The 56,391-nt window shown below is 60.4% G+C and carries 58 protein-coding genes (1 of these 58 only partly in view); 32 read left to right on the top strand and 26 right to left on the bottom strand.

Annotation, left to right across the window (positions count from 1 at the left end; all coding sequences use genetic code 11):
* The 6 genes from HX899_RS03580 to HX899_RS03555 form a co-directional block, all read right to left on the bottom strand.
* Positions 1-212, bottom strand: partial view of an ABC transporter substrate-binding protein gene (locus HX899_RS03580; protein ID WP_181291634.1) — the beginning only. 733 nt of this gene lie to the left of the window's left edge; only the first 212 of its 945 coding nucleotides appear in the window; the start codon lies at positions 210-212; its stop codon lies off the left edge, out of view.
* 92 nt (positions 213-304) lie between these two features.
* Positions 305-2,080 carry an amino acid ABC transporter permease/ATP-binding protein gene (locus HX899_RS35425; RefSeq protein WP_181291633.1) on the bottom strand — a complete coding sequence of 592 codons (1,776 nt, stop codon included), beginning with the start codon at positions 2,078-2,080 and terminating at the stop codon, positions 305-307.
* Positions 2,081-2,117: 37 nt separating this feature from the next.
* Positions 2,118-2,675, bottom strand: coding sequence for a GNAT family N-acetyltransferase (locus HX899_RS03570; protein ID WP_181291632.1), 558 nt, complete (start codon positions 2,673-2,675; stop codon positions 2,118-2,120).
* Positions 2,672-3,871: a M20 aminoacylase family protein gene (locus HX899_RS03565; protein WP_181291631.1), complete on the bottom strand. Its 1,200-nt coding sequence runs from the start codon at positions 3,869-3,871 to the stop codon at positions 2,672-2,674. Before HX899_RS03565 ends, HX899_RS03570 begins: the two co-directional genes overlap by 4 nt.
* A 17-nt stretch (positions 3,872-3,888) precedes the next feature.
* Entirely contained in the window at positions 3,889-5,238 is a 1,350-nt protein-coding gene (locus HX899_RS03560; RefSeq protein WP_181291630.1) for an LLM class flavin-dependent oxidoreductase, read from the bottom strand.
* A 24-nt stretch (positions 5,239-5,262) separates the two neighbouring features.
* A complete protein-coding gene (locus HX899_RS03555; protein ID WP_181291629.1) occupies positions 5,263-6,255 on the bottom strand; it encodes an LLM class flavin-dependent oxidoreductase in 993 nt (330 codons plus the stop codon).
* A gap of 221 nt (positions 6,256-6,476) precedes the next feature.
* Between HX899_RS03555 and HX899_RS03550 the strand changes: the two genes are divergently transcribed.
* Positions 6,477-6,758: a type II toxin-antitoxin system Phd/YefM family antitoxin gene (locus tag HX899_RS03550; protein WP_027667297.1), complete on the top strand. Its 282-nt coding sequence runs from the start codon at positions 6,477-6,479 to the stop codon at positions 6,756-6,758.
* Positions 6,758-7,084, top strand: a complete 327-nt coding sequence (locus HX899_RS03545; RefSeq protein ID WP_181291628.1) for a type II toxin-antitoxin system RelE/ParE family toxin — start codon at positions 6,758-6,760, stop codon at positions 7,082-7,084. The genes HX899_RS03550 and HX899_RS03545 overlap by 1 nt, the downstream gene beginning before the upstream one ends.
* A gap of 29 nt (positions 7,085-7,113) precedes the next feature.
* Here HX899_RS03545 and repC read toward each other — a convergent pair whose 3' ends face one another.
* From repC to HX899_RS03520, 5 genes are all read right to left on the bottom strand, one after another.
* A complete protein-coding gene (gene repC, locus HX899_RS03540; RefSeq protein WP_181291627.1) occupies positions 7,114-8,394 on the bottom strand; it encodes a plasmid replication protein RepC in 1,281 nt (426 codons plus the stop codon).
* Positions 8,395-8,593: 199 nt separating this feature from the next.
* On the bottom strand, positions 8,594-9,583 hold the full coding sequence (repB, locus tag HX899_RS03535; RefSeq protein ID WP_181291626.1) for a plasmid partitioning protein RepB: 990 nt from the start codon (positions 9,581-9,583) through the stop codon (positions 8,594-8,596).
* Positions 9,580-10,797 (bottom strand): plasmid partitioning protein RepA, encoded by a 1,218-nt coding sequence (repA, locus tag HX899_RS03530; protein WP_064250087.1) that lies wholly within the window; start codon positions 10,795-10,797, stop codon positions 9,580-9,582. Before repA ends, repB begins: the two co-directional genes overlap by 4 nt.
* 240 nt (positions 10,798-11,037) lie before the next feature.
* Entirely contained in the window at positions 11,038-11,214 is a 177-nt protein-coding gene (locus tag HX899_RS03525) for a hypothetical protein (protein WP_181291625.1), read from the bottom strand.
* An 856-nt stretch (positions 11,215-12,070) separates the two neighbouring features.
* On the bottom strand, positions 12,071-13,156 hold the full coding sequence (locus HX899_RS03520) for an ROK family protein (protein WP_181291700.1): 1,086 nt from the start codon (positions 13,154-13,156) through the stop codon (positions 12,071-12,073).
* Positions 13,157-13,280: 124 nt separating this feature from the next.
* Between HX899_RS03520 and otsB the strand changes: the two genes are divergently transcribed.
* The 7 genes from otsB (at position 13,281) to HX899_RS03485 (ending at position 20,152) form a co-directional block, all read left to right on the top strand.
* The gene (otsB, locus tag HX899_RS03515) at positions 13,281-14,060 is read left to right on the top strand and encodes a trehalose-phosphatase (protein ID WP_171600003.1); all 780 of its coding nucleotides are present in this window, start codon (positions 13,281-13,283) and stop codon (positions 14,058-14,060) included.
* Positions 14,061-14,260: 200 nt separating this feature from the next.
* Positions 14,261-15,145 carry an AraC family transcriptional regulator gene (locus HX899_RS03510; protein ID WP_138334554.1) on the top strand — a complete coding sequence of 295 codons (885 nt, stop codon included), beginning with the start codon at positions 14,261-14,263 and terminating at the stop codon, positions 15,143-15,145.
* Between the two features lie 221 nt (positions 15,146-15,366).
* Entirely contained in the window at positions 15,367-16,440 is a 1,074-nt protein-coding gene (locus HX899_RS03505) for a sugar ABC transporter substrate-binding protein (RefSeq protein WP_181291624.1), read from the top strand.
* 71 nt (positions 16,441-16,511) lie between these two features.
* Positions 16,512-17,333: an ATP-binding cassette domain-containing protein gene (locus HX899_RS03500; RefSeq protein WP_164048978.1), complete on the top strand. Its 822-nt coding sequence runs from the start codon at positions 16,512-16,514 to the stop codon at positions 17,331-17,333.
* Complete coding sequence (locus tag HX899_RS03495) at positions 17,330-18,589, top strand: sugar ABC transporter permease (RefSeq protein ID WP_181291623.1); 1,260 nt, start codon at positions 17,330-17,332, stop codon at positions 18,587-18,589. The genes HX899_RS03500 and HX899_RS03495 overlap by 4 nt, the downstream gene beginning before the upstream one ends.
* A gap of 26 nt (positions 18,590-18,615) precedes the next feature.
* A complete protein-coding gene (locus tag HX899_RS03490) occupies positions 18,616-19,344 on the top strand; it encodes an SDR family oxidoreductase (RefSeq protein ID WP_138334552.1) in 729 nt (242 codons plus the stop codon).
* Positions 19,345-19,387: 43 nt separating this feature from the next.
* Entirely contained in the window at positions 19,388-20,152 is a 765-nt protein-coding gene (locus HX899_RS03485; RefSeq protein WP_138334551.1) for an SDR family NAD(P)-dependent oxidoreductase, read from the top strand.
* 151 nt (positions 20,153-20,303) lie between these two features.
* On the opposite strand, the gene HX899_RS03480 is transcribed toward HX899_RS03485, so the two are convergent.
* The 6 genes from HX899_RS03480 to rapA2 form a co-directional block, all read right to left on the bottom strand.
* Positions 20,304-21,326 carry a sensor histidine kinase KdpD gene (locus HX899_RS03480; protein WP_138334550.1) on the bottom strand — a complete coding sequence of 341 codons (1,023 nt, stop codon included), beginning with the start codon at positions 21,324-21,326 and terminating at the stop codon, positions 20,304-20,306.
* Positions 21,326-22,030 carry a response regulator gene (locus HX899_RS03475; protein WP_138334549.1) on the bottom strand — a complete coding sequence of 235 codons (705 nt, stop codon included), beginning with the start codon at positions 22,028-22,030 and terminating at the stop codon, positions 21,326-21,328. The genes HX899_RS03480 and HX899_RS03475 overlap by 1 nt, the downstream gene beginning before the upstream one ends.
* Positions 22,031-22,077: 47 nt before the next feature.
* The gene (locus tag HX899_RS03470; protein WP_138334548.1) at positions 22,078-23,568 is read right to left on the bottom strand and encodes a DUF4173 domain-containing protein; all 1,491 of its coding nucleotides are present in this window, start codon (positions 23,566-23,568) and stop codon (positions 22,078-22,080) included.
* Positions 23,569-23,872: 304 nt separating this feature from the next.
* Positions 23,873-25,165: a helix-turn-helix transcriptional regulator gene (locus tag HX899_RS03465; RefSeq protein WP_138334546.1), complete on the bottom strand. Its 1,293-nt coding sequence runs from the start codon at positions 25,163-25,165 to the stop codon at positions 23,873-23,875.
* A gap of 86 nt (positions 25,166-25,251) precedes the next feature.
* Positions 25,252-25,440: a hypothetical protein gene (locus HX899_RS03460; protein ID WP_138334545.1), complete on the bottom strand. Its 189-nt coding sequence runs from the start codon at positions 25,438-25,440 to the stop codon at positions 25,252-25,254.
* A gap of 193 nt (positions 25,441-25,633) precedes the next feature.
* Positions 25,634-26,344, bottom strand: coding sequence for a calcium-binding lectin RapA2 (gene rapA2, locus HX899_RS03455; RefSeq protein ID WP_138334544.1), 711 nt, complete (start codon positions 26,342-26,344; stop codon positions 25,634-25,636).
* A 454-nt stretch (positions 26,345-26,798) separates the two neighbouring features.
* Between rapA2 and HX899_RS03450 the strand changes: the two genes are divergently transcribed.
* The 4 genes from HX899_RS03450 (at position 26,799) to HX899_RS03435 (ending at position 28,071) form a co-directional block, all read left to right on the top strand.
* Positions 26,799-26,951, top strand: a complete 153-nt coding sequence (locus HX899_RS03450) for a hypothetical protein (RefSeq protein ID WP_171600006.1) — start codon at positions 26,799-26,801, stop codon at positions 26,949-26,951.
* Positions 26,952-26,991: 40 nt separating this feature from the next.
* Positions 26,992-27,228, top strand: a complete 237-nt coding sequence (gene rpsU, locus HX899_RS03445) for a 30S ribosomal protein S21 (protein ID WP_003538346.1) — start codon at positions 26,992-26,994, stop codon at positions 27,226-27,228.
* Between the two features lie 60 nt (positions 27,229-27,288).
* The gene (locus HX899_RS03440) at positions 27,289-27,483 is read left to right on the top strand and encodes a hypothetical protein (RefSeq protein WP_062940459.1); all 195 of its coding nucleotides are present in this window, start codon (positions 27,289-27,291) and stop codon (positions 27,481-27,483) included.
* A 108-nt stretch (positions 27,484-27,591) separates the two neighbouring features.
* Positions 27,592-28,071, top strand: coding sequence for a pyridoxamine 5'-phosphate oxidase family protein (locus HX899_RS03435; RefSeq protein ID WP_138334543.1), 480 nt, complete (start codon positions 27,592-27,594; stop codon positions 28,069-28,071).
* Positions 28,072-28,187: 116 nt separating this feature from the next.
* Here HX899_RS03435 and HX899_RS03430 read toward each other — a convergent pair whose 3' ends face one another.
* Positions 28,188-29,096 (bottom strand): LysR family transcriptional regulator, encoded by a 909-nt coding sequence (locus HX899_RS03430; RefSeq protein ID WP_138334542.1) that lies wholly within the window; start codon positions 29,094-29,096, stop codon positions 28,188-28,190.
* 107 nt (positions 29,097-29,203) lie between these two features.
* On the opposite strand from HX899_RS03430, the gene HX899_RS03425 reads away from it, so the two are divergent.
* On the top strand, positions 29,204-30,079 hold the full coding sequence (locus tag HX899_RS03425) for an aldo/keto reductase family oxidoreductase (protein ID WP_138334541.1): 876 nt from the start codon (positions 29,204-29,206) through the stop codon (positions 30,077-30,079).
* Between the two features lie 115 nt (positions 30,080-30,194).
* Here HX899_RS03425 and ppk2 read toward each other — a convergent pair whose 3' ends face one another.
* The 7 genes from ppk2 to HX899_RS03390 all read right to left on the bottom strand — a co-directional run bounded on the left by ppk2 (position 30,195) and on the right by HX899_RS03390 (position 38,200).
* Positions 30,195-31,109: a polyphosphate kinase 2 gene (gene ppk2 / locus HX899_RS03420; RefSeq protein WP_138334540.1), complete on the bottom strand. Its 915-nt coding sequence runs from the start codon at positions 31,107-31,109 to the stop codon at positions 30,195-30,197.
* A gap of 146 nt (positions 31,110-31,255) precedes the next feature.
* Positions 31,256-32,908 carry a GMC oxidoreductase gene (locus HX899_RS03415; protein ID WP_138334539.1) on the bottom strand — a complete coding sequence of 551 codons (1,653 nt, stop codon included), beginning with the start codon at positions 32,906-32,908 and terminating at the stop codon, positions 31,256-31,258.
* 83 nt (positions 32,909-32,991) lie between these two features.
* On the bottom strand, positions 32,992-34,074 hold the full coding sequence (locus HX899_RS03410) for an ABC transporter ATP-binding protein (RefSeq protein WP_138334538.1): 1,083 nt from the start codon (positions 34,072-34,074) through the stop codon (positions 32,992-32,994).
* A gap of 7 nt (positions 34,075-34,081) precedes the next feature.
* Positions 34,082-34,966: a carbohydrate ABC transporter permease gene (locus HX899_RS03405; RefSeq protein ID WP_003538368.1), complete on the bottom strand. Its 885-nt coding sequence runs from the start codon at positions 34,964-34,966 to the stop codon at positions 34,082-34,084.
* The gene (locus tag HX899_RS03400) at positions 34,966-35,853 is read right to left on the bottom strand and encodes a carbohydrate ABC transporter permease (protein WP_138334537.1); all 888 of its coding nucleotides are present in this window, start codon (positions 35,851-35,853) and stop codon (positions 34,966-34,968) included. The genes HX899_RS03405 and HX899_RS03400 overlap by 1 nt, the downstream gene beginning before the upstream one ends.
* Positions 35,854-35,955: 102 nt before the next feature.
* On the bottom strand, positions 35,956-37,188 hold the full coding sequence (locus tag HX899_RS03395; RefSeq protein WP_171600007.1) for an ABC transporter substrate-binding protein: 1,233 nt from the start codon (positions 37,186-37,188) through the stop codon (positions 35,956-35,958).
* Between the two features lie 58 nt (positions 37,189-37,246).
* A complete protein-coding gene (locus HX899_RS03390; protein WP_138334535.1) occupies positions 37,247-38,200 on the bottom strand; it encodes a sugar phosphate isomerase/epimerase in 954 nt (317 codons plus the stop codon).
* Between the two features lie 222 nt (positions 38,201-38,422).
* Here HX899_RS03390 and HX899_RS03385 point away from each other — a divergent pair, with 222 nt between their 5' ends.
* From HX899_RS03385 to HX899_RS03330, 12 genes are all read left to right on the top strand, one after another.
* Entirely contained in the window at positions 38,423-39,493 is a 1,071-nt protein-coding gene (locus HX899_RS03385; RefSeq protein WP_138334534.1) for a LacI family DNA-binding transcriptional regulator, read from the top strand.
* A 262-nt stretch (positions 39,494-39,755) separates the two neighbouring features.
* Positions 39,756-41,630: an adenylate/guanylate cyclase domain-containing protein gene (locus tag HX899_RS03380; RefSeq protein WP_138334533.1), complete on the top strand. Its 1,875-nt coding sequence runs from the start codon at positions 39,756-39,758 to the stop codon at positions 41,628-41,630.
* Between the two features lie 116 nt (positions 41,631-41,746).
* The gene (locus HX899_RS03375; protein ID WP_138334532.1) at positions 41,747-43,078 is read left to right on the top strand and encodes a hypothetical protein; all 1,332 of its coding nucleotides are present in this window, start codon (positions 41,747-41,749) and stop codon (positions 43,076-43,078) included.
* A gap of 8 nt (positions 43,079-43,086) precedes the next feature.
* Positions 43,087-43,692 carry a hypothetical protein gene (locus tag HX899_RS03370; RefSeq protein ID WP_138334531.1) on the top strand — a complete coding sequence of 202 codons (606 nt, stop codon included), beginning with the start codon at positions 43,087-43,089 and terminating at the stop codon, positions 43,690-43,692.
* A 30-nt stretch (positions 43,693-43,722) separates the two neighbouring features.
* Entirely contained in the window at positions 43,723-44,097 is a 375-nt protein-coding gene (locus HX899_RS03365) for a hypothetical protein (RefSeq protein WP_138334530.1), read from the top strand.
* A 484-nt stretch (positions 44,098-44,581) separates the two neighbouring features.
* Positions 44,582-45,022, top strand: a complete 441-nt coding sequence (locus tag HX899_RS03360; protein ID WP_138334529.1) for a biotin/lipoyl-containing protein — start codon at positions 44,582-44,584, stop codon at positions 45,020-45,022.
* Positions 45,022-46,407, top strand: coding sequence for an acetyl/propionyl/methylcrotonyl-CoA carboxylase subunit alpha (locus HX899_RS03355; RefSeq protein WP_181291622.1), 1,386 nt, complete (start codon positions 45,022-45,024; stop codon positions 46,405-46,407). Before HX899_RS03360 ends, HX899_RS03355 begins: the two co-directional genes overlap by 1 nt.
* Complete coding sequence (locus HX899_RS03350; protein ID WP_138334527.1) at positions 46,404-46,826, top strand: acetyl-CoA carboxylase biotin carboxyl carrier protein subunit; 423 nt, start codon at positions 46,404-46,406, stop codon at positions 46,824-46,826. The genes HX899_RS03355 and HX899_RS03350 overlap by 4 nt, the downstream gene beginning before the upstream one ends.
* A complete protein-coding gene (gene pxpB, locus HX899_RS03345) occupies positions 46,823-47,530 on the top strand; it encodes a 5-oxoprolinase subunit PxpB (protein ID WP_138334526.1) in 708 nt (235 codons plus the stop codon). Before HX899_RS03350 ends, pxpB begins: the two co-directional genes overlap by 4 nt.
* Entirely contained in the window at positions 47,527-48,522 is a 996-nt protein-coding gene (locus HX899_RS03340; RefSeq protein WP_138334732.1) for a biotin-dependent carboxyltransferase family protein, read from the top strand. The genes pxpB and HX899_RS03340 overlap by 4 nt, the downstream gene beginning before the upstream one ends.
* A gap of 37 nt (positions 48,523-48,559) precedes the next feature.
* Positions 48,560-49,327: a 5-oxoprolinase subunit PxpA gene (locus HX899_RS03335; protein ID WP_138334731.1), complete on the top strand. Its 768-nt coding sequence runs from the start codon at positions 48,560-48,562 to the stop codon at positions 49,325-49,327.
* Positions 49,328-49,388: 61 nt separating this feature from the next.
* The gene (locus HX899_RS03330; RefSeq protein ID WP_138334730.1) at positions 49,389-50,591 is read left to right on the top strand and encodes a pyridoxal phosphate-dependent aminotransferase; all 1,203 of its coding nucleotides are present in this window, start codon (positions 49,389-49,391) and stop codon (positions 50,589-50,591) included.
* Between the two features lie 11 nt (positions 50,592-50,602).
* Here HX899_RS03330 and nac read toward each other — a convergent pair whose 3' ends face one another.
* On the bottom strand, positions 50,603-51,508 hold the full coding sequence (gene nac, locus HX899_RS03325; protein ID WP_138334729.1) for a nitrogen assimilation transcriptional regulator NAC: 906 nt from the start codon (positions 51,506-51,508) through the stop codon (positions 50,603-50,605).
* A gap of 246 nt (positions 51,509-51,754) precedes the next feature.
* Here nac and HX899_RS03320 point away from each other — a divergent pair, with 246 nt between their 5' ends.
* The 6 genes from HX899_RS03320 to HX899_RS03295 all read left to right on the top strand — a co-directional run bounded on the left by HX899_RS03320 (position 51,755) and on the right by HX899_RS03295 (position 56,381).
* Entirely contained in the window at positions 51,755-52,534 is a 780-nt protein-coding gene (locus tag HX899_RS03320; RefSeq protein WP_138334728.1) for an SDR family oxidoreductase, read from the top strand.
* Positions 52,531-53,238, top strand: coding sequence for an amino acid ABC transporter permease (locus HX899_RS03315; RefSeq protein WP_181291621.1), 708 nt, complete (start codon positions 52,531-52,533; stop codon positions 53,236-53,238). The genes HX899_RS03320 and HX899_RS03315 overlap by 4 nt, the downstream gene beginning before the upstream one ends.
* Entirely contained in the window at positions 53,235-53,993 is a 759-nt protein-coding gene (locus HX899_RS03310; protein ID WP_138334726.1) for an amino acid ABC transporter permease, read from the top strand. The genes HX899_RS03315 and HX899_RS03310 overlap by 4 nt, the downstream gene beginning before the upstream one ends.
* Positions 53,990-54,754 carry an amino acid ABC transporter ATP-binding protein gene (locus HX899_RS03305; RefSeq protein ID WP_138334725.1) on the top strand — a complete coding sequence of 255 codons (765 nt, stop codon included), beginning with the start codon at positions 53,990-53,992 and terminating at the stop codon, positions 54,752-54,754. The genes HX899_RS03310 and HX899_RS03305 overlap by 4 nt, the downstream gene beginning before the upstream one ends.
* A 31-nt stretch (positions 54,755-54,785) precedes the next feature.
* Positions 54,786-55,622: an ABC transporter substrate-binding protein gene (locus tag HX899_RS03300; RefSeq protein WP_181291620.1), complete on the top strand. Its 837-nt coding sequence runs from the start codon at positions 54,786-54,788 to the stop codon at positions 55,620-55,622.
* Positions 55,623-55,706: 84 nt separating this feature from the next.
* Positions 55,707-56,381: a 4-carboxy-4-hydroxy-2-oxoadipate aldolase/oxaloacetate decarboxylase gene (locus HX899_RS03295; protein WP_028755774.1), complete on the top strand. Its 675-nt coding sequence runs from the start codon at positions 55,707-55,709 to the stop codon at positions 56,379-56,381.
* Positions 56,382-56,391 lie beyond the last annotated feature (10 nt).

Raw genomic sequence — 56,391 nt, 5'->3', positions numbered from 1 at the left:
CTCGAGCTGATGCCGACGGTGAAGACACCATTTTCGACGAACTTGAAGTCCTTGACTTCGGCAATGCGCTTCTCGTTCTTTTCCACTCGCAGCCGGTTCGGCTGCTCGGGGCTGAGATCGAACTTCTGCTGCGCCTGAGCGGAACCGAAACCGATCGCGGTAATAGTGACTGCTCCCGCTATCAGAAGCCTTGCCCTATCTGTAAATGTCATGCCCCTTCTCCGTTTCATCTTTAGGTTGTGGTTGTTGTTGTTCGGCCGGAGCAGCCCGTCGCGGCCCGGCATTTCGCCAGCGCTATCAGGCGCTAGAGAACCTTGGCGAGGAATTCCCGCGTGCGGGGATGTTCCGCTTGTGCGAAGATGCGGGCCGGCGGACCAGCCTCCAGGATGCGGCCGCTGTCCATGAAGACGACCGTGTCGGCGACTTCGCGGGCAAAACCCACCTCATGGGTGACGATGACGAGCGTCGTGCCGGTGCGGGCAAGTTCCTTGATGACGTCGAGCACTTCGCCGACGAGCTCGGGATCGAGCGCCGAGGTCGGCTCGTCGAAGAGCAGCACCTTCGGGCGGAGCGCCAGTGCGCGGGCGATCGCCACACGCTGCTGCTGGCCGCCGGAAAGCTGGCGCGGATAGGCGTTGATCTTGTCGCTGAGGCCGATGCGTGCCAGCAGCTCCTGCGCCAGCTGCACCGCTTCCTCGCGGCCGATGCCGCGAACCTGGATCGGTGCCTCGATGAGGTTTTCGAGTACGGTCAGATGCGGGAAGAGATTGAAGCTCTGGAAGACCATGCCGATATCGGCGCGGCACTTGAGGATATCCTTCTCCTTGAGCTCGTAGAGCGTGTCGCCCTTCCTGCTGTAGCCGACGAAATCGCCGTCGACCGAGATGAAACCCTCATCGACACGCTCCAGATGGTTGATGGCGCGCAGAAGCGTCGACTTGCCGGAGCCGGACGGACCGAGGATGGCGGTCACGCTGCCTGCGGGAAGGCTGAGCTCGACATCATCGAGCACTTTCAGCGAGCCGAAGCTTTTGGAGATACCGTGGATGCGCACCGCGCCGCCTGCGGCCCGCAGCCTCGCAGCATCCTGGAAACCGATCTTGCGCACGGTGTCGGTCGCCGTATCGAGGACAGGCAGCGGACGGCGGAAACGCTCGAAAAATGCCTGGAAGGGCAACGGCGTCGGGTTGCGCACGGCGCCTTTGGAGAAGTAGCGTTCGATATAGCGCTGAGCGATCGACAGCACCGTCATGATGATCAGATACCAGACGGTCGCGACCATCAGCAGCGGAATGACTTCGAGATTGCGCCGATAAATCACCTGGACCGTATAGAAGAGCTCCGGCAGCGCCAGCACGTAGACCATGGAGGTGCTCTTCGCCAGTCCGATGAGTTCGTTGAAGCCGGTCGGCAGGATCGAGCGCATGGCCTGCGGCAGCACGATGCGGAAGGCCTGGCGGCGGCGCGGCAGACCGAGTGCTGCGGCGGCCTCCAACTGTCCGTGATCCACAGCGAGGATGCCGCCGCGCACGATCTCGGCGAAGAAGGCCGACTGGTTGAGCGTCAGGCCGAGAAAAGCGGCAGCAAAGGGCGTCAGCAACTGCACTGTGGGATAGTCGAGGAAGATAGTATCGGTGAAGGGAATGCCGATCTTGATCGTCTCATAGAGGTAGCCGAGATTGTTCAAGATCAGCAGCAGCACGATGACGGGGATCGAGCGCAGCAGCCAGATATAGCCCCAGGAGAGACCGGAGAGCAGCGGCGACTTGGAAACGCGGGCAAGCGCCAGAGCCGTTCCGAGGATGGAGCCGGATATGGCGGCAAGCACGGTCAAAAGCAGCGTCCTGCCGAGACCGACGAGCACGGGTTCGGCAAAGAACCATTCAGCAAAGACGCCCCAACCCCAGCGCGGATTGGTGAAGATGGAATAGAGCACGGCGATGATGACGACGGCGGCAAAGATCGTACCCGCCAAGCGGCCCGGATGGCGGGCAGGCACGATGCGATAACGGGAATAATCCTTCGATCCTGCCGTCCTGCTGCCGGGGTCGATGCCGGCGAAATCCGTCGTCAGTGCCATTGTGCTTCCCTTTTATGATTGTCGGTCTTAGCCGTTTTCAGAAATTTGCGCCGGCCACGCGCAGGCGCGGTTCCGCATCTTCGTGAGCAGGCTCAGCGAGATGGGTGATGTCCTTCTCGAAGGGCAGGCTCTTGTAGATCTCGGGATCGGCGGAGGTGTCGAAGAGAGCGGTGTAGCCGTAGTTCAGATAGAGGCCGACGGCTTCGGGCTGGCGAAAGCCGGTCGTCAGGTAGATACGGGAATAGCCTTGGCGGGCGGCCTGGGCCTCCAGTTCCACCAGCACCTTGCGGGCAAGGCCCTGACGGCGCAGATCGGAGCGCGTCCAGATGCGTTTGAACTCGGCCGTGCGTTCGTCATAGTGCTTGAAGGCGCCGCCGCCGATGGTTTCACCATCACGGACCAACAGGAGAAAATTGCCGCCAGGCGGCGCAAAGGCTTCGGGAGGATAACGGTTCAACTCGGCCGCAGCTCCTTCGGCATTGAAATAGTTGCCGTAGCGGCTGTCATACTCGTAGATCAACTCATCGATCAGCGGCTTGGCGCGCGGGTCGAGAGGGCTGGTATAGAGAAACGTATCGCTCATATCGTTCATCACCCGTTGTCATCAGTGAGGAAGGTTTCGGCGAGCCGCACCCAGTAGCGGGCGGCCGGCGCGATGATCGCGTCGTTGAAATTGTAATGGGCACTGTGGAGAGGCGCGCTGTCGCCATTCCCGACGAAGAGATAACTGCCGGGATTTGCCTGCAGCATGAAGGCAAAATCCTCGCTCGCGGTTCTCGGCCGGAAATCCTTCTCGATTGCCGCGGCGCCGAGTGCGTCATAGGCGACGTCGCGGGCAAAGGCCGTCTCCGCCGCATGGTTGATCAGCGCCGGAAAGCCGAGGCGGTAATTCACATCCGCTTCGGCGCCGAAGCTTTCGGCCTGGGCGCGGGCAAGTGCGGGAATGCGCTCTCGCAACAGCTGGCGGACCGTCTCGCTATAGGCCCGCATGGTCAGCTGCATCTCGACGCTCTCCGGGATGACGTTCGAGGCGGAGCCGGCATGGATCGAGCCGACGGTCGCGACTGCCATGTCCTGCGGATCGACATTGCGCGAGACGACGCTCTGCAGCGCGGTGATGAAGGAGGCCGAAGCCAGTACCGGATCGACGGTCCGGTGGGGTTCGGCACCATGGCCGCCCTTGCCGATGATCTTGATGATTGCCTTGTCGACCGAAGCCATGGCCGGGCCGGCGACGAAACCGAATTGGCCCGTTGGCACACCCGGCCAATTGTGCAGCCCGAAGACCGCATCGACAGGAAACCGTTCGAACAGGCCTTCCGAGATCATCTTGCGGGCGCCGGCGCCGATCTCCTCGGCGGGCTGGAAGATCAGCCGCAGCGTGCCGCTGAAATTGCCGCTTTCGGCGAGATAACGGGCAGCGGCGAGCAGGATCGACGTATGCCCGTCATGGCCGCAGGCATGCATGACGCCGGGATTGCTGCTGGCATAGGCAAGACCGGTCGCCTCCTCGATCGGCAGCGCGTCCATGTCGGCACGAATGCCGATCCGCTTTTTGCCATCGTCGCGCCTGAGGGTGGCGACGATGCCGGTTCCGGCAATGCCCGTCGCCACCTCATAGCCCCAGGAGGAAAGGTGGGATGCCACAAGCTTGCTGGTCCTGAGTTCCTGAAACGCGAGCTCCGGATATTGGTGCAGGTCGTGGCGAAGCGCGATGATCTCGTCGAGATAGGCGGCGATACCCTTCTCGACCGGATCGTTGCTGCGCGAGTTGTGAGCGATGATGTTCATGACGGTTCGTCGGCGCTTCAGGCGCCGACAGCCTTTCCGCGTTCGACCTGATCGGCGCCCGCCGCATACCGGCTTTCGCGGAAGGGCAGACCCAGATGGTCGCGCAGCGTCTCGCCCTTCAGGACCGGATCGAAATAGCCGCGCTCCGTCAGGATCGGCAGAACGTATCTGGAGAAATCGTCAAAGCCCTCGGCGATGACAGGGAAACCGAGGATGAAGCCGTCGGCGGCCCCATGGTCCACCCAGCGAATGATCTCGTCGGCGATATGATCGGCCGTGCCGATGAAGGCCGTACGCGGCGTTGCGGAATCAAGCGCGACCTGGCGGAGCGTCAGGCCCTTCTGCCGCGCCGTCTTCTTGATGCGGTCGGTGGTGGCGCGGAAATTGTTCCTGCCGATCTCGCCGAGTTCGGGGAACGGCTCGTCGAGCGAATAGACGCTGAAATCATGATGATCGAAGAAGCGGCCGAGATAGAGCAGTGCCTCCTCTGTCGTGACGAGGTTGCGGATCGCCTGGTACTTGGCGTCCGCCTCTTCCTGCGTCGCACCGACGATCGGTCCGATACCGGGATAAATACCGACTTCCGCGGCACTGCGGCCATGGGCGATCACGCTGTCCTTGAGCTGTCGGTAGAAGGCCTGCGCCTCCTCGAACGGCCCGCCATTGGTGAAGACGGCGTCGGCATGTTTGCCGGCGAGCCTGATGCCGGAATCCGAGGCGCCAGCCTGGAAAAGGACGGGTTGGCCCTGCTTGGAACGGCCGATATTGAGCGGTCCCTCGACGCGGAAGAAGAGGCCCTTGTGGTTGAGGCGATGCATCTTCGTCTTGTCGACAAAGACGCCGGTCTCGCGATTGCGGACGAAGGCGTCGTCGTCCCAGGAATCCCACAGGCCCTTGATCGCATCGATATAGTCCTCGGCGATCTCGTAGCGCAGTTCGTGCTCGGGATGTTCGCGGCTGTAATTGCGGCCGGAACCCTCGAGCGGCGAGGTCACCGCATTCCACCCTGCCCTGCCGCCGCTGATGAGATCGATCGAGGCGAACTGGCGGGCGATGGTGAAGGGATCGCTATAAGAGGTCGAAACCGTGCCGACGAGGCCGATTTTCGAGGTCGAGGCGGCGAGCGCCGAGAGAATGGCGATCGGCTCGAACCGATTGAGGAAATGCGGAATGGACTGCTCGTTGATGTAGAGCCCGTCGGCAACGAAGGCGAAAGCGATGCCGGCCGCCTCCGCCTTGCGCGCGGTATTGACGAAGAACTCGAAATTGACGCTGGCATCGGCCGGTCCGCTTGGATGCTTCCACGCATTCATGTGACCCCCGGGACCCTGCAACATGATGCCGAACGTGACGTGTTTTTGAGCCATGGGATCAATCCTCCTTGGAAACGGTCAGGCGACGAGGGAAAGCCGCTCCTTGGCGAGCAGCTCGATGGAGGCCAGGCGCTCGGCAACCGAAAGCGCCGGCGTGTCGAGCACGAACTCCTTGACCCCATAGCGGCGGTGAAGTTCGTCCAGCTCCTTGCGGATCTGTTCCGCCGTGCCATGCAGCACGCTCGGCACCTTTTCCTCGATGCAGTAATCGGTGACGCCGGCCTGGCGGGCGAATTCGGCCGCCTGCTCCTCGCTGCCGACATTGACGGTTTGGCCGTTCGGCAGGAACACCTTGACGATGCGCAGCTTGCCGACGCGCTCGCGGGCATAGTCCTCGCTTTCGGCGGCGAAGGCTGCGAGCGCCAGGATCGGACGCTTGCCCCCGGACGCCCGCTCATAGGCCTCGAAGGTCCTGCGCAGATTGTCCGGATCGCCGTTCAAATGACCGGCGAAAACAAGTTCCCAGCCCTTCTCTGCAGCGAGCTCGGCGCTTTCGACGCTGGCGCCGAGCAGGAAACGCTCAGGCGCAGTCGGCGGGAAAGGCGTCGCCTGCGCCCCGTCGTAATTCGGGTCGGCGGCGAGATAGATGTTGAGATCGGAAAGCTGGCTCGCGAAATCCGGCTTCCTGGCCGGATCGACGGCAAGCTGCAGGGCGCGCGTCGAGAGCGGAAATCCACCCGGTGCCTTGCCGACACCGAGATCGACGCGGCCGGGCGCAAGCGATGCCAGAAGATTGAAGGTCTCGGCAACCTTATAGGCGCTGTAGTGCTGCAGCATGACGCCGCCGGAGCCGATGCGAATCCTCGAGGTCCTGGCGAGAAGGTAGGCTATCAGCGCCTCCGGCGCGGAGCTCGCCAGATTGGACATGTTATGATGTTCGGCAACCCAGAAACGGTGATAACCGAGTTCCTCGGCCCGGGCGGCAATCTTTACCGTCGCCCGCAGCGCGTCCGCCGCGGTGAGACCCTGTTCGATCGGGCTTTTGTCGAGAAGACTGAGGAGGTAGGTCATGGCACCACGATCCGATCCTTGGTTGCAAAGTTTAGTCTATAAAATCAGTAGACAAACTGCATTATAAGAAATGACATTCTCTTTCGAACACGCTGAGTGAAAAAAACCGGCCGCACCCAAGATGGAAAATCGGATGCCGGGAATGTGCGCCGCCGGCATTGAAAGGCTTCTTTCAATCGACCACTTGATGGTCTATATTCTGGTCGAAAGGGAGTAACCGCATGAAGCTGTCAGAACAGGTCAAGCCGATCAGCTACCTCAAGGCGCATGCGCCGGAGATCATCCGGACGCTGAAGGATAACCCGCAGCCGGTCGTCATTACGCTTCACGGAGAGGCGAAAGCCATCCTTCAGGACGTCGGCCAATATGAAGAAACACAGGAGACACTGGCGCTCTTGAAGGTGCTGGCGCTCACCAACCGGCAAGTCGAGGAGGGCAAACTGCGCCCCGCTGCGGAATCCTTCGCACGCATCCGCAAACGTCTGGCGGACAGCCGATCCTGATGCCATATCGTGTTCTTTTCGCTGAGGACGCGGAACGCGACATCGAGGATCTGTATCGCTTCATCGCTAGCCGCGACGGCGCCGAGACGGCAGAGCGCATCCTCACGGAAATCGAGAGTGCCTGCGCCGAGCTTGCAGAATTCCCCGCCCGCGGAAATATTCCGAAGGAGTTGGCGGGTATCGGAATTTCCGAATATCGGGAACTGCACCATAAGCCGTGGCGCATGATCTATCGGATCCTGGGCACGGATGTCGTCGTCTACTGCGTGGTAGACGGACGTCGCGACATGCAGAGTTTTCTGGAGCGAAGGCTTATCCGCGCTTAGCCATACGCTGCCCACACGGAGGTTGAACACTATCCAACCTTCCGCCCGGCCGGGGCGTTTGCCCGCAGAAGCGCCATCAGCATCGGGCCGATCGCGAATTCGCCCTTTTCGCTTCGCCGCGTCAGGCCACGAATATAGCCACCGGCCGAATTAATGTGGCCGCCGCGCTCCAGGATGCATGCCATCACGGTCGCGGCGTTTTCCGGACCCATCACATTGGCCGCCTCCTCATAGGCCGACGGACTGACGCCCAGCATCGATCGAACGATGACGGCTGCGGCCATCAGATCGCGCCAGTTGCGGATCACGCCACCTGGCCCATAGGCAAGGATTTCCGGGCAGGCCTGCAGAACCAGGCCGAGTGGGAAGGATTTCAGTCCGCCACCATCATTGCGGACCTCCGGCCGTCGAGTTTGCTCTTCCTCACCCCTCCCCTTCTCTGGCGTCACGGCCCCTCGGTCATCGTCTTGCTCAGCTATCGCGCCCTGCTTCGTGTCGAAGCTTGGTTCAAGTTCAGAGATGGATTCGGGATTTGAATTCTGTATGTGACGCTCGATATAATCGGCATTGCCGCGCTGTTCTGCTGATTTAACCCGAATTTCCAGCCGGTTAAGAATATCCGTGCGCAGGGCCGTCAATTCATCCAGCAACAGTTCAAGCTGCGCTGTCGTCGGCGATCGCGGCAGGCCTTCGATCAGGTCCCGGAATTCGCGGTATAGGCCTTGCCAATCCCCAGAGATCTCTTCTTCGACGGCCGCTTCGATCAGTTTTGCAATGTCACGGCGGCAAAGGGTGATGCGTTCACGCAGACGCTGGACATGCAGCCGCTCAGCCATCACCTCGGCCGCGAGCTGTTCGATCTCCTCGGCGCGGGCAAGCAGCGGCGCCAGCGAGAAGCCGAAAGCCTCGTCGACCTCCCCTGCCCTGTCCCTGCGGACGTAACGCTTGCCGTTGGGGCTATCCTTGCGCACCAGAAGACCTGCCTCGACGAGCGCGGCAAGATGGCGCCGGACGGTCTGTTCGGCCATGCCATGCGTTCTGAGCGAAAGCTGGATATTAGACGGGAATACGATCAAGCCGTTTTCCTGGGCCAGCTCATTCTTCGGATAAAAGCTCAAAAGCGCGTTGAGCACGGCAAGCGCCCGATCGCCGATGCCAAGCAGCGGCTTTGCTTCGCACAGCGCGCGAAACAATTTCCACTTATCGACCGACTGATCCGGTTTGATCTCCCCTGCCATGACCTGGTTTGCGAGCATCCCAAGCGTCATCGACCGCCGCCCGAAGGGCGTCGTCACACTTCCGGTTTCCATATCTTCCACCTCAACGAGGCAAAAGAAATCCGCTCACCAAAACGGCGCCAAAAACTCTTGACAGCGATTCTCGGAAGTGCGATTCTCGGAGGTGTTCAAGACTACGAGGAAAGCTTCCGTGACGGTGACGTTCGGGGGCTTTTTTCTTTTGCGCGTTATCTCCTATCCGGATTGTCAGGTGACAACCGGTCTAACTGCCTCATTTTCCCTCATTTTCCTCTTCGAACTCGGCGGCGAGGCCTATCAACCGCTGAGCCAGGAATTCCGAAAACGCCGCCGATTTGACGGTGATGCGAAAGGTTTTGCCGGAGCGGGCCACCAAAGCAAGCGGCGCCCCCCCTTGGGTCCGGAGCGTCTGCTCGGCCCGCTGCGGTGCGCTCTTCTCCTCCAGTGCCTTCCAGATGGCATCGAAGCGGCTGTTGGTCTCCAACGTCTCGAAACCGGCGGCACTGATTGCGGCCCGCGCCTTCTTCTGTCCGCCCGTCTCTCTGAACTTCTCGGCAAACGCCAACCAGCGTGGACGACCGACCTTGGGGGCCGGCCCGATGGCGAGAATGATCTCGGGGTCGATCGTCTGAGCCACCTGCAGGAGCCTTGACGTTTCCGGCTTGTCTGTCGCCAGCGCCTTGGCAATCATGTCGCGGCTGAAGCCATGTTCATCCATGCGGCGTGCAAACAGTGCCCGCTCGATAAAACTCAAGTCGACACGGGGGCCATTTTCCTGACCCTGTGCGAGGATCAGCTCTTCATCCGTGAGCTTTCGCACGACGGCCTTAACAGGAACCCCGATCTCTGCTGCCGCCCGCAGGCGCCTGTGGCCATAGGCGGCCTGGTAGTGCCCGGCCCTTGCCGGGTCCGGTCGCACCAGGATCGGAACCTGCTGTCCGCTTTCCTGGATAGACTGCTTCAATCGTTCGAACTCGGCATCCTTGTCGACCGGGATACGGTCGCGGATGAAGGACATTTCGACGACAGCCGGATCGATCTCCAGCACCTTGTCGCCGGAGGCCAGTGATTCGCGCAGCGCCTTGGCGGCGGCTGCTTCCTCTCCCAGCCGTCCAAGCGACAGGTTCATCGCCTTGACCGCTCCCGATGGCCGATGCGGCTGTTGCACGCTCGGCACTTCCGGCCGTGTTGGCTCGACGGCACCGACCATGCTCTTCAGGATGTCGCGTCCTTTTGGGCTCATGTCCTGCTCCATGCACTGCGAATGAGTTGCTCGACTTCGGCATTGACGCTGTCGACGGATTCCACCCCCCGGTCATAGGTCTGGCGATGCATCGTCTCGCGTCCCGCCTCGTAGATTGTCTGCTTCGACAGGCCAGCATCCGAGACCGCTGTCGACTTGACCATCATCGAGGTCAGCACGCGCTCGCCGAACAGACTGCGCAGGAACGCGACGATCTGCGCCTGCGGTCCATCATTGGACTCATAGCGGGTGATCAGATAGCGCATCCAGTCGTAATCGAGATTGCCGCCTGCCTGCTTGACGACGGCCAGAAGGTCGGAGGTCATCGTCAGGAACTGGTTCATCGACGCCACATCGAGCATCTGCGGATGGACGGTAATGAGGACGGAAGTAGCGGCGCAGAGAGCAGACAATGTCAGGAAGCCGAGAGTCGGCGGGCAATCGATGATGACGACGTCGTAGCTCTGCTCTAGCGAATGCAGCGCATTGCCGACCCGCATGAAGAACATGTCCTTGTCGTCGCGGTTGGTGTCGGCGAGCGCCTTTGGAGTATCGTGCTCGAACTCGTGCAGTTCGAGATTGCCGGGAATGAGATCGAGCCCGGGAAAATAGGTCTGGCGGACGATGTCGGCTACGTCGCGTCGCGTTTCGTCATATTTGATGGCGCCGTAAAGCGTCTCGTTTTCGCCGACGTCGAATTCGGGCTGATATCCGAGCATCGCCGACATCGACGCCTGCGGATCGAGATCGACGGCAAGCACGCGGTAGCCGCGAAGAGCCAGGAACTGCGCCAGGTGGATTGATGTCGTCGTCTTGCCGGAGCCACCCTTGAAATTGGTGACGGCGATCACCTGGAGATGGTCGCCCGGCCGGCGCATCGGCAAATAAGAGGGTTTGGTGCGCCCGAGATGGTGGCGCATCGCATGAATTTCCTCAAGCGAGAACACCCGCCGACCGGCGGCCGTCTTTTCCGGATTGATGCTTTCCACCTGGGCGGCGAGGTGGCGAACATAGCTGTCGGTAACGCCGAGCAGCTTGGCAGTCTCGGTGCTGCTGAACCGCCGTAGCGATTTGCGGGCGTCGGGCGAGAACAACCGCTCGAACAGCACCTGCAATTGGCTGCTGAGCATCGTCGAGTCCTGCGCGATCGTCTCGTCGATCGAGACTCGACTCGCTCTCTTGGCTTTCTCAACAATCGCGGCCTTGGTCGGCATTCACGCAAATCCTGATAAATCGGGTCATTTTGCGCAAATGATCGTGAGTCTGCCGATTCCGTCAAGCGATTTCTTGGTTAGCCAATGGATAACAAACTGGATTCGATGAAAAAATCACGTGGAATTCCGGAATCTTAGCTCAATTGTCAGCTGACAATGGCGGTCGTGTCCGAATCCATCAAGGCCAGTCTTAAAGTATCGCGGCACATTTTCGAGGCGACTCAGCGTCGTTGCCGCTCATCATTTATAAGCGGACGAACGGTACAAGTTTTCGGTTTCCAGCCCACGGACGGGTTCATTGCCGGAAGGCTTGTCATTTGCGTCCTGGGCTTCAGGATCGCGGCGTGACGGAGCAAGGCCGAGCATTTGTTCGAGACGACCAGCATTGAGCGGAGCGCTTATTCCCTTGAAGTTCATGATCCATCTTTCGTCTGCGCATGGCTTGCGTGAAGCGCAGAGATAAGCGCAATTTGAACCCGCAGAGAACGGCCCGGCGGCGTTATCACCATCTTTTCCAACGTGAGGCGGGAAAGGGGAGGGGAGGCCTCCGTCTTCCAAGCGCTGCCTCCAAATGCGGCAGCGACGCCAGACATCCCGGTTCGCTTCTGCGCGCAGAGATCAAAGAGGGCCTCGCAGAGACCAGCCCGACACGCGAAAGGCGGCATCCCCGCCGACACCGGCGAACTGGCGCTGTCTCGGATCATGCGTCATCGCCAGAATTGCGAAATTCCGGCTGCGGGTCCTACGACAGGCGAGGCTGCTGCGCGTTATCGGGGGAGGGGACGTCTAACCTGAATTCTCACGCCGATCTAAGTCGGCTGAATGCGGGGGCAGCTGACGTTAAGGGGGTTGGGGGTTCGTTTGTCCGGAGATCCGATTAATGGCTAGGCCAGGCCTATGACACCAGTCAAATCGCATCCCGGCGGTTGAGCGCGAATAGGATTGCCGACATCCCGGGGCGTCATCAACCGCGGAGATCACAACAGGGCATGCTAGGCGAATCAGGTCTCGGCGGGTATGATCGACGTGCTGGTCAGGATCGTGCGTTGGTATCGCAGACGTGTTGCCGCTAGCCCGATCGGCCAGATCTCACTCCATGTTCCGCAGAGCGGCAAACCCTCCTAGCGGAACTTATTGGCGAGTTCGCTTCCGTCTACGGAATTCCTTCTTGTTTACCTGCTATTTACCATAATGCTCCACGGCGCCGGCCGAACCCGCATCGCGGTCAATCCCGCTTTTCTTGTCGGCGGGTGCCGCACGAGGCAGGATTCCACTATCGCGTCTTCGCTCCCTCGCGATTCGTAAAATGAGCATTGCCCAACCCCGTGCCGATGGTCAGCACTGCCCATCTCGACACGTCGTTCATAAAAGGGATCTGCGACAATCCCTGCACGACGGCGTCGTTGTGCATCATCACGAATGTGCTGTCGTCACCGATCTCCGGAATGGCCTTCATCAGTGCGGCGGGAAGGTTGAAGCTGTCGCTCTCCCAGTTTCCGCCCGGCAGGTTCTGTCCGCCGCGTTCGATGGAGCCATCGGCTTTGATGATGCCGGGGCATGCGATCCCGATGATGGGTGCCGGCTTGAGATTGGCCTTCTCGGCCTTGCCGATCAGATCCCGCAACATCGCGGCCAACTTCTCGATGGTCGCAGTCCGGCTTGGCTCATCGTCGGCATGACGCCAGATGGCGGATTCCCAGACGCTTGCATCCGCAAAATTCGGCACATCGTCCTTTCCGAATTGAACGACGCCGGCGCGAACGTTCGTGCCGCCGATATCGACGGCCAGGATCGCCTCGTGACCTTTGAACATCCAGCGCGGCATCAGGTGGACCGCGCCGATCAGTCCGGCCTCATCGGGGTGGTGAACGATCGGCACGACTTCGACGTCGACGCCGGCCGCTTTGAGAATGACCATGGTCCTGGCGATCGCCAATTCGCCAAAGTGGCTCCGACGGAAGCCGCCGCCAACGACGATACGTTCTGTCTTTCCCCAGCGTTTGTCCTTCAGAAACTTGCCTATCACATCGGCAAAGTCTTGCGCAAAATCCTCCACTGCCCCCATGACCAACGCCGCCGCCTCCAAATCATCGCCCTTCAAAATAGCATCGATTTTTTTCTTGGAGAGTTTCTCCGTCGCGGTCTTGCCGATTGGGTCGTCTCCGACCTTGCGGATGCGTTTTCTCCAATCGTCGAGCTTCTGTTGGAACGTCTTTTTGTTTGCGTTGTCGCCAACGAAACCATCCTTGTCACGCAGTTCGTTGTTGTAGTCGTCGATCGTCACCAATGGCAGGTTTAGAGCGCCATGTGCCAGCGGGGCATTGACCTCATCACGGGGATCGGAACTGCTTTTGGCCATCAATGTACCTTCTACGGCGCGAGTGCTCGAACGGGCGGCGAGATACAACGCGGACTAGCCTCTGGATGTTCCGGAGTCTGAAAAGCCACCTTGTCCTTGTCGGCCGGCGACCTAGGTTCCATGGTTGCAGAGTTTGGAGAATGCCGTGCAGGACGACGACGCTACTCAGGAAATGCTTTCACTGGTCTTGGAAGAGCCGGATCACTGGGCGATGTTTCTCGATATCGACGGGACGCTGCTCAATCTTGCGCCCACGCCGGATGCGATCGAGGTCCCAGAGGCGCTTCCCGGACAACTTCATCGCCTGTCGAACAAGCTCGGCGGTGCCCTGGCGCTGGTCACAGGCCGATCACTTGCCTATGCAGACGAGCTGTTCAAGCCCTTTGCATTTCCGACAGCAGGCCTGCACGGCGCGGAAATCAGGAACGCCGCTGGAATGCAGACGATCGAGGCGACACCTGAATTTCAGGCGCTGAAGCATGCGCTAACCGCGGAAGCCGAGCACTATCCTGGAGTCTTGATCGAGGATAAAGGTGCGGCCGTTGCCGCCCATTACCGGCTCGCGCCCGAGTATGAAAAGGTGCTCGAAGACCGCATGCACTACTATGCGGAGCTCGCCGGGCCGAACTGGGCATTGCAGCTTGGCAAGATGGTATTCGAACTGCGTCCGGCACGGTCGAGCAAGGGCGATGCGCTGGAGCGGTTTTTCCAGTCCGACCCGTTCAAGAACCGCTCCCCGATTACCATCGGCGATGATCTGACCGACGAGTCGATGTTTGCGGTCGCCAATGCCCGCGGCGGCGTTTCCGTCCGTGTCGGTGCGATCGGCTCCCCGAGCTGCGCCACGAGCCGGCTGTCCTCCTCTGCGCTGGTTAGAAACGTCATTGCCGCCTTGGCCGCCTGAGGAACGCTCTTGAACGATGTGCAATGCGGATTGCTGTCGTCTTTACGCCGGCTGCGCAGCGTCAATTGTCAAAAAAGTATCGGTTTTAGCCGGGAATCGTGGTGGCGGGCGTGACAAGAGCCCACTACACTCCCTTCAACAATAAAGCCAAAAAGGGAATTTGGCTGGCGGGCCTGGAACCGTCCTCGGAGGAGGAGACAATGGAACCTGACTTGGAAGTCATTCAGATCAGGCCGGGCGAATCTTTCGCGACGAAGGCGCACGGTTATCCATACCATACGGTTCGCTGGCATTTTCACCCGGAATACGAACTTCATCTCGTCGTGGCGACGACAGGACGGTATTTCGTCGGCGACTTCATCGGCGAATTCGAGCCTGGTAATCTCGTTCTTGCTGGTCCCAATCTTCCCCACAACTGGATCAGCGATGTCCCGAAGGGCTCAAGCATTCCGCTTCGATGCCAGCTCATCCAGTTCAGCGAGGGCTTCATCAGCGATACGATGAAGGTGCTGGCCGAACTCGGCCCCTTCGAACCTGTTCTCGAAGCCTCCCGCCGCGGTGTGCTCTTCGGCGCCGATACCAGCCGGCAGGTTGCTCCTTTGATGAATGAGGTGCAGCAGGCCCACGGTGTGCGCCGCATCGAGCTCTTCATGATGATCATCGGCCTGCTCAGTCGGGCGCACGATGCCCAGCTCCTTGCCAGTCCGAGCTATCTGCCCGATCCGTCGGGCTACATGTCGGCCGGCATCAACAAGGCGCTCGCCTATATCAGAGAGAACCTGACAAAATCCTTCGACGAAGCCGATCTCGCGGCGATCGCCGAACAGTCGACCGGCGCCTTTTCGCGCGCATTCCGCCGTCATACCGGCATGTCGCTGGTACAGTATGTGAAACGCCTGCGCATCAATCTCGCCTGCCAGATCCTGATGAGCGATGAGCACGCATCGATCATCGATATCTGCTTCGAGGTCGGCTTCAACAATCTGTCCAACTTCAACCGGCAGTTTCTCGCGGAAAAAGGCATGACGCCTTCCCGTTTCCGACGGTTGTTGGGTGACAATATCAACGTGGCAAAGGCGGCCTAGAGGAGCCGAACGAGCACGATCCAAGGGACGAGGGAGGACAAGGAGGAGGAACAAAAACTGACACTGACTTGAACGCGGGCACGCGATGAGCGGCTCGCGATCGGAGATGCTTGTCCTCAAAAACGCCAAACCGTCGGGACAAGCGCGACCGTTCCTTCAGCCGAACGGCCACAGCAGAACAGTGCAATCACGAATCTACACAATTTTTTCAATGGGAGGAGATGGAAATGATGAAATTCTCAACAAAGGCGGTAGGCGCCGCGGTATTTGTCCTGTCCTTGCTGGGCGGTACTTCCGCCTTTGCGCAAACGGCCGTTGCGGATGCGACAGTGGCATTCCTCATGCCCGACCAGGGCTCGACCCGCTACGAAGAGCACGACCATCCGGGCTTTGTCGCGGAAATGAAGAAGCTTTGCGCGTCGTGCAAGGTTCTCTATCAGAACGCCGATGCCGATATCGCCAAACAGCAGCAACAGTTTAATTCGGCGATCACGCAAGGCGCCAAGGTCATCGTGCTGGACCCGGTGGATTCGGCGGCCGCCGCATCGCTCGTCCAGCTTGCACAGAGCCAGGGTGTCAAGGTCATTGCCTATGACCGTCCTATCCCGAAGGGCAAGGCCGATTTCTATGTCTCCTTCGACAACAAGGCGATCGGCAAGGCGATTGCGGAATCGCTTGTCCAGCATCTGAAGGCGCAGAAGGTGCCGACCGATGGCGGCGGCATTCTGCAGATCAACGGTTCACCGACCGATGCGGCTGCCGGGCTGATCAAGGACGGCATTCACGAGGGTCTGGCGAACGGCGGATACAAGACGCTTGCCGAATTCGACACACCGAACTGGCAGCCCGCGAACGCCCAGCAATGGGCGGGCGGCCAGATCACCCGCTTCGGCAAGCAGATCGTCGGCGTGGTCGCTGCCAATGACGGCACTGGCGGCGGCGCCATTGCAGCCTTCAAGGCTGCTGGTGTCGATCCCGTGCCACCAGTGACCGGCAATGATGCGACGATCGCTGCGCTGCAGCTAATCATATCAGGGGATCAGTACAATACGATCTCCAAGCCGAGCGAAATCGTCGCCGCTGCCGCTGCCGACGTCGCCGTGAAGCTCCTGGCCGGAGAAACGATCAAGGCCGAAATGACGCTCTACGACACGCCCGCACAGCTCTTCGTACCGGCTGTCGTTACCGCCGAAAACCTCAAGGCCGAGATCATCGACAAGAAGATCAACACCGCCGAGGAGCTGTGCACCGGCCGCTATGCCGACGGCTGCAAGAAGCTCGGCATCACCAAGTAATCGAGCCAAGGGAAAGCGCGGCCGGGCCACCGGTCGCGCTTCCGATTTTCGCTTTTTCGAAAGGCCAGGCAATGTCTGAAACCTCTCATACTCCTGACCCTTCCCGTCAGCCTGTCCTCAGTCTGCGTGGAATATCGAAGAACTTCGGAGCAGTGTCGGCGCTCACCGATATCGAACTCGATGTGTATGCCGGTGAGGTCGTGGCGCTCGTGGGCGATAACGGCGCCGGCAAATCGACGCTGGTCAAGATCCTGGCCGGCGTGCACCAGCCAAGCTCGGGCACGATCATCTTCGAGGACAAGCCGGTCAACTTGTCGAGCCCAAGTGCTGCGCTCGACCTCGGCATCGCAACCGTCTTCCAGGATTTGGCGCTTTGCGAAAATCTTGACGTCGTCGCCAATATCTTTCTCGGCAAGGAGCTCAATCCCTATCAGCTGGATGAGGTTGCAATGGAGATCGCCGCCTGGAAGCTCTTGAACGAGCTTTCGGCCCGCATTCCGAGCGTGCGCGAACCCGTCGCCTCACTCTCCGGCGGACAGCGCCAGACGGTAGCGATCGCCCGATCGCTGCTGCTCCAGCCGAAACTGATCATGCTCGACGAACCCACAGCAGCGCTCGGCGTCGCCCAGACCGCCGAGGTGCTAGACCTCATCGAGCGCGTGCGGGAACGCGGCCTCGCGGTCATCATGATCAGCCACAATATGGAGGATGTTCGGGCCGTCGCCGATCGTATTGTCGTCCTTCGGCTCGGCCGCAACAACGGCACCATGCTGCCCGACGCATCCAACGAACAGCTCGTCAGCGCCATCACCGGCGCATCCAACAATTCCGTCTCCCGCCGCGCGATGCGCCGCAAGGCGCAAAGCCAACAAAACGAGGAGGGCAGGCCATGATGAAAACCATCCAGAATGAACCGGCAGCACCTGCGCTCCTCGACCGACGTGACGAAAGAGTACACCATGACGATAGCCTTGCCGGCTCGATCCGCGCCTTTGGGGATCGCATCCGCTCCGGCGATCTCGGTTCACTGCCGGTCATTGTCGGCCTGGCGATCATCTGGACGGTGTTCCAGGCGCTCAATCCGGTGTTTCTCTCCAGTAGCAACCTCGTCAACATGCTGTTCGACTGCTCGACGGTCGGCGTCATCTCGCTGGGTATCGTCTGCATCCTGATGGTGGGTGAAATCGACCTTTCCGTCGGCTCCGTCAGCGGCTTCGCCTCGGCGCTGGTCGGCGTCTTCTGGGTCAACCAGGGCTGGCCGGTGGTTCTCGCGATCCTCGCCGCGATGATTGTCGGCGCCCTGATCGGCTCGCTCTACGCATTTCTCTTCAACCGCTTCGGCATGCCGAGCTTCGTGTCGACGCTGTCGGGGTTGCTCGCGGTTCTCGGCCTGCAGCTCTATATCCTCGGAGCGACCGGTTCGATCAATCTTCCCTATGGTTCCTGGCTCGTGAGTTTCGGCCAGATCATGGTCATGCCGGACCCGGTCGCCTATCTGCTGGTGGCGCTCGCCGGCATTGCCTTTTTCTTCGCCAGCTACCGCACCTCGGCGCGCCGGCGGGCGGCAGGCCTGTCGGCGAAATCGGCCCGTGGGCTGCTTCTGCGCGCCGTCATCATCACACTCGCCCTGGAGGCTGTCGCGTTCTATCTCAACCAGTCGCGCGGCATTCCGTGGATGTTCGGCCTTTTCGTCGGGCTCACCGCCGCCATGAATTATGCGCTGACGCGCACCAAATGGGGACGCTCCATGCATGCCGTCGGCGGCAACAGGGAAGCAGCGCGCCGCTCGGGCATCAACGTCTCGCGCATCTATACGAGCGCCTTCGTCATGTGCGCTCTGCTTGCGGCAACCGGCGGCGTTCTCTCCGCCGCACGGCTGGCGACGGCAAGTCAGCAGGCCGGCACAGGCGACGTCAATCTCAACGCCATCGCCGCAGCGGTTATCGGCGGCACGAGCCTGTTCGGCGGGCGCGGCAGTGCCTATTCAGCCCTTCTCGGCATCATCGTCATTCAGTCGATTGCCAGCGGGCTGACGCTTCTCGATCTGTCATCGTCGCTTCGATACATGATCACGGGCGCCGTCCTTGCCGTCGCCGTCATCGTCGACTCGCTGGCACGCCGATCGCGGATCTCGCACGGCCGGGCCTAAACCAACCAGGAAAACAGAGGAAGAAAATGGGACAGGATCTGTCTGGAAAAGTCGCGGCCGTCACCGGAGCGGCGTCGGGTATCGGCCTTGAATGCGCCAAGGCTTTGCTTGCCGCGGGCGCTCGGGTCGTGCTGGTCGACCGCAACGAGGAAGCCTTGAAGGAGATCTGCTCGAAACTCGACGCGAGCGCCATTCCGTTGGTCATCGATCTCACCGATCCGAAAAGCGTCGAAGGGATGATGCCGCAAATTCTCGAAAAAGCGGGCCAACTCGATATCTTCCACGCCAATGCCGGCTCTTATATCGGCGGTGAGGTATTGGGTGGCGACCCTGATGCCTGGGACCGGATGCTCAATCTGAACATCAACGCCGCATTCCGTTCGGTGCATGCGGTTCTGCCGCATATGGTCGAGCGCAAGACCGGCGATATCATCCTGACGAGTTCCGTTGCCGGCATGATCCCGGTCGTCTGGGAGCCGATCTACACCGCCTCGAAACATGCGGTCCAGGCATTCGTCCATACGCTGAGGCGGCAGGTGGCCAAGCATGGCTTGCGTGTCGGCGCTGTCGCTCCTGGCCCCGTGGTCACCGCCCTTCTCAGCGACTGGCCGCAGGAGAAGCTGGATGAGGCGCTCGCCGCGGGCGGCCTGATGGAGGCGAACGAAGTGGCCGAAGCCGTGCTTTTCATGCTGACGCGCCCACGCAACATTACGATCCGCGATCTCGTTATCCTGCCGCAGAGCGCCGACATCTGACGCAAGTGCGATCGCCTTCAACAACCGCCGAGAGGAAACGGACATGATCTTCGACAGATTTCGCCTGAACGGACAGGTGGCGCTGATCACCGGCGGCACGCGCGGCATCGGGCTTGCGATCGCCGAGGCGCTCGGCGAGGCGGGCGCCAAGATCATCATCACCGGACGAACCCGTAATTCAGCGGCGGAAGACCGGCTCTCCAAAGCCGGCGTCGATTGCGATTTCATCGCTGCCGACTTGATGAATGAAATTGCTGCCGACGAACTCGTCACTGAGACCCTCTCACGGGCGGGGCGGCTCGACATCCTCGTCAACAATGCCGGCATCGCCATTCATGGCGACAGCGGCGAGTTCTCCGATGCCATCTGGCGGGAGATCATGACCGTCAATGTCGACACCGTCTTCCGCACTTGCCGCGCCGCACTCGCACCGATGCGGCGCCAGGGCGGCGGCGTCATCCTCAATATCGGCTCGATCTCGGGCATCGTTTCTAATATTCCGCAGAACCAGGTCGCCTATAACACCTCCAAGGCGGCGGTCCATATGATGACGAAGAGCCTCGCCAGCGAGGTCGCCGCCGAGAATATCCGCGTCAACGCCATCGCGCCGGGCTATATCGAAACCGATCTGTCGCGCGGCGGCATCGAAAATCCCGACTGGTTCCCGACCTGGCGCAGCATGACCCCGATGGGACGCGTCGGGCAGCCGGAGGAGGTGGCGGGTGCTGCCCTGTTCCTCTGCTCGGCGGCGGCAAGTTATGTCACCGGCGAAGTGCTGGTTATCGACGGCGGTTATACGACGCGGTGAGACGCGAATACGAGATTGGGGGAGGGTGGCTCGCAGCCGCTTGGTCGGGGAGGGAATTTCTCTCCCTCCTGCGTATATAATCGTGGAGTGGGCCTCGAAGACAAATTGCGGCCCCTCAGCCAGTTCCGCCGCACATCGCATCTGTGCGATCTCAGCCGGATAAGATTTGCACGGGCATGGTGATTTCGAACTCGGTGCCTGCGCCGGTCGTCTGCAGCAGGCGGATCGTACCGCCATGGGAGCTCAGCATGGCGCGGACGATACCGAGGCCCATGCCGGTGCCGCCCTGTTCGCGGCGGGTTGAGAAGAACGGCTGAAAGATGCGTTGACGATTTGCCTCGGAGATACCGCTGCCGTCGTCACGGATAAGAATGACGGCTGTTCGGCCATCGGCCGATACTCTGAGTTCCAACAGCGTGGCGCCGTGCTGAAGAGCGTTTTCGGCAAGGTTGGCAAAGGCGATGCCGGCTGCTTCCTGGGGAAGAGCAACCGAAATTTCCGTATCGCCTGCGCCGGAAATATGGAGGGCGGGAAACTGCCCGCGCAGTGAGGATAAGATGTCGGTGACGCTGCTTCTGCCCTCGGCCACGGGCGTTTCCGCCTGCGCAAGCTCTCTCAACCGCTGCAACAATGCGTCGAGCCGGACTGCATCGGCGACGATGTTGTCGAGAAAGTGCAAACGCTGCGCCTTCGTCATCGGCCTTTCGGCATCATCGTCACGCAGAAGCTCCGCCGCCCCGCGGATCGCCGTCAGCGGCGATTTCAGTTCGTGGGAGACATGAGCGGCAAAGGAACGGACATATTCGGTGCGATCGACCAGTTTTCCGGCAAGATCGAGGAAGCTTTGCGACAGCAAAGCGATCTCGTACGTTCCATAGCTTTCCAGCGGCCGGATTGCTCCCTTGCCACCGCGGGCGATCTCCTCCGTCCGGGCGATCAAAGCGTCGATAGGCCCGGTGATGGTGCGCGTCAGCACATAAGCAACGCCGAGCGTCAGCAGGAAGGCGACCGCGAGGGCGCCGATCTCCGCCGGTGCCATCCGGTTCGAACTCGCCTCCACGGCACGAAACCAGATAACGATCAGGATCGGCAGCGCCATGACCGCGAGAAGCACCACATAGACGATCAGCGCCAGCGTCGGCCGCCATTTCGTCCTGACTTTCGGTGCCGGCATCAGCCCTTCCTCCCGCTTTCGATGCCGAGTTTGAAGCCGATCCCGTGAACGGTTGCAATGATCGCGGAACCGCCGGCCACCAGGAATTTGGCCCTAATGTTGCGGATATGGCTGTCGATCGTCCGGTCAGCGACATAGGTTCCGGCGCCATAGGCCGCCTCCATCAGCTGTTCGCGGCTGAAGACCATATCGGGGCGTGACAACAATGCGTCCAGGATTGCGAATTCGAGCGCTGTCATTGCGATGGTGCTCTCGCCAAACATGACCGTCCTGCCACGCCGATCCAGGCTGAGTTCACCGGCGACAAGGGTGGCGTGGCGTCTGTCGGGCCCCACTTCATTGCTGCTGCGCTTCAAAATCGCCTTGACCCTAGCCACGAGTTCGCGCGGGCTGAATGGTTTGGTGACATAGTCGTCTCCACCGATTTCGAGACCCAGTATCTTGTCGATCTCCTCGTCACGCGCCGAAAGAAACAGGATCGGCAATCCCGACGTCTTGCGGATCTGGCGACAGACTTCCAGGCCGTCCATGTCGGGCATGCCGATATCGAGGATGATGAGATCGATGTTGCCACGGCGGAAGGCCGCCATCGCCTCGGTGCCGTTGCGGGCGGCCATCCAGGCCAGGCCGCCGCGCTCAAGGGCGAAGCAGATCACGTCGCGGATGTGGGGTTCGTCATCGACGACGAGAATGCGGGGCGCCATCACCGGTCCTGCGTTGGTTTATCGTGCCTGTTGTTATCGTTCTCGTTCTATCTTGCAATGGGAGCCAGAAGATAACTCTCCAGCCGCGCCGCCCGGAAGGTCCAGCTCCGCCAGTCCAGCCGGCGCCTCTCAAAATTCCTGGCGAGGTAGTACCGAACTGTCACCGCTTGGCTCCTCTTTTCGATCAGGTGATCCGGCAACTTGAGGAGGTAGAGGTCGAGCGCCGGAATGACGGAAGGACCGAGCGAGGAGAGATAATCGAGGTCGAGCGGCGGACCTTCCTGGCTGATCTCCTGGCTGTGGACGACATTGAAGCGGGCGATGGCATCAGGGAAATCGATGAAGGCGCTGATGTAGAGCACCGCAATCAGGGAAGCGAGGTTCGTGGCGATCAGCCACTCGTTGGATCGATTGAGCAGAATGCGCAGCAGGATCAAGACAAGGCCGATGGCAACGAGGCCCATCCAGAGACCGGCGGCGACGCGCAGTTCCGTCAGCGAATAGGCCTCGACGTAAAGCCCGAGCCGCAGCATCGAGGACAGGCAGAGAAGGACATTCTGGACGATCCAGGCATGGACGAGGCCGCGGATCAGCGAACTTTGATCGCCGGGGCCGCCGCGCCGCATGGCGAGAAGAACGAAACCGGCGGCCAGAAGCGCCGTCGCAATCAGCGGATAGGCGCCGCGATGAGCATATTCGGCGTGGCTCATGTGATCGGGCAGATCTGCGCCGCCCCAGAGATAGACGAGATCGAGAAGCGTCTGCACCGCAAAGACCGCGTTGAAGAGGAGCAGCGACCGCAGCAGCGAGGCCTGGCCGAACGGTGCATTTCTGGTCGGCACGATGACGAACGCCCTGCTGGCTTGCGACCTCGCAGCGCGCCGCTTCAGGCGCGGCCGCAACATCGCCCAGACCACAGTAGCGATCATCATCCAGAAGCCGATCCGCCAAAGGTCGAGAAACTGCAGCAGAACGGCAAAACGGATACTGCGCAGCGCGATCTCGATCAGCGGGTTCGCAGCCGCAAAAAGGAACACGAAGATTGCGGCGAGAACGAGAGGCATGATCCAGAGACCGACGCCCTGCCAAACGACAGTGAAGGAGAAACGTTTGGCCGGCGTCTTAAGATATTTCCTAATATCGTCGGCAAGCCGCAAGGGAATGACAAGAGTGAAACGGAGAAACACCAGCGGCAGACCGATCAGACTGCGAGGCATAAGCCTGCCGCCGACGAGAGCAACCACTATCAGCGCGCTGAAGCAAAGGGCGATGCCGGTGAATGAGGGCGCTTCCAGCAGAGGTGCCGAGGCCAGAACCGAAAAACCAAACAGGAGAGCAGCCATTGACGGCGCTCGGATCTTCCCGGCCGAAAGTAGAATGCCGGTGCAGACGGCGAGTGCAAACAGGAAAAGATTTATCCCGGGCATCTCACCAAAGATCAGAAAATCAGACAGCGCCACCAGTGCAAACAGCGCGGTAATCCGGCCACTGCCACGCCTGATCGGCATTGCTTCTGTCAGCGTGTCGGTTGTGTCCATTGGTGCTCCTCTCGTAGATGCCGCTTTTCGATCACGATGAGCATGGTTGCTGGGGTCTCCTCGGAGGCGGTCCCTCGAGGCCAGCTCGCCTCCGTCAGCCACCATCCGTCATTGCGGAGGCGATCCGGCAAAGCCGGACGGCGTGGCGCGAGGGGGATGTCGTTCTTGCTCATGGCGGAAGAATGCCGCGCCGGATTGCAGATTTTGTGCAGAGAGTGAGCAGCAATTCAGGAAAATCACCCGGACCTATGAGGTCATGCAGCAGGCCTCTCCAGATCATCGCGTGAAGATAGCCTAGTAGAATTTACGATTGCCGCGGACGGCTCTTTCCATTCGTGCGGGACGGCGTCGCCGGCCTGTTTCCGGCGATCGGGATCGAGGCAATCAGCCTGGCGAGAGCCGCCTGGGATCGCACCCCCGTTTTGCCAAAGCATCGGCCGGTGTGGGTTTTTACCGTGTTGGACGAAATTCCAAGAACCCGGGCAATCTCGGGCAGATTCATTCCGCTGCCGATCAGTGCGGCGACCCGGGTTTCGGCTTCGGTCAGGCCAAAGATGTGTTGCAGTTGTTGCGCTTGCCGACGCGTCTTCGCTTCCGGATCGACGATATGAATGAGCACGCGCGCTCCACTATCAACCGCATCCCATATCGAAACCGCTGTCGGTGCAAGCGGCGTGATCATCACCAGATAGGGCGGCAAACCCGATGGCCGGGAGATCGACAATGCCCCGTCGAAAGGCGTGTCTTCGCCATCGGCTATCAGCAAAGCCTGACGAATGGCGTTCGCCAGCCGGCTGGATGTCTTCGAAATATGGGCGGCAAGCGAGGGCCTCTCGGATCGGCTGAGAAAAATGCCGTCGGCCTGCTTGAGCAGTGCTTCGGCTGCCGCATTCAAGAGAAGGACCGCACCCCGACCATCGATCAGCACAGCCGCATCCGCGATTGCATCGATCAGCCGTTGCGGCAATTCGGGTGCGCGGGCGATCCGGTTTACCTGAAAGGAAAGATCGATCGCCCGCGCCATGTGCGGGCTCAGCCGCCCTAACCGTGCTGCCGCTTCCGCGGCGTGCTCGTCTTGCTGACGAGACAGGAACAGAGCGACACCGCCGATACCTCCCCGCTCGTGCAGGCTGGCATGCGGCAGGAAGAGCTGATTGAAGATGTTTTGAGGCTTGCAGATATCGGCGTAAAACGCGGAATGCCTTACGGCCTCTGCATCGATCAACCTATTGCCGACTGCAATCTCGCCCGGCTTTACCTTCTCGAATGCGCGGGCATAGGGGTTGCTCGTGTAATGCTGTAGATAGAGCGCATTCAAATCTTCGCGCATACGGCCGGGGATCAGAAAGCTGCCGCGGCCATCGGGCGCCTGATAGACAATATTTCCGGCGACGGCACCGACGTAATCAACGATCGCGCACAGCGTATCCGGCCATAGTTCTGAACGGACCGCCGCCTGATAGACAGCATCAACGATATCGACATGATCCATATCAGCGCCGCTCGTTTTCACGATGATGGTTCCGCCAAATGCAACGATCGCACCATTTCGATTACTGCCTAAATGTCTAAGGAGAGGCAAAATAGCGAGCGTCACCCGATCAGGCGATATCTTGCGCCGTCTCGTTCACCGAATGACTTGCCGGGATTTGTGAGAAGATCGTTGAAGAAATGGAGGAGGCCTCATCTGAACCTTGGCGCGCGCTTGGCATTGTGAAGCAATTCGGAGGCGGTCGCGAACGGCCCAAAGAGTTTGAGCAGCAGCGCTTGTTCCTCGGAATCTATGCGGTGACGAGCGCAGAACTCCGTCACGGACCAGACTTTCGTCAGATCGTCTGTTTCGACTTGCCTGGGTTCGATGTGTTCGGTCACGGCGTGTCCTCCGAATATCAAGACTACGCCACGCCGGCATTTATAAGAACTAGCTAAAAAGAATTATGCCGTTTTGCAGACCATCGGAATATGATTGGCTCCCCCCGGCGGACTTGCGTCAATCAGGCCGATATACGAAGACGCCCGCCGATTGCGCGGCGGGCGTCATGTCTCACTGATCTATGACTGCTGATCAAACGAGAGCGTCGGTGCCCGTGATGTTGAGCGTCAGAACGCCAGCGTCCGTGTGGCCTTCGCCATCGGAGATCTTGTAATACTGGACGGTTTCCGTGACGGTCTGGCCAGCAGCCAGGTCATCCGTCAGCTCATAGGTGAATTCGCCATTCGGCTTGACGTGGAAGACGCCATAGTCGCCGACGATGTCGGTAACAGCGTCGGGGCCGCTCTTAGCGCTGACATTCGTGCCGTCGAACTGGCGGAGGAAGAGGTGACCATTGTCGCCGGCAATGTCGTTGTCCAGAACGTTGCCGCCGATGGCGTCGCCTTCGTTGAAGCTGTAGTGGTCGTCAACAGCGATCGGCTTTACCTGGGTGACGCCCTGGATGTTCAGGGTGAACAGGCCGACGTCGGTATGACCGCTGCCGTCGGAGATCTTGTAGGAAACCTTCTCCTGGAACGATTCGCCGTTGGCGAAACCGATCTTGGCAGCGTCGCTCAGGACATAGGTGTAGCTGCCGTCCGGCTTGACGAAGAAGGTGCCGTAATCGCCCTGGATTTGGGTAACCTGGCTGTTGCCGCTCTTGGCGCCTACGCTTGCGCCGTCGAAGGCGCGCAGGAACAGGTGGCCGTTGTCGGAGGAATCGTTGGAAAGCAGATTTCCGGAAATAACGTCGGTTTCTTGAAATGTTGCACTATCATCAGTTGCATGTATCGGCGAAGCCATTGCTCTCTCCTCAAATTGTTTATTAGCGGGTCAATTTCGACCTCAGCGAGCGGCTCCTTTAACAACCTATTAATACTACAAGTCAATGGCCTATTTAACAGAAGGTTAATTTCGATGGCGATCTTCGCGTTGCTTCCATTCTGGCGGAATAATGTCGCTCTCGCGCCAAATTGAAGAAAATTCGACAAAAACTATACCCGGCTAACTTGAATAAAATGGCACCGAGTATATCTGAAGGCGATTAGCGGTGCCCGCGCCATGCCATCCGGGCTATCCGTTGCAATTCTGCTCGCCGAGCCCTATGTTGCTGGATGTACCCGATCCAAGCGGAAATCCAAGCCGTTGCCGGCTGCTGCTTGAGACGCTTATGCATCGGCGCGCGCCTTAAGGCTGCGTGATGGGCAATCCCACAAACAATCGATAACGTCGGCCAAGGCCGGCAAAGGATTTCTTTTTGAACAACACACATACAGCCACCGCGGTTGCGGCGGCGAATCCGCGTGAGGATGACGAGGCTGTCCGCAATGTTCCCAGGAGCTGGAAGCCGTTTCCCTGCCTTCTCACCCGCCGCGAATTGCAGGCTCTGATCGCCGAGCAGCTCGGCTGAGCGGCGATCGGGCCACCATCCCAGACAAGGAGAACTCGAAATGCAGGTACTCGTCAGAGACAACAATGTCGATCAAGCGCTCAGAGTCTTGAAAAAGAAAATGCAGCGCGAAGGGCTGTTCCGCGAAATGAAAGAACGGCGCGCCTATGAGAAACCGTCCGAACGGCGCGTCAGGGAAAAGGCGCAGGCGATCAGCCGACATCGCAAGGCTGCACGCAAGCAGATGCAGCGTGAAGGCCTGCTGCCCGGTCCGAAGCGGGCGGTGGCCGCCCGCTAGCGGCTTTATCCTCACCAGCCTTTTCGGGCTTTGGTGGTTACATTCCTGAAAGGACAGACAATGGACGAACTCAATAGCCTCACCGTTTCGGAAGAACGCCTCGAGGATTGCCGCGATGTCGTGGAGCCGGATCTGCAGGATCTGATTCAACGTGCTCTGACATCGGGCTTTTCCCGGGAGGAAGTTCTCATCGCCGTCAGCGAACTGGTCGCCGAAGACTTTGCAACGGTCATGAGAACCCCAAGCGTCCATTGATCGACTGCGTGCCTCGATCATCTTGGGAATGGGCTCACTAGGCCCGCCGACTGGGAACATCGGCCGCGGCAGATGGTTACTTCGTCTCTTGTATAGATGGAGATGACGATGACCAATCAAGACGATGTGACACGGGTATGGGAATTGATCGACAAGATCGGGTTTTGCATGCTGACGACCCGCAGCGGCGACGAACTGCGAGCCCGCCCGATGTCCGCCTATACCGCGCAGCTCGAGAATGCGATCTATTTTCTGACCGATGTCAGCAGTCACAAGGACGATGAAATCACTCGCTGGCCAAACGTCTGCCTCGCCTTTGCCGACACCAAGGGACAGAAATACGTTTCCGTATCGGGGACGGCCGAGGTGCAAAACGACCGGGAGAGAATCAGGGAATTATGGGCGACGCCGGCAAAGGCGTGGTGGGACAATCCCGACGATCCTTCCATCCGCATCCTCAAGATGACGCCGGCTTCAGCCGAATATTGGGACAGCCCGGGCACGATCATCAGCTATATCAAGATGGCGGCGGCAGCGGTCTCGAACACCAAACCTGATATGGGCGACAATGCCGAGGTCAAGCTTTAGCGCATCGTCGGCCACTAACCCCCTTACAGCGCCGCATCTTTTAGACGCGCAAAGGATGCTGTAACACCCTGAATTGCTGCATCATTTTATCCTTCGATCCATTCCGGCTTAATGAATTATGCGGTAGCCGATGCCTTGACGAAATCGATGAACGCCCGGAGCGGCGCAGGCACCAGCCGTCGTCCGGGATAATAGAGGAACGGCCCGGAGAAGCGTTGCCACCACGGTTCGAGGAGGGGCTCGAGCACGCCACTGTCGATATGCGGGCGCAGCCAGTCCTCGAAGAGGCAGACGATCCCTGTTCCTGATATCGCTGCATCGACGGCCAGATCGGTCGCTCCGCCGACCCGCACGATCAGCGGCCCCGTCGGATCGACCCGCACGATCTCGCCATCGCGCTCGAACTCCCACGGCGCCGTCATCGCACCGCTCGAGAAGCGACCCAACAGACAGGCATGGCCGAGCAGCTCGCTCGGATGTTGCGGCCGGCCACGGCGATCGAGGTAGTCGGGGGAGGCTGCGATGGCAAAGCGCTGGACGCGTGGCCCGATCGGTATCGCGATCATATCCTGCTCCAACCGCTCGTCATAGCGGATGCCGGCGTCGCAGCCGGCCGCGATCACGTCCACAAAGCTCTCGTCGGTGACCACCTCCAGCCGAATATCGGGATAGGCGGCGAGGAACGGCGGAACGATGGCGGGCAGCACCAGCCGCGCCGCGCTGACCGGCACATTGAGGCGCAAGGCACCGGCCGGCCTGTCGCGAAATCCGTTGACAACGTCGAGGGCAGACTCCACCTCGCTCAAAGCAGGGCCGAGCCGCTCCAGCAGGCCCTTGCCTGCTTCGGTTGGGACGACGCTGCGTGTCGTCCGGTTGAGCAGCCTGACGCCGAGCTGGGCCTCCAGGCGGCGCACCGCTTCGCTGAGGAAGGAGGCGCTGCTGCCACTGACGCGCGCGCCCTCGCGGAAACCCCCGGCACGGGCCACGGCAACAAAGGCATTGAGATCGCCCAGATCTGCTTTCATTGTTCGCCACTCCGCACAGCCCGTGCGGATTATAGCCAATTTTCACGCGCGCCGACAATGCTTATCTTGGGCCTATCTTGGCGTCATCTCTTGAAAGGAATTAGATCATGTCAACTATCGATCAGTCCGGCACGTTCAACCTCGGCGGCCGTAGCGTGAAGCGGCTTGGCTATGGCGCCATGCAGCTTGCCGGGCCTGGCGTGTTTGGTCCGCCCAAGGATCATGGCGCGGCACTGGCCGTGCTGCGAGAGGCGGTCTCGAGCGGCGTAAACCACATCGACACCAGCGACTTCTATGGCCCGCACGTCACCAACCGGATCATTCGTGAAGCGCTGCATCCCTATCGCAACGATCTCACTATCGTCACCAAGATTGGCGCCCGGCGCGGCACGGACGGATCGTGGATGCCGGCCTTCTCGCGTGAAGAACTGACCGCGGCAGTGCACGACAATCTCCGCAATCTCGGCCTCGATGTGCTTGATGTCGTCAATCTCAGGATCATGTTCGACGTGCACGGCCCGGCCGAAGGGTCGATCGAAGCGCCACTGACGGTCCTTGCCGATCTCCAGCGGCAAGGCCTGGTCCGTCACATCGGGCTGAGCAACGTCACATCGAGGCAGATCACTGAGGGGCGTGGGATCACCGAGATCGTCTGCGTGCAGAACCAGTACAATCTGGCGCACCGGGCGGACGATGCCCTGATCGACGATCTCGCGCGCGACGGCATTGCCTATGTGCCGTTCTTCCCGCTCGGCGGGTTCAGCCCGCTGCAGTCTTCCACCCTGTCCGATGTCGCCGCACGCCTCAACGCCACGCCTATGCAGGTGGCGCTCGCCTGGCTGCTGCGTCGCGCGGAAAACATCCTGCTGATCCCCGGCACCTCTTCCGTTGGCCATCTCAGGGAGAACCTCGCCGCCGCCGCGCTCGTGCTGCCGAATGACGCTGTCTCGGAATTGAACCGCATGGCTGATGTCGCCGCTTAACGGCATCCGATGGCTGCAAACGATCCGATCGCTCCGCCACGCTCTCGCATGGCGGAGCGAAGCCATACGGCTCCCGCTATTTCCTCAACGCCGCCGACCCGTTGCGGCTATGCTTTCAATAGCGCTCCGGCACATACATTTCAGGCGGAACCGGCGCCCTGTTATAATCGGCGTTACGGATACGGTCCGGCAACTGGATCTCCGGTTTCGGAACATCCTCGTAAGGGATCTGCTCGAGAAGATGGGCAATGCAGTTCAACCGCGCCCGTTTCTTGTCCACGGCCTGAACCACCCACCAAGGCGCATCGGGGCTGTGCGTACGCGCCAGCATTTCTTCCTTGGCTTTGGTGTATTCCTCCCAATGGACACGGCTTTCCATATCCATCGGTGACAGCTTCCATTGCTTCAGTGGATCGTGGATACGCATGTTGAAGCGGAATTCCTGCTCCTCATCGGTGATCGAAAACCAGTATTTGATCAGCACGATTCCGGAGCGGACCAGCATGCGTTCGAATTCGGGCACCGAGCGGAAGAACTCCTCGAGTTCATCAGGAGTGCAGAACCCCATCACGCGCTCGACACCGGCGCGATTGTACCAGCTTCGGTCGAAGAGCACGATCTCGCCACCGGTCGGAAGATGTGGGACATAACGCTGAAAATACCATTGATGGCGTTCGCGCTCGGTCGGGGCGGGCAGCGCGACCGTCCGGCAAACGCGCGGATTGAGCCGCTGGGTCACGCGCTTGATCGCGCCTCCCTTGCCGGCCGAATCCCGGCCTTCAAACAGCACCACCACCTTCAGCTTCTTATGCTGAACCCAATCCTGCAGCCGCACCAACTCGTGCTGCAACCGGAAAAGCTCCCGGAAGTAGATCTTTCGCTCGAGCGTCTGCTCCGCCGGTTCCGACATTCCTTCGGCGACCAGATCGTCGAGCCGGTCTTCCTCCATCTGCATTTCCAGCTCTTCATCGAAGCTGTCGGCGATTTCGGCCTTTATACGGCTGAGTTGGTCCTGAGGTGTTTGAGTCATAGGCTTTTCCTTCCTGCCTTTTTTTGACAGGAGCATGTCACTGCGAAGTTTGTGTGACGGTTCGGTTAGCCGAAGCTGGAACAGCGACTTCCCGATCCCTTAAGCCGATGATTGACGTCGAATGCGCTTCAGCCGCCGAGGCGCGGCTATAGCTGTCCCGTCCGGTACCGGTCGACAAGATTCCGGCAGGCGCGGATCGTCAGGGCCATGACGGTGAGCGTGGTGCCGGCGATGCCGCTGCCGGGGAAGGCGCTGGCGTCGGTGACGATGAGGTTCGGGGCATCCCAGACCTGGTTGTAGGGGTTGAGCACAGAAGCTTGCCGGGTTTCTCCCATACGCGCGCCGCCCGTCTCATGGATTGCCGCGCCCATGCACATGGTCTTGCGGAACCATTTGCGGAACATGAAGCGGCTGAAGGCACCGGCGTCGGGAAAGGCGCCCTTGCCCATCTCCTTGAGGCCGGTGGGCGAGCCGATGAATTCGAGGTCGCCGCCAATCTCCTTGATCATGGCGATCAGAGTCTCCTCCTGCCTTTTGAGCAGCGCCTGCTCCTCCTGTTGCATGACGCAGCGGATATGCGGCACGGGAATGTTCCAGGCATCCCTACGCCTGACGTCGAGCGTGATGCGGTTGTCGGCATAGGGCAGCATACGGCCGAAGCCGAAAAAGGCGAGACGCGCATCTCTGTCCTCGGAGACTGGCGCGCGGCCGACGCTTCCCTGGTAGTCGAAATCACCGCGGGCAACGTCGCCCGCGCCGAAGCGGGGAATGAAGATCCCGCCCGACGGATTGTAGAACGGGTCGGTCGGGGCGGACTCGTCCGCCGCCCAGCCCTTCGCCTTCGAAAAGGAGCCGAAAGCAAGGCACGGAAGCTGGTCCATGAAATAGCGTCCGAGCGCGCCAGAGCTGTTGCCGAGTCCACCCGGATGTTTCGCCGAAGCCGAATTCAGGAGCAGCCGCACGCTTTCGATCGGCGAGGCCGAAAGCACCAATGTCGCGGCGCGGGCGGTCGATACCTCGCCGGTGTTGCGATCGATGAACTCAGCGCCGGTGGCGCGGCCGGTTTTCTCATCCGTGGTGATACGACGAACGACGGCGTCGTAACGGACTGTCAGCTGGCCGGTGGCCTGAGCGTCTCGCAGCGGTCGCGGCATGCGGTCGGCGTCCGGCGCGATGTAGCGCCAGGAGACGACGTGCCTTTCCAGCCAGCGGCTTTCGACCGCCTGCTTGAAGATCTGTTCGGCGGGCGTCAGGCTTGCCGGTTTTGCATAGACGCCGTCCGGCAGCGTGGCGACGTTGTCCCTATTGCCGTAGAGGCCGAGATAGGCTTCGACCTCGTCGTAGAAAGGCGCCAGCTCGTCATAGGAGACCGGCCAGTCCACGCCCTTTCCGGCGCGTGAGCGGATCTTGAAATCGTCATCGGTCCAGCGCAGCAGCACCCGGCCGAAACTGTGAAGGCGCCCGCCGCCCTGGCGGCCGCGGATCCAGAGGAAGGGCTCGCCCTTCGGCGTCGTATAGGGGTTCTTGCGGTCGTTGACGAAGAAGTGGCTGAAGCGCTCGGTAAAAAACGCCGCGCGCGCCTGGATCGGCTGGCCCTTGAGTGTGGCCCGCGCACGCTCCCAGATATTGATGCTGCTTGCCGGCGCCTTCTTGCGCGCCGGGTCGAAATCCCTGGGTCCAACGGCGGGCCCAGCCTCGAGCAGCAGCACCGACAGCCCTTGGGCCGTCAGTTCTTTTACCGCAAAGGAACCCGCTGCGCCGGAGCCGATCACCAGCGCATCATAGACGATCTCAGACATGTCTTTTCAAATCCTGTCCTGGAGCAATCCTCAAAACGGCGCGAAACGCACCCGGAGTTGCGGGAAAACAAAGGGATGGTGCGTCACAGCCGCGATCCGTCAGCGCCGAAGAGGGACGCCTTGGCGATATCGAGCCCGGGAGCCAGAGCATCGCCGGGCTCAAGGGTTACGTCGCCCATCAGCCGGAGCGAGAGACTTTGGTCCGCCCAGTCGAACCAGACAACGGCGTCCGAACCCATCGGCTCGACGACGGCGACGCGGCCGGGAATGGTGGGCAGGCCGCTCGTGGACCCATCGAGCACAAGATGTTCCGGGCGAAAGCCGAGTGTAGCAGGTCCTTCCGCTGCGTCTGCTCTAAAGGAATAACCGGAGAGATCGACAGTGAGCTCCTTGCTCCGGAAGACCGGCGCGCCGTTGCCGCGCCCGATCCTGCCCTCGACGAAATTCATCGCCGGAGCGCCGATGAAGCCGGCGACGAAGAGATTGGCCGGACGGCGGTAGATCTCGGACGGCGAGGCGAGCTGCTGGATCACGCCGTCCCGCATGATGGCGATGCGGTCGGCCAGCGTCAGTGCCTCGACCTGGTCGTGGGTGACGTAGATCATGGTATTGCCGAGGCGCTGGTGCAGTTTCTTGATTTCGACGCGCAATTCATTGCGCAGCTTGGCATCGAGGTTCGACAGCGGTTCGTCGAACAGGAAGACATCCACTTCGCGTACCAGCGCCCGGCCGATGGCGACGCGCTGGCGCTGACCGCCGGAAAGCTCGGCAGGACGCCGGTCGAGTAGCTTGTCGAGCTGAAGGAGGGCGGCGGTGCGGGCGACACGGGCCTCGATCTCGGCCTTCGGCAGGCGTGCGACGCGAAGTCCGAAGGAGAGGTTCTTGCGGACCGACATACGCGGATAGAGCGCGTAGGACTGGAAAACCATGCCGATGCCACGGTCCTTCGGCTCCTCCCAGCTGACGTTCTTGCCCGAGATCCAGACCTCGCCTGATGTAATGTCCTGGAGACCGGCAATGGCATTCAGAAGCGTGGACTTGCCGCAGCCGGAAGGGCCGAGCAGCACCAGGAACTCCCGCGGCGCGATGTCGATCGACATCTTCTCGATCACCGTATGATCGCCATAGGCGATCTTCAGGTCCTTGACGGAGACGGCAGATTGCATGGAAGCGTTACCCCTTGACTGCGCCGGCCGCGATGCCGCGCACGAACCAGCGACCGGACAGGAAATAGATGGCAAGCGGAACGATGGCGGTGAGGATCGTCGCCGCCATGTTCACGTTGTAGGTCCGCTCGCCCATCGTGGTGTTGACGATATTGTTGAGCTGCACGGTCATCGGCAGGTTGTCGCGGCCGGCAAAGACGAGACCGAGGAGGAAGTCGTTCCAGATGCCGGTGAATTGCAGCATGGAGACCACCACGACCATCGGCACGGCAATGGGCAGCATGATCTCGAAAAAGATGCGCCAGAAGCCCGCGCCGTCGACGCGCGCCGCCTTGCAGAGCTCCTCCGGCACGCTGACGAAATAATTGCGGAAGAGCAGCGTCACCAGCGGCAGGCCGAAGATGACATGCACGAGAATGATACCGGCCAGCGAATTGTAGAGATCGATATTCGCCATCGCCCGGACCATCGGATAGAGGAAGATCTGGTAGGGGATGAGGCCGCCGGCCATCAGCAGGCCGAAAAGCAGGTTTGCCCCGCGCGGCCGCCAAAGCGACAGCGCATAGCCATTGACGGCGCCGATGAAGACCGAGAGCGCGACCGAGGGGAGGGTGATCGCCACCGAATTCCAGAAGCCGCTGCGAATGCCGACGCAGACGGTTCCCATGCAGGCGCCCGACCAGGCGGTCACCCAGGCGGAGAAATCGAGCGTGGCCGGCAGGGCAAAGATCTGCCCGAGCCGGATTTCGTCCATGGACTTCAGCGAGGTGACGACCATGGTGTAGAGCGGCAGAAGGAAGAAAAGTGCTGCGACGACAAGGAAGGCATAGAGGCCGATGCGCCCGGCGGTGATCTGTGCCGGCTTCGGGCCATTCGGATGAGGACGGGCCATCACGCAGCCCCCTTTGCTTTGTCACGCATGTGCATCGCATAGCGGAACGGGGCGACGGCGACGATCACCCCGAGGACAAGCACCGTCGCGCCTGCTGTGGCGAGGCCGAGGTTCTGGCGCCCGAACAGATTGTCCATGATGAATTTCGCCGGCACCTCCGTCGCATTGCCGGGGCCGCCATTGGTCATGGCGACGACAATGTCATAGGTCTTGATCACGCCCATGGCGAGCAGCATTCCGGCGGCGGCCAGCGCCGGCCCGAGCTGCGGCAGGATGATCGACACATAGATCCGCCAGACGGGAATGCCGTCGATCCGCGCCGCCTTCCATTGCTCGGCTTCGATGCCACGCATGCCGGCAAGCGCAATGACCATGACAAGCCCCGCGCCCTGCCATACGCCGGCAAGCACCAGTGCATAGATCGCCATGTCGCGATTGACCACCCAGTCGAGGACGAAGCTTTCCCAGCCGAGCGAGCGCACGCTCGCCTGGATACCGAGCGTCGGATTGAGCATCCACTGCCAGATCAGCCCGGTCACCACGAAGGACATGGCGTAGGGATAGAGGAATATGGTCCTGAAGGCGCTTTCGAAGCGGATCTTGCGGTCCAGCGCCGCCGCCAGCAGGAAGCCGAGCAGCAAACAGCCTGCGACGTAAAGGACACCGAAGATCAACACGTTTTGCAGCGATGCCAGCCATTTGGCGGAAGAGAAGAGCTTCGAATATTGCGCCAAGCCGACATAGGTCGAGGACGGAAAAAGCGTCGAATTGGTAAAGGACAGCAGGATCGACCAGGCCATGGTGCCGATGAAGACCACGACCGCAACGAACCATGTCGGCAGCAGCGCGATGGTGGCGGAAAGATTGGGCTTGCGTTTGACGGACATCGGCCAGCTCGTTGACGGAATGGAAAGCAGGGCTCGCGCCCCCGCGCGAGGCGGCGGCCGGCAGCTGTGGCGTCGGGTCAGACCGACGCCACAGGCACTATCCTACTCGAAGATGGCGAAGAAATTCTCGGCCGCAGCGCCTGCATCGTTCGAGCCGCCGCTCCAGTATTCGTCTACGAAGTCGTCGAGTGCGCCAACCTGCTGGGGCGTCAGCACGATCGCCTGGTCCGGCACGATCGCACCCGCAGCCATCAGCTCTACACCCTTCTGTGCGCAGGCGTCCAGCTTCGACTTGTCGACGTCGGAGCGCATCGGAACCGAACCCTTCTTGAGGGCGAATTCGACCTGAATGGCCGGATCCATGACGACTTCGGCGAGAAGTTTCTGCGCCTTGTCGGTCTCGGCATTGGCGGTCTTGGGGAACCAGAGGGAGTCGGCGATGTAGACCATGCCCTTCGACTCCGGCACAATCATGCAGCCATAATCCTTGCCCGGTTCTTTGCCGGCGACGGTGAATTCGCCCTTGGCCCAGTCGCCCATAAACTGCACGCCAGCCTTGGCGGTGATCAGCATGGCGGTTGCGTCGTTCCAGTTGCGGCCGGCTGCACCCGCATCGACATAGCCACGCAGCTTGCCGAGGATCTCCAGGGTCTTCTTCACGCCTTCGACGGATGCCGGGCTCTTGTCCTTGTCGACATAGATCTTCAGGAAGCCGTCGATCCCGACCTGCGAGAGCAGGATCATGTTGAAGACCTTGGTTTGCTGCCAAGGCTGGCCACCCCAGGCGACCGGAACCATGCCGGCAGCCTTCAGCTTGTCGAGATCGGCAAAGAGCTCGTCCCAGGTCTTAGGCTCCTGCGCGATGCCGGCCTTCTCGAAGGCTTCCTTGGAATAGAAGAGCCAGCTTTCACCATGGGCGCCGGTCGGCGCAAGATAGACCTTGCCGTCATAGGAGATGAGATCGTGGATCGATTTCGGCAGGGCGTCGGCCCATTTGCCCGCAGCGGCCACGTCGTCGATCGGATTGAACAGGCCTTGGTTGATGAAATCGGCGGCGGCGAGACCGATGACGCCCTGCTTGGCGCCGGGCGCGTCACCGGCGACGATACGGTTCTGGAAGGCAGCATCGGCCGCGCCGAAGCCGGCAATCGAGGAATCCTTCCAGACGCCGCCGCGCTTTTCGAACTCGGTTTTAATGACATTGAGGGCTGCCGCTTCGCCGCCCGATGTCCAGGACGACATGATCTCGATCGTCGGTTTGTCCTCGGCATGCGCCGAGGCGAAAAGACCGGCAAATGCCACGCCGGCAAGAAAAAGCTTCATCATGGTCTTCATAGTTCCACCTCTTGAAAATGCCCTCTTTGCGGGGCGTTTGTTGTCTCGGGAGTGACTGTCAGCGATAGATCGGCAGGAGCGCCTGCCGGACGAGCGTGAGCCCGTTGGCAATGTCGCGGACGGGATCCGGCGCGGCATCGAGTTCGAGGATCGCCCAGCCTTCATAGGCCCGGTCGCGCAGCAGCCGGATCCAGGCCGGCCAGTCGACCCGTCCGAGGCCGAAGTCGCAGAAATAGGGCTGGTGGCGTTCATGGATGTGCTTGTCGATCGGGGTATCGGCGGGCATCGGACCGATCGCATCCTTCCAGTGGGCGATGATCATGCGCTCGTGATGGCGATCGACAAGCTGGACGGGATCGGAGCCGGCAACGATGATGTGCGCCGTGTCGGGGCACATATGCACATAGGCCGGGTCGGTCAAAAGCATCATCAGGTCGACATCGCGCGCGGCGGCAAAGATCGAGTGCGCCTCGGTGTGCAGCGCCAGCCGCACGCCCTTGGCATAGAGGGTCGCGCCGAGCCGGTTGAGGAAATCGGCGATCACCTTGGCGCGGTCGAAATCATGAAACTGCACCGGCTGGGCGCCGAGCGTCTGGCGCAACGGCGCGCCGATCACCATGATGTCGCTGCCGCAGGCTTTCAGGAAGTCGGCATAGCGTTCGGCCTTGTCGATCAGCGCGCTCTGGGCTTCGGGATCGGCAAAGTCGCCGGCCGCCTCGAGCTCTGCGAAGAAGCCGCTGCACAGCGTCAAGCCGCGTCTTGCCAGTTCGGCGGCGAAGGCGTCGATGGAACCATAGGTCTTGATCGCGTCCTGCCAGTTGAAGGGAGAAAAGGTCAGCTCGACGCCGGTAACGCCGGAGGCCTGGACGCTGTCGAGGATCTTGTCCCAGAAGGCGCGCGGCTCGGCGCGTGCATGATCGACAATCGCTTCATGGCTGTCGACGCCCCAGAAGCCGGGATGGAAGAATGTCACGAGATCGATGCCGAAGCGCAGCCTTTCGCCAGTAGCCATAACCTATCCATTTCCCAAGGCATGGCCTACCCGCGTGCGGAAGGGGTGTTCCGCATCCAATAAGCCATGGATTTTCAAAGCATTAAGGATTGGCAATCGTTTGCCATGACCAAATGATAATCAAGCTGGTTTTTTAAGCAAGCGATTTTTGGCAAACGTTTGCTATAAATCGTCGCCTGCCCTAAAGTTGCAAATCGAAGCATCCGGGAGAGAGAAATAAAAGTGAATAAAAACAAGGATGTGGCAGGAGAAGAGCAATCGGGTGCCTTGATGGCCGATGTTGCGCGGCTCGCCGGTGTGGCGATCTCAACGGTCAGCCGGGCGCTTGCCAATCCCGGGCGGGTCAACGAAAAGACGCGCACCAAGATCAATGCTGCAGCGAGGCAGCTCGGCTACACGCCGAATGCCATGGCGCGCGGTCTCCGGGTCGGCAAATCCAACATCGTCATGATCATCCTGCCGGGATCGCTCTATTACGGGGTCTCCCAGATCATTCCGCAGGTCCTGCAGAGCATCAACAAGTCGCTGATCCAGGGCGGCTACAACCTGATGATCGCCAACCTCGATCGCGACGAGATTTCCGAACGGCATATTCTCGACCTCGCCTTTGGCGGCAGCGTGCGCGGCGCCATCATCCTGTCGTCGAAGCTTCCTGAAGTGGATGGACGCTCACTTGGCGGTTCCGGCCTGCCGATCGTTTCGATGCTGCTCGACATGAGCGATGCCGGCCTGCAGAGCGTCGTGACCAACGACCGCGAGGCGGTGCGCGACGTCACGGCCGAACTCATCCGGCTGGGTCACCGGCGGTTCTTCTATCTGGCCGGGCCCGAAGGCAATTATCACGATGTCGAGCGTTACGGCGGCGTGCTCGAGGCGCTCGAGGCGGCGGGATTGTCCGAGGAACTGGTGCGTCGCTCGGGCGGTCATCTCGATTATCAACACGGCTTCGATATCGGAGTGCAGGCAGCGGACGATTTTGCGACATTGACGGAAAGGCCGACGGCAGTCATCGCTACCAGCGATGACATGGCTATCTCATTTGTCAGCCGTATCCAGCGTGCGGGCTTGAGCATTCCGGGTGATCTGTCCGTCGTCTCCTTCGACGGCTCGCCCGTCTGCGAATTCTCCTCCCCGCCGCTCTCGACAATCGAGCAGCCTGTGGAAGAGATGGGACGCGCGGCGGTCGATCTCCTGCTCGACGCCATTGACCAGCGGCAAAAAGCGGGGGAGGTCCGTACCGTCATCCGCAGCAAGCTTATTCTGCGGGAGAGCGTCGCTCCTCCAAAGACCTGACGGAGCCGGCAAGCCGTGATCGTTCTACTGCGCCACGACCGTCCGAGCTCAATCGCCGCAGCACGTCCACCAGGGTCGGGAGAACGATCCAGTAGCCCTTCGAAGGCGATAGTCACCAGATGGCCGAATCTGGAGGATGTTAATTGCCGGTTTGGCGTGCAAGAGAGATATTTTAGTTGTCATTAATATAATCGTCCGGCAACATTACTGGCCGGCTTCTAGAATTGAATAGTATTGCCACCAGCACGTTGGGGAGACGGGCATGTGCGCAGAACTTGTCGAGCGTCGACTGGCGGCTATTCTGGCTGCCGATGTAGTAGGCTACAGCCGTCTCCTGGAAGCCAACGAAGAGGAGACGCTCAACGCTCTTCGTCAGCATCGCCGCGAGCTCTTCGATCCCGCTGTCGCGACCCATGGCGGACATATAATCAAGCTGATGGGCGACGGTTTCCTGGTCGAGTTCGGGAGCGTGCTCAGTGCTGCACGATGCGCCGTCGAAATCCAGCGCGGCATGCTGGAGCGCAACATGGGGCTTCCAGCGGACAGGCACTTTGCGTTCCGAATAGGCTTGAATCTGGGCGATATCGTCTTCGATGCGGATGACTTTCATGGGGACGGCATTAATGTGGCGGTCCGGCTGCAAGCCCTTGCAGCCCCCGGCGGCATTGCCTGTTCGGCGGCAGTGCGCCACGAAGTCGCAAACAAGCTCGGTCTCGATTTCGCAGATCAGGGCGCCATGAACGTCAAGAACATTTCCCGTCCGGTCCATGTCTATTTTGCCGATTGGGGCAATGTCGCCTCCAGCGAGGAGGTTCCGCCCGCCGCAGGTGTCCACACACGGGCACCCGTCAACAAGCCATCCGTTGCAATCCTGCCATTCGCCAACATCAGCAACGATCCCGAGCAGGATTTTTTCAGCGACGGCATCACCGAAGATCTCATCACGGACCTATCGAATGTTTCAGGCCTATTCGTATTGAGCCGCAACACAGTTTTCACGTGGAAAGGCCGGAACGAAAACCTGCAGCGCATCGCCGGAGAACTCGGCGTTGCCTATATCGTGGAGGGCAGCGTCCGCAAGGCAGGCAATCATGTAAGGATCAATGCGGAATTGATCGAAGCAGCCAGCGACGGCCATGTCTGGGCGGCGCGTTACGACCGCGACCTCACCGACATCTTCGAAATGCAGGACGAGATCGTGAAGGCGATCGTCGAGCAGCTTAAGGTCAAGCTGCTTCCGGAGGAGAAGAAAGCTATCGAGCAGGCGCCGACAGGAAGCGTTGAAGCCTATACACATTTCCTCAGGGGGCGCGAATACTACCATATTGCCTCGCGCTCGAACCATTTGATGGCCAGGCAGAGTTTCGCCAGAGCCATCGAATTGGATCCGGGCTATGCCCGCGCCTATGCCGGCATCGCGGTTTGCGATGCGCGTCTACGGTCTCAGTTCGGCGCGGAAATCCCCGTGGAGGCCATTCTCGCGAACACGGCGACGGCGCTCGTTATCGATCCCAATCTGGCGGAGGCACATGCAGCCAGGGGGTTTGCGTTGGCGGTGGCCGGCAATCGCGCTGAGGCGGTTTCAGCATTCGAGCAGGCTTTGTCGCTGGACGCCAACTGCCACGAGGCGAACCGGTACTATGCCGAATTTTGCGTCACCGACGGTCAGTTCGAACTGGCGGCTACGCACTTTCAGCGCGCAATGGAAATCAAGCCTGCCGATTATGGTGCGCCGATCATGCTCGTGAACGTCTTTCGTTCGCTCGGGCAAATAGACAAGGCCCGCAGCTATGCGCGGATCGCGTTGAAAAGGGCGGAGGAGGAACTGCGGCTCCATCCGGAAAATGCCAATGTTGCCTGCCTGGGAGCGACGGCGCTGGCCTTTCTCGGGGTCCGCGACATGGCGCTGGAATGGTTGGCGCGCGCGCTGGCGACGGATCCCAACGACATAAACATCCAGTACAATGCCGCCTGCACCTATGCACTGCTTGGCGAAATCGACAGAGCGATAGATTTGCTTGAGGTCTGGATGCCTCAAGTCGGCATCGAGATGCGGCTGTGGTTCAAGAACGATTCCGACCTCGATTCCATTCGCAGTCACCCGCGCTATTCGAGGTTGGTTGAGCCGTCTGAATAACGCCCGGTACATTTGGCAAGCCGACCCTAATACTATTTCATTACTTGCTAAAATTCTCGCGAGCGCCGAAGGTCAACTTAAACTGGCAACCATAAAAGTCTTTTGAGGGGGAGCGGATGGGCGCCCGGTTCAGACTTTTTGTACAGCCTCCATTTGAAGATGATTGGTCCAGTCCCGAGATTGTCGAAGTGTCGTCTCCGCTGGGCAGCCTGACAGCTGGGCCGGCCGACGATCGGATGTTCGTTGTGGAGCCGGTTGGCAAGACCGGTCCTTACGGTGCGAACCGCGGACCGCTCGGAACGCCGTACATGTATCTGCCGCCCTGGACCGGGAAAATCCTCGAGCCGGCCAACCCCGATGGGTGCGGCAATTTCGACTATCTGCGACCTTCGATGGCTGGCTTTGAAGCCGCACATGTTTTTGGTTGCGTGCGATTCACACTGGATGTGTGGGAGCGCTATCTCGGTCAGCCGCTCACCTGGCATTTTCGCGATCATTATGACCGTCTGGAAATCTCGATCCTGCAGCGATGGGACAACGCTCAATACGGCTATGGTTTCCTCGAAGTTGGGAGCCAGTTCGAAAACGACGGGCGCGTCCTTCCGTTTAGCCTGGATTTTGACGTCATCGCTCATGAGGTGGGGCACGCAATCATCTTCAGCGTACTGGGCGTGCCGCGCCCGGGAACCGAGTACCCCGAATATCTTGGCTTCCAGGAGGCCTTCTCCGACTGCGTGTCGCTGATCGCGGCCATGCATTTTCCGTCCGTGATCGACAATGTTCTCACGGAGACACGCGGCAACCTTTACCGGGCAAATCGCCTAGCGCGCTTCTCGGAATTTTCGCCACATCGCCAGATACGGTCGGCAAACAACAAAAGGACGATGGCCGACTTCGCACACGGGTGGAAGGACGAGCATGAGCTCTCGCAACCGCTCACCGGCGCGATATTCGACATCCTCGTCGATATCTTCCATGAGAGCCTGGTGGTGCGCGGCTTGATCTCGCGTGCCGTCGAAGACCTCGCAGATATTGCCGAGTTCGATCCGGCTGCCGAGGCGCCCGTGCAGCATGCTTTCGACCGCGCCTTCGCGCGGAACTCAGATGGTTTTGTAGAAGCACTGCTCGACTCGCGCGATATCGTTGGGACGTATCTGGCGGAAACCTTGTGGGCTCTTGCTCCCGACTTTCTGGACTACGGCGATGTCGCGAGGACGATGCTTGCGATTGATCGTAATGAAAGTGCCGGCCAATTCGCACGGATCATCAGCAGAAACTTCAGGCGACGGGCGATCGGCGAGCTGCACGCCGGCGCGCATATTAAAGGTGGCGAGGATCACAGTCATGTCCTCTCTGCGCGCACGTTGTTGCCGATAGATTATCTGGAGTTTCCGAAGATGAACTATCGCGAGAAAGTTTTGCTGTCGAGATCAATGAACGGTCAATAATCAGTTAGATGGAGGGAGACGTGGCAGACAATGAAACCTTACTCGGCATATCAGCGATACATCTCTTCGGGCGCCCACTGAGTGATCTGATTCTCAGAGGCGGACCCATTTACCAGAATCTAAGCGTACCAATAGCAGGGAGAAATAATTTTCTGAGGGACCAGCTTGGTGCGACCGATGCGGTTCTGGCGCGGATCTTTGCTTTCTCCTTTGAGGGAGCATTCATTGAACTTGGTCGACCAGCCATCTTCGTTGTCCACGGTCCTGGGGCCGATCCAGACGATCCGCCCCCGAGGAACGTGGACGGTGATATCGAGTATGACAGATTGTATCGGTCGCCTGGTTCGAGTGCACGAACCGGCCTTGGTTCTCAATTCGGAGCTCTGGCTAAGGACATGAGGGTCTGGATTTATGACAAAGGTGATGTCTCAATGAGACTCGATGCCGAAACAGGAACCCTTGAGCAAATCCTGCTGTCGGCCGAGGTTTCTGCTGATCCCCGAGGGATGACGAGCGGCGCAATGTCCAGATCGGGCGGTGCCCTGTCCCGCTCTGGTGGTGTAATGTCCAGATCAGGCGGGTTCATCCCTCGCAGATCGGGCGATAACGACTAATCTAATATAAAGCGGACTAGGGAGGATAATATGCCCACCGTGAACCCTAAAGTTAAAATCGAGCGCCTCGAGCCAGCGACTGTAGTTGCTCCATTACTTGTTCGAACGCCATTTAAAATCATAGGCTCCGGCTTCAGCAATAAGATATATGTATATATATCTACCAAAGAAGACGGTAGTGATGATGTTTCAAACCCAAGTGCCAGCGACAAGAAAGAAACTTATAAAATCAAAATAGATACTGACGATTCTGCCACGAGCACAGATAGAGTTTTGTCGTTAATTGTTAAACCAGAGCTTGACGCTGGCCCGTTCGATGAAAAAACAGAGTTTTGGGTTGCTGTAAAACTGGATGATATGAATGGTAAGTTTGAAGGTGCGCGAAAAACTTTCAAACTTGTCTGACTTCGAGATCGCTTTGTCGATTGCGGGATAAGGTCCGCCGGCCTTGACCGCCGTCGTCCAGCGCTTCCGGCCCACCGACCTGCGACGGAGGGGCACGCGAGGTAACGCGTGGATCATGGCGTACGGCAGCCCCGCTTCCAAAAGCGCTTTGCTCTTCCATGGATTCTATTTCATCTCGCCGGTAAAATTATAAGTGATTTGCAGAAGCGTCCGACCGAGAAACGAGTGCGGTTGCGGGTTCGAATCCCATCAAGAGCGGATCTCGCCAAAACGATCTGTTCTCGCAGGGGATTCCAGCGGCCGCCGGTCGCCGTCGAGGGACTTCGCAAGTGTTCAGGAATTGTCCCCGCAAAGTGCGGATTGCACTCCATCAAAACTTCGTCTGACCCCATCAACCGACGCATCGTGCTACGAAAAATCACAACACCGAGCGACTTGAAATGTCAGGTCCGCGCGGTGGAATTTTGAAATTCCGAGCACGCATATGGACCTCTCGAAGATCAAGACGCTGATCGACTTTGTCGGACGATCGAACATTACCGAGCTGACCGTAACCGAAAAGGACATGACGGTTCGGATTTTCCGTACGTCTCCGGATCAGGAGGCTGCTGCCGAGCCCGCGCAAAAGCCAGGATCGACGACAAGCCTTGCCCAGGATGCCGGCGCCGATACGCCTTCGAGGCGTGAGAAAACCTATGCGGTGAAGGCGCCGGTCTTCGGCGTTCTGCATCGGACCCCGGCGCCTGGGGAACCGCCATTCGTCACGATCGGTGACAAGGTGGTGGAGGGGCAGACGCTTTTCATCATCGAGGCAATGAAGGTCTTCAACGCGATCGCCGCACCGCGGGCAGGGCGCATTACACACCTCACCGAAATCGACGACGGCGAGGTCGAGACCGGCGATCTGCTGGCGGAGATTGCCTAATGCCGGAAACACCTGAACAATCCGCGACCGGCCGCTTCGATACCGTCCTGATCGCCAACCGCGGCGAGATCGCAGCCCGGATCCAGCGCGCCTGCCGCGAGCTCGGCCTGAAGACGGTCGCCATCTGCTCCGAGGCGGACAGGGAAGCGCCTTACGGCAGCACCGCCGACAGCTTTCTCTGCATTGGTCCGTCGAGTGCTGCCAAGAGCTATCTCAATCAGGATGCCATCCTTCTGGCGGCGCGTCTCGCCGGTGCGGGCGCCATCCATCCGGGATACGGTTTTCTATCGGAAAACGCCGCCTTCGCCGACGCCGCCGAAAAGGCGGGGCTGATCTTCATTGGTCCGACATCTTCCTCGATTGCGATCATGGGCGACAAGATCTCGGCAAAGCGGGCGATGATGGCAGCCGGCGTCCCCTGCGTTCCCGGTCCGGACACCGCGCTGCCCGATGACCCCGCCACGATCGAGCGTGTAGCGCTGGAAATCGGATACCCCGTCATCATCAAGGCGGCCGGGGGCGGCGGCGGACGCGGCATGCGTGTCGTGCCAAAGGCCGATTTGCTGCATGAAGCAATTGCGCTGACGCGGGAGGAGGCCCGCAAGGCCTTCGGCTCACCCTCGCTCTACATGGAGAAATTCTTAGAGCATCCGCGCCACATCGAGATACAGGTCATTTGCGACGATCACGGCAATGCCGTGTGGCTGGGCCACCGGGATTGCTCGATGCAGCGCCGCCATCAGAAAGTGGTGGAGGAGGCGCCGGCAGCGGGAATCGCGCCCGACATCATCCAGCCGGTCGGTCTGGCTTGCGTACAGGCCTGCCTTCAGATCGGCTACCGGGGCGTCGGAACCTTCGAATTCCTCTATGAGGATGGCGCTTTCTATTTCATCGAGATGAACACGCGACTTCAGGTCGAGCATCCCGTCACCGAGATGACCAGCGGTGTCGATATCGTCCAGGCGCAGATAAGGGCGGCTCAGGGTCACGTTCTCGATCTCATCCAAGGCGATGTGACATGCGATGGCCATTCCTTCGAATGCCGCATCAACGCCGAGGATCCGGAAACCTTCCTGCCGTCGGCGGGTGTTGTCACCCATCTGGCGTTGCCCGCTGGCCCGGGCATCCGCGTCGATACGCATATTCATGCCGGCTACAAGGTCTCGCCCTATTACGATTCTCTGATCGCCAAGCTGATCGTCCATGCGCCGACGCGGGCCGAAGCGATGGCAAGAATGCGCGAAGCGCTTGCCGGCACTGAGGTCGAGGGGATTTCCACCAATATCCCCTTCCTGCGCGCTCTGTTCGAGGATGGCACATTCGCGCGCGGCGAGACGGATATCCATTATCTCGAACAATGGCTGAAGCTGCGGAGGGCGGCATGAGCGCGATCGATTTCAGCGATCCGGCGACCATCGCATTGCTCACCGAGGCGTTGACGGCCGCGGGCGTGAACGGTCTTGAAATCTCCCGGCCGGGCGGACAGCTTCGTATCGTCGTCGCCGGAAAAGGCGGCGCCCGGATCAGCTCGACCGGAGCGATGCCGCGCACTCCCGGCTCCGCGTCCGCCGTCGTGAAGGCGCCGATGGCCGGCCGCTTCTGTGTCGAGCATCCGACCTCCGCCGCGCCGCAAAATCTGCCGCGCTCGGTATCCGACGCGGATATCGTCGGCATTGTCGGGGTAGGGCATATCCTGCTTCCCCTTCGCGCCGGCCGTTCCGGCATTTTGACCAGGCTGCTCGCCGAGCCCGGTGCGCTGGTCGGCTTCGGTGACCCTCTGTTCGAAATCGAGCTCCAGTCATGATCGTCACGACGAACAGACATGCATCGCAACGCGAGATCGTTCCGGCCACCAAAAGCCTGGCGCGGGTTTCCTCGATCGGCGCCAGATCCTTCCTGCTCGAGGCGCCAGGCGACTTCGATCTCATCGCGCAGCGGCGGATCTGGGCTCTGTCCCAGACCGTGAAAGGTTGGGCGGACCTTGCGGAAAACATTCCGGGCATGACCAATCTGCTGGTGATCCTCAAGGAGACGCCCGAGGATCCTGATGCGGTGGTCGCTCGGCTGCTGGAGGCATGGGAGAATGCCCGCAGCATCGATCTCAAGGGCAAGACCATCGAGATCCCCGTCCATTATGGCGGCGAATATGCGACGGATCTTCCAGCCCTTTGCGATCTCTCGGGCTTGAGCGACCGCCAGGTCGTCCGCATCCATCATGAAGCGACTTACCGTGTCTTCGCCTTGGGCAGCGCTCCCGGTTTCGGTTATCTGCATGGTCTCGATCCGCGCATCTACATGCCGCGAAAGACCGTACCTTCGCTGAAGATGCCGAAGGGCTGCTTGACCATCGGCGGCATGCAGACTGGCGTCGCCATGCTCACAGGTCCGAATGGCTGGAATTCCATCGGCTTCGCGACACTTGAGATGTTCGACCCTACGTCGCCGACCCCCGCCATGATGGCGCCGGGAGATACGGTGCGGTTCCTGCCGGCAGGGATTGAGCTATGATCGAGATCATCGAAAGCGGCCCGTTCAACACAGTGCAGGATCTTGGCCGCCCCGGCTATCGCGACATCGGCGTATCGGCGAGCGGCGCCATGGATCCGCTTGCGGTCCGGATCGGCAACATTCTCGTCGGCAATGACGAAAATGCGGCCGCGATAGAGGTGCAGACCTTCCCGTTCAGTCTGCGTTTCGAGCGGCGCATGGTGTTTGCCGTTACCGGTGCAGACGGCAATCCTCATCTCAATGGATCGGAACTGCTTTCCTGGTGCGCCTACCTCGCGGAGCCCGGACAGGTTCTCGAACTGAAGCAGCCCCCGCGGCTGGCGCGCTCCTATATTTCGCTCGGAGGCGGGCTGGATATCCCCGTTGTCATGGGTTCGCAAAGCACGTCGCTTCGCGGCGGTTTCGGCGGCAATGCCGGCCGGCCTTTGGCGAAGGGCGATCGGATCGCGGTCGGCGAGGACGCAGAGTTGGTCATGCTTCCGGCCCCTGGTCTCGCCGTCGTCGAACCATCCGTGGCGCTGCGCGATGTCTTCCCGGCTGCTGTCGACGGCACGCTGCCGATCCGCGCCCTGCCTGCCGGCGAGCATGATCTTTTCGCCGGCGATGGCGAAGCCTTCTGGAGCCAGACCTGGAGGATTTCCTCCCGAAGCGACCGGACGGGCTACCGCTTATCAGGCGAGCCCATCACGCCGACTGCGTCCATCGAGATGCGCTCCCACGGTGTCGTGCCCGGCGTGATCCAGGTTCCGCCCGGCGGCGAACCGATCGTGCAGATGAGCGATGCCAACACCGCCGGCGGATATCCGAAGATCGCCGGCGTGATCGAGTGCGATCTCTGGCGGCTCGGCCAAGCCCGCATCGGCGCCCGCCTGAACTTCGTTCGCTCGACGCATGCCGAGGCGCGCAAGGTGGAACAGGCTGTCGCCGGCTATGTCGAGGACGTCAGGCAGACATCCCGGATGGTCAAGCGCGCCTTGAAGGCGATGGCCTAATGCGTGTCGCCGAAAAGGCCGTCAAAAGGAGGAACTGATGAAGATCGATCTGAATTCCGACATGGGCGAAGGATTCGGTCCCTACCGGCTGTGCGACGACGAAGCGATGATGAAACTTGTCTCGTCGGCCAACATCGCCTGCGGTTTCCATGGCGGCGACCCGGATACGATGGGACGCATGGTCCGGCTTGCGAAGCTGAACGGCGTCGGCATCGGCGCGCATCCCGGTTTGCCCGACCGGCCGGGTTTCGGCCGGCGCGAGATACCGTTTCCGGCCGATGAGCTTCGCCAGCAGATGCTCTATCAGCTCGGCGCATTGATGGCGATCGCCAAAGCCGAGGGTGTCACTGTCTCCCATATCAGCTTCCATGCGGCCATGGGCAATATGGTCAACCGCGATCCTGTGCTGGCCGATCTGATGATGGATGCGATCGCCACGGTCGATGCTGGTCTCGTCGTCTTCGTGACCCATGGCAGCGAGATTCAGCAGGCGGCCAAACGCGTAGGTTTGAAGACGCTGGCGCTTTTCCTTGCCGACCGGGCCTATGACGCCGAGGGCAGAATTGTCGCGCGCGGGCTGCCTGGGGCCGTCATCAAGGACGAAGCCGCAGTGCGTGCGCGTGTGCGGCAATTCCTCCTCAAGGGAAGCGTCGAGACGATCGACGGAACCGTGATCGCGATGCCGGCCCGCTCTATTCTCGTCCACAGCGACACACCCGGCGCCCTCGAGCTTGCCGGCATCGTGCGCGGCGAGATCGAAGCCACGGGCGCGACGCTCGCTCCTGCCGCCGAACTCGCCGACTGACACAATCCCGATCGCCTGCGGGCGGTCTCCCGTTCCCATCTCCCATCGAAGGACCATGTCGATGTCCGTCATCGCTGACCGCCTGAAAAACGTCTCCATATCCGCATCCGCCGCCATGACCCAGCGCGCCAGGGAACTGGCCGCCAACGGGATTAAAGTCGTCAGCCTCTCGTCTGGAGAGCCGGATTTCCCCACTCCGGCGCATGCGATCGAGGCGGCTCACGCGGCGGCTCTTGCAGGCGATACGAAATATCCTCCGATGGACGGAACGCCGGCGCTTAAATCCGCCATCATCCGGAAGTTCAAACGGGACAACAATCTCGACTATGAGGCCAGCCAGATCGTCGTCTCGGGGGGCGGCAAGCAGGTGATCTTCAATGCCATGCTGGCAACCTGCAATCCGGGCGACGAGGTCATCATTCCCACGCCCTCCTGGGTCAGCTATGCCGATATCGTCAAATTCGCCGGTGGCGTCCCGGTCGCCGTCCCCTGCCACGAGCAGACCGGCTTCAAGCTGCGTCCCGAGGATCTGGAGGCGGCGATCACGCCGCGCACCAAGTGGCTCTTCCTGAATTTCCCGAACAATCCGACCGGTGCAGCCTGCTCCCGGGCGGAGATGGCTGCCATCGCCGAGGTCATGCTGCGTCATCCCAATGTCTGGATCATGACCGACGATATCTATGAACACCTGGTCTATGACGACTTCCAGTTCTGCACGATCGCCGAAGTCGAGCCCAGGCTCTATGATCGCGTCCTGACGATGAACGGCGTCTCCAAGGCTTACGCTATGACAGGCTGGCGGCTCGGCTTTTGTGCCGGGCCGAAAGAGCTGATCTCTGCCGTCAGCAACGTCAACGGCCAGAATGGCGGCGGCATCGCGACGCTGACGCAGGCTGCGGCGACCGCTGCCCTGGACGGTCCTCAAGATCTCTTGAAGGAGCGTGCCGCGATCTACAAGGAAAGACGCGACTTCGTCCTCGACAAATTGTCGGAAGTGGAAGGGCTGCGCTGCCATAGGCCCGAAGGCGCCTTCTACATCTATCCGAATATCTCAGGGCTGATCGGCAAGACCAGCAAGGGCGGGCGAAAGATCGAGACCGACGTCGATTTCGTCATGGCGCTCGTGGAGGAGCATCATGTCGCGACCGTGCAAGGGGCGGCTTACGGAATGAGCCCCTTCTTCCGCATTTCCTATGCGACCAGCATGGAAAAGCTCGGCGAAGGCTGCGCGCGCATAGCTCAGTTCTGCAGGGATATGCGCTAAGCGCAGCCTCCTCAGACTTTCAACCGCGCCGTCAGCTCGAGAAGGATGTCGCGGACGGCAAGGGCCGGTTCCGACAGGGGATTCTGGTCGGAAACGCACAGCGACAGGGTTTCTTCTATTCGCGGCGAGACGAGCCGGCAGATCAGCGGCTCACTCGATTCCGATACGATGCGGTCGGCGATGGCTTTCGGCATGATCGTCGCGCCGAGGCCGCTGCCCACCGCCCGGGCCAGCGTCCGGACGATTTCGACTTCCGCCACGACTTTCAAATTGGTGCGGGTGCGGGTGAAGGCGGTATCGACCGCGCGGCGGACGAAATTATAGGCCGGCGGCAACAGCAGCGGTATTCCGTCGAGAGTATTGACCGGAACGGGTTTCGCATCCGCTTCAATCGCAAAGTCCCGATGCGCGACAAGGAAAAACTCTTCGCTGAGGATCGGCTCGAACCGGACACCCTTGATCGGTCCGGTTCCATGGAGAAGCGCCATCTCCAGCCGGCCGTTCATGATCATCTGGCTATAGGTCTGGCCGACGCTTTCGGTGAGGTGCAGCAGGATACCGGGATGTCGTTTGCGGGTCTCCGCCAGGAGGTCGACCGACAGCGTAGCGGCACTGCTGAACGGCACCAGACCAACGGACACACGCCCGGCAAGCGAATTGCCGGCTGCCGATGCATCCGCTTGCGCCTGCTCCATCTGCCGAAGGATAATCTGCGCATGGCGATACACCGCGTGTCCCGCATCGGTCATGCTGACGCCCTGCTGGCTGCGGATCAGCAGCTTATGGCCGAAATGCTCCTCCAGTGCGGCAAGCTGCTGACTGAGCGCCGGCTGGGCGATGTGCAAAAGGTCCGCCGCTCGCGTGATGCTGCCGCTGTCGACGATCACGATGAAAGATTTAAGGCGTCTGATGTCCATGAGGATCGGGGTACCGTTCTGATCTGCGCGGCTTACATTTGCAGACACGCATTGCTTTTGCAACGCGACGCCGTCGCTGCTTTCCTCAGGCCCTGATGCCGCAAGACGATGCCCGGCATCAGCTCTTTCTCTTCTTCAGCAGCCTGCGCCGGCTCCATAACCGTTGCTTATTGCTCCAGAGATAATCGGTCTTAGGCAAGGGGTTTAAGCTTCGCTACTGTCTCAATCAACAACAAGGGAACGACAATGCCATTCTCCGACTACAAGACCGCACTGGTGACCGGCGCATCCTCCGGTATCGGCGCTGCCGTGGTTGAGCGGCTCCGCCGGGAGAACATCGAGGTCCATGCCGTTGCCCGCAGTGCCGAAGCGCTGCAGCAGCTGGCCGCGCGGACGGGCTGCATCGCCCACGTCATCGACGTAACCGACCGTCAGGCCATGGCCGAGCTCACGCGTCGGGTGGAGTTCGATATTCTCGTCAACAATGCCGGTGTCGACCGGCCGAAGAAGTTCCTGGAAGCCGACGAGGGCGATATCGATCTCATTGTCGACGTCAATCTCCGGGCGGTCCTGCACATCTGCCGGCTGGTCGTGCCCGGTATGGTGGCGCGCGACCGCGGGCATGTCATCAACATTTCGTCGATCGCCGGCGCCTACAATTTCGGCGGCAACTCATCCTATCACGCCACCAAGGCAGGGGTGAGCATGCTGTCCAACCAGCTGCGCATCGACGCTTTCGGCAAGCGGGTACGGGTCACGGAAATCTGCCCCGGCCGGGTCGCCACTGACATTTTCAATCACGTGCACGGTGATGACCCCAGCATCCGCGAACGGTTCATCGACGGCTTCGAACTGCCGCAGGCGGCCGATATCGCCGACGCGATTGCCTTCGCCATAGCAGCCCCCGTCGCCGTCAACATCGGACACATGGAGATCACGCCGACGCTGCAGGTCATGGGCGGCCTGCAGACCGCAAAGCCCCAACCTGCGGCGAAGCCGGATCAATCCGGGGAGCCAAACCCGTGAGCGGCTTCGACCTTTCGGCAATCCTCGGAAATCCGGAATACACCGCCATGCTGCTGCATGGCATCGAGATGACCTTCATCATCTATGCCGGCTCGTGGTCTATGGCGATGGCGCTGGCACTTCTGCTGCTGGCTTTGCGTTTGTCACCCTTTCGTTTCGGCGATCCGTTAGTTGCCACTTACGTCTCTTACCACAGGAACGTCCCCACCCTGGTTCAGCTCATGCTGTGGTACTTCGGGATTTTCACCCTGATGCCAAGCGAAGTAGCCGAATGGCTGGCCGTCCATAATGCCGAGGCCATCTTCGCGGTGATCGGGCTCGGGCTTTGCCAGGCGGCCTATTTCGGCGAAGATCTTCGTTCCGGCGTGCGCTCGGTCAGCCCCGGCCAGATGCAGGCAGCCCGCGCGCTTGGCCACGGTTATATCTCGGCGATGCGTTTCGTCATCATGCCGCAGGGCGTGCGCAACGCCCTGCCGCCGCTCATCAATCATAGCGTCTCCCTGTTCAAGAACAGCAGTCTCGCCGTCGTCATCGGCGCCTCGGAACTGACCCATGCCGTCAAGGAAATCGAGAACCTCAGTTTCCGGACCTTCGAGATCTACCTGATCGGCACGGTTCTCTACCTTTTCTTCTCGCTCGTGATCATGAGCATCGGCGCCTATCTGTCGATGCGCACCGATCCTGCCAGGAGTGCGCGCGCATGATCCATGACATGATCGCCATCGTCCAAGACTACTGGCTTCTGCTCTTGATCGGCCAATATCCGAACGGACCGCTCGGCGGGCTCGCCAACACGCTGATCCTGTCGGCGCTCAGCATCGCTCTCGCCTTTCCGGTCAGCATCCTGTTCGCATTGGCGCGGCTCTCCAAGTCGCCGCTGCTGCGCTGGCCGGTCACCGCACTCGTCTATTTCACCCGGGGCGTGCCTCTCTTGATGCTCATCCTGTGGAGCTATTTCCTGGTTCCGCTCTTGACCGGCGCCGACGTGCCGAGCTTCGTCACCATGCTGACGACGCTCGTGGTCTATCAGAGCGCATTTCTGAGCGAAGTCGTGCGTGCCGGCATCGTCGCGCTCGGACCGGGCCAGATGGACGCCGGACGTGCGCTTGGTCACGGCTATTTAGGTGCGATGCGCTTCATCATCCTGCCGCAGGCACTCTACAACATGATCCCCAGCATCATCTCCACCTTCGTCTCGACGATCAAGGACACGACGCTCGGCTACGTGATCAATGTGCCGGACCTGACCTTTGCCGCAAGCCAGGTCAACAACCAGCTCCTGACGCAGCCTTTCCAGGTCTTCCTCATTCTGGCGATCGTCTACTTCGCCATCTGCTGGACGCTCACCTACTTCGCAAATCGCCTCGAGCGGAGCATCACGCGGCGGCGTGCGGGACTTTCCAACCTTCCTTCCGCCGCCTTGGTCGCGCCATCGAAAATCATATCGGAGCAGCCATGACCATGTCAGTTTCAGCACAGGAATTGCAGACGATCCGGCTTTCGCAAGTCTGCAAGAGCTACGGCGACTATCCGGTCCTGAAGGACATCGATGCGCAGGTGACACGCGGCGAAGTCGTGGTCATCTGCGGGCCGTCCGGTTCGGGAAAATCGACGCTGATCCGCACAATCAATCGCCTCGAGGAGATCAACAGCGGATCAATCACGCTCGACGGGCAAAACATTCACGCCGCCATGCGGGCGAAGGAACTCAACGCGTTGCGCAGCCGGATCGGCTTCGTATTTCAGAATTTCAACCTGTTTCCGCACCTTTCGGTGGTCGAAAACGTCTCGATGTCGCCGATCCGGGTGAAAGGCGTGGCGCCTGACGTTGCAGAGGACAAGGCCCTCAAGCTTCTCGATCGGGTCGGCCTTGCCGACAAGGCGCGGGCCTATCCCGGGCAACTCTCGGGCGGCCAGCAGCAACGGGTGGCAATCGCCCGCGCCCTTGCCATGGAACCGCCGGTGATGCTGTTCGACGAGCCGACCAGCGCGCTCGATCCTGAAATGGTCGGCGAAGTGCTGGCCGTCATGAAGAGCCTGGCATCCGAAGGCATGACCATGCTCTGCGTCACCCACGAAATGGGTTTCGCGCGCGACGTCGCGGATCGGGTCTGGTTCATCGATGCCGGCCAGATCCTCGAAATGGCGCCCCCCGAGGAATTCTTCAACAATCCACGCCATCCCCGGGCGCAGCGTTTCCTCGCTGATCTCAGGCATTGATACCAACCACCAAAAACAAAGGAGAACAGCAATGAACTGGAAATGCCTAACCCTCACCGTCGCATTTGCCGGCATGGCGGCCGCTGTGCCCGCAAAAGCCGATCAGCTCGACAACATCATCTCGGCGAAAACCCTGCGCTGCGCGACGTTCGCCGACGTTCCTCCCTTCGCATCACCCGATCCGAAGACCCGCGAAATGGCCGGTTTCGATGTCGATCTCTGCAGCGCGATCGCCAAGGAATTGGGCGTCAAGGCTGAGATCAAGCCGGTTTCGGTCGAGGCGCGCGTGCCCGAGGTCAAGCTCGGCCGGGTCGACATCACCGTTGCCAACCTTGCCTATACTCTGAGCCGTGCTGAGCAGATCCAGTTCAGCGATCCCTATTATCTCGCCAAGGAAATGCTGATCGTGCCGGCGGACGATGCCGGCAAGAAGAAGGCCGACTACGCAGGCCAGCGCATCGCTTCGACCAAGGGTTCGACCTCCGAGATGTCGATCAAGCTCAACAAATCCGACCCGCTGACCTTCCAGGATACCGCCTCGGCCTATCTCGCCGTTCAGCAGGGCAAGGCCCGCGGCATGGTGGCCAACACCATGACGACGACCAAGTTCGTCAATGAATCGAAGAGCAAGGGCAAGCCAATGCGGATGATCGAGGAGCCGATGCTGTATCAGCCGATCGGCATCGGCATGGCCAAGGATCAGCCGGCGCTGACCGCCAAGATCAACGAGATCCTTCGCAAGCTCGACACATCGGGCGAGATTAACAAGATCTGGGACAAGTGGCTCGGCCCGGATACCGAATACAAGATGACGCGCACCGACAAGGTCGTATCGCTCTCGGAGCTGAAGTTCGACCCGATCCCTTAAGACCTCGGTGTCTTCCGATGACGATATCCAAACGAAATCAGACGGCGGGACATGCCCGCCGTCAGCCAAAAATGGGAGGCATCCATGATCCATATTAAAGATATTGCCGAACGGCCAAGCAAAGCCGATATCGACGCCGTTTCCAAATTTTCGCCAGCGACGATCCATGAAGCCCAAGGGCGCCGCGGAGCGCTTTCCTCCCGTCTGAAGCCCGTCGACTACCGCATGAAACTCTGCGGTCCGGCCTTCACAGTGAAGTGCGCGCCGCGTGACAACATCATGCTGCAACTCGCCATCAATTACGCAAAGCCGGGCGATATCATCGTCGTATCGGCGGGCGAATACGAAGAGGCCGGATCCTTCGGGGACGTCCTCGCCAATGCCTGCCTGGCAAAGGGCATCGGCGGTCTCGTGACCGACACCGGTGTGCGCGATACGCTGCAACTGAGGGAGCTTGGCTTTCCGGTCTTCTCGCTCAGCGTCTGCATCAAGGGGACAGTGAAGGAAACCATCGCGGCGGTGAACGACACGATCATCGTCGGCGGCGAAATCATCCATCCCGGCGACATCATCGCCGGCGATGCCGACGGCCTGGTGATCGTGCGCCGCCAGGAAGCGCAGGAAGTCGCCAGGCTGTCACAGGCCCGCGAAGATGCCGAGGCCGGCTATATCGCGGCATATAAGCAGGGCAAATCGGTCATCGAGGTCAGCAATCTCGAACCGGTGCTGAAAGCCAAGGGCCTCGTCGTCGACATCTGACGCGACAGCG

The sequence above is a fragment of the Rhizobium sp. WYCCWR 11146 genome (genome assembly GCF_013591995.1).
GTDB lineage: Bacteria > Pseudomonadota > Alphaproteobacteria > Rhizobiales > Rhizobiaceae > Rhizobium > Rhizobium indicum.
This window is presented reverse-complemented; position numbering and strand designations above follow the sequence as displayed.

Bases quoted from the DNA above. Each gene is read 5' to 3' on its own strand.
- HX899_RS03565 (WP_181291631.1), bottom strand. From the start codon at position 3,871: ATGAACATCATCGCTCACAACTCGCGCAGCAACGATCCGGTCGAGAAG.
- HX899_RS03410 (WP_138334538.1), bottom strand. From the start codon at position 34,074: ATGCAATCTGCCGTCTCCGTCAAGGACCTGAAGATCGCCTATGGCGAT.
- repC (WP_181291627.1), bottom strand. From the start codon at position 8,394: ATGGAAACCGGAAGTGTGACGACGCCCTTCGGGCGGCGGTCGATGACG.
- HX899_RS03525 (WP_181291625.1), bottom strand. From the start codon at position 11,214: ATGAACTTCAAGGGAATAAGCGCTCCGCTCAATGCTGGTCGTCTCGAA.
- pxpB (WP_138334526.1), top strand. From the start codon at position 46,823: ATGATCGTCACGACGAACAGACATGCATCGCAACGCGAGATCGTTCCG.
- HX899_RS03555 (WP_181291629.1), bottom strand. From the start codon at position 6,255: ATGACCTACCTCCTCAGTCTTCTCGACAAAAGCCCGATCGAACAGGGT.
- HX899_RS03500 (WP_164048978.1), top strand. From the start codon at position 16,512: ATGTCTGAAACCTCTCATACTCCTGACCCTTCCCGTCAGCCTGTCCTC.
- HX899_RS03490 (WP_138334552.1), top strand. From the start codon at position 18,616: ATGGGACAGGATCTGTCTGGAAAAGTCGCGGCCGTCACCGGAGCGGCG.
- HX899_RS03440 (WP_062940459.1), top strand. From the start codon at position 27,289: ATGGACGAACTCAATAGCCTCACCGTTTCGGAAGAACGCCTCGAGGAT.
- HX899_RS03415 (WP_138334539.1), bottom strand. From the start codon at position 32,908: ATGTCTGAGATCGTCTATGATGCGCTGGTGATCGGCTCCGGCGCAGCG.
- HX899_RS03340 (WP_138334732.1), top strand. From the start codon at position 47,527: ATGATCGAGATCATCGAAAGCGGCCCGTTCAACACAGTGCAGGATCTT.
- HX899_RS03320 (WP_138334728.1), top strand. From the start codon at position 51,755: ATGCCATTCTCCGACTACAAGACCGCACTGGTGACCGGCGCATCCTCC.
- ppk2 (WP_138334540.1), bottom strand. From the start codon at position 31,109: ATGACTCAAACACCTCAGGACCAACTCAGCCGTATAAAGGCCGAAATC.
- HX899_RS03300 (WP_181291620.1), top strand. From the start codon at position 54,786: ATGAACTGGAAATGCCTAACCCTCACCGTCGCATTTGCCGGCATGGCG.
- repA (WP_064250087.1), bottom strand. From the start codon at position 10,797: ATGCCGACCAAGGCCGCGATTGTTGAGAAAGCCAAGAGAGCGAGTCGA.
- HX899_RS03330 (WP_138334730.1), top strand. From the start codon at position 49,389: ATGTCCGTCATCGCTGACCGCCTGAAAAACGTCTCCATATCCGCATCC.
- HX899_RS03545 (WP_181291628.1), top strand. From the start codon at position 6,758: ATGCCATATCGTGTTCTTTTCGCTGAGGACGCGGAACGCGACATCGAG.
- HX899_RS03365 (WP_138334530.1), top strand. From the start codon at position 43,723: ATGCCCACCGTGAACCCTAAAGTTAAAATCGAGCGCCTCGAGCCAGCG.
- HX899_RS03395 (WP_171600007.1), bottom strand. From the start codon at position 37,188: ATGAAGACCATGATGAAGCTTTTTCTTGCCGGCGTGGCATTTGCCGGT.
- nac (WP_138334729.1), bottom strand. From the start codon at position 51,508: ATGGACATCAGACGCCTTAAATCTTTCATCGTGATCGTCGACAGCGGC.
- HX899_RS03305 (WP_138334725.1), top strand. From the start codon at position 53,990: ATGACCATGTCAGTTTCAGCACAGGAATTGCAGACGATCCGGCTTTCG.
- HX899_RS03350 (WP_138334527.1), top strand. From the start codon at position 46,404: ATGAGCGCGATCGATTTCAGCGATCCGGCGACCATCGCATTGCTCACC.
- HX899_RS03295 (WP_028755774.1), top strand. From the start codon at position 55,707: ATGATCCATATTAAAGATATTGCCGAACGGCCAAGCAAAGCCGATATC.
- rapA2 (WP_138334544.1), bottom strand. From the start codon at position 26,344: ATGGCTTCGCCGATACATGCAACTGATGATAGTGCAACATTTCAAGAA.
- HX899_RS03435 (WP_138334543.1), top strand. From the start codon at position 27,592: ATGACCAATCAAGACGATGTGACACGGGTATGGGAATTGATCGACAAG.
- HX899_RS03430 (WP_138334542.1), bottom strand. From the start codon at position 29,096: ATGAAAGCAGATCTGGGCGATCTCAATGCCTTTGTTGCCGTGGCCCGT.
- HX899_RS03550 (WP_027667297.1), top strand. From the start codon at position 6,477: ATGAAGCTGTCAGAACAGGTCAAGCCGATCAGCTACCTCAAGGCGCAT.
- HX899_RS03375 (WP_138334532.1), top strand. From the start codon at position 41,747: ATGGGCGCCCGGTTCAGACTTTTTGTACAGCCTCCATTTGAAGATGAT.
- HX899_RS03470 (WP_138334548.1), bottom strand. From the start codon at position 23,568: ATGGACACAACCGACACGCTGACAGAAGCAATGCCGATCAGGCGTGGC.
- HX899_RS03370 (WP_138334531.1), top strand. From the start codon at position 43,087: ATGGAGGGAGACGTGGCAGACAATGAAACCTTACTCGGCATATCAGCG.
- HX899_RS03400 (WP_138334537.1), bottom strand. From the start codon at position 35,853: ATGTCCGTCAAACGCAAGCCCAATCTTTCCGCCACCATCGCGCTGCTG.
- HX899_RS03560 (WP_181291630.1), bottom strand. From the start codon at position 5,238: ATGGCTCAAAAACACGTCACGTTCGGCATCATGTTGCAGGGTCCCGGG.
- repB (WP_181291626.1), bottom strand. From the start codon at position 9,583: ATGAGCCCAAAAGGACGCGACATCCTGAAGAGCATGGTCGGTGCCGTC.
- HX899_RS03360 (WP_138334529.1), top strand. From the start codon at position 44,582: ATGGACCTCTCGAAGATCAAGACGCTGATCGACTTTGTCGGACGATCG.
- HX899_RS03510 (WP_138334554.1), top strand. From the start codon at position 14,261: ATGGAACCTGACTTGGAAGTCATTCAGATCAGGCCGGGCGAATCTTTC.
- HX899_RS03485 (WP_138334551.1), top strand. From the start codon at position 19,388: ATGATCTTCGACAGATTTCGCCTGAACGGACAGGTGGCGCTGATCACC.
- HX899_RS03405 (WP_003538368.1), bottom strand. From the start codon at position 34,966: ATGGCCCGTCCTCATCCGAATGGCCCGAAGCCGGCACAGATCACCGCC.
- HX899_RS35425 (WP_181291633.1), bottom strand. From the start codon at position 2,080: ATGGCACTGACGACGGATTTCGCCGGCATCGACCCCGGCAGCAGGACG.
- HX899_RS03335 (WP_138334731.1), top strand. From the start codon at position 48,560: ATGAAGATCGATCTGAATTCCGACATGGGCGAAGGATTCGGTCCCTAC.
- HX899_RS03495 (WP_181291623.1), top strand. From the start codon at position 17,330: ATGATGAAAACCATCCAGAATGAACCGGCAGCACCTGCGCTCCTCGAC.
- HX899_RS03310 (WP_138334726.1), top strand. From the start codon at position 53,235: ATGATCCATGACATGATCGCCATCGTCCAAGACTACTGGCTTCTGCTC.
- HX899_RS03425 (WP_138334541.1), top strand. From the start codon at position 29,204: ATGTCAACTATCGATCAGTCCGGCACGTTCAACCTCGGCGGCCGTAGC.
- HX899_RS03480 (WP_138334550.1), bottom strand. From the start codon at position 21,326: ATGCCGGCACCGAAAGTCAGGACGAAATGGCGGCCGACGCTGGCGCTG.
- HX899_RS03380 (WP_138334533.1), top strand. From the start codon at position 39,756: ATGTGCGCAGAACTTGTCGAGCGTCGACTGGCGGCTATTCTGGCTGCC.
- HX899_RS03390 (WP_138334535.1), bottom strand. From the start codon at position 38,200: ATGGCTACTGGCGAAAGGCTGCGCTTCGGCATCGATCTCGTGACATTC.
- HX899_RS03520 (WP_181291700.1), bottom strand. From the start codon at position 13,156: ATGGCCAAAAGCAGTTCCGATCCCCGTGATGAGGTCAATGCCCCGCTG.
- HX899_RS03505 (WP_181291624.1), top strand. From the start codon at position 15,367: ATGGAAATGATGAAATTCTCAACAAAGGCGGTAGGCGCCGCGGTATTT.
- rpsU (WP_003538346.1), top strand. From the start codon at position 26,992: ATGCAGGTACTCGTCAGAGACAACAATGTCGATCAAGCGCTCAGAGTC.
- HX899_RS03475 (WP_138334549.1), bottom strand. From the start codon at position 22,030: ATGGCGCCCCGCATTCTCGTCGTCGATGACGAACCCCACATCCGCGAC.
- HX899_RS03355 (WP_181291622.1), top strand. From the start codon at position 45,022: ATGCCGGAAACACCTGAACAATCCGCGACCGGCCGCTTCGATACCGTC.